Source organism: Microbacterium sp. SYP-A9085 (genome assembly GCF_009649635.1).
Lineage (GTDB): Bacteria > Actinomycetota > Actinomycetes > Actinomycetales > Microbacteriaceae > Microbacterium.
Genome location: NZ_WJII01000002.1, coordinates 169111 through 224243 on the forward strand (window position 1 = coordinate 169111; position 55133 = coordinate 224243).

56 protein-coding genes and 2 tRNA genes (2 of these 58 only partly in view) are annotated in these 55133 nt (G+C 72.6%); 24 read left to right on the forward strand and 34 right to left on the reverse strand.

The genetic code is table 11. The features are described 5' to 3' along the window. Positions 1-19, forward strand: the 3' end of a protein-coding gene (locus GH740_RS05600; RefSeq protein ID WP_153745123.1) for a glycine C-acetyltransferase. 1169 nt of this gene lie to the left of the window's left edge; 19 of the gene's 1188 nt are visible here — the last part of the coding sequence; its start codon lies beyond the left edge, outside the window; it ends in the stop codon at positions 17-19. Next, positions 16-837 (forward strand): hydrolase, encoded by an 822-nt coding sequence (locus GH740_RS05605; protein ID WP_153745124.1) that lies wholly within the window; start codon positions 16-18, stop codon positions 835-837. Before GH740_RS05600 ends, GH740_RS05605 begins: the two co-directional genes overlap by 4 nt. A 19-nt stretch (positions 838-856) precedes the next feature. On the opposite strand, the gene GH740_RS05610 is transcribed toward GH740_RS05605, so the two are convergent. From GH740_RS05610 to galU, 6 genes are all read right to left on the reverse strand, one after another. Then, positions 857-1513 (reverse strand): DUF1254 domain-containing protein, encoded by a 657-nt coding sequence (locus tag GH740_RS05610; RefSeq protein WP_253941269.1) that lies wholly within the window; start codon positions 1511-1513, stop codon positions 857-859. 4 nt (positions 1514-1517) lie between these two features. Further along, on the reverse strand, positions 1518-2117 hold the full coding sequence (locus GH740_RS05615) for a DUF1214 domain-containing protein (RefSeq protein ID WP_153745125.1): 600 nt from the start codon (positions 2115-2117) through the stop codon (positions 1518-1520). Positions 2118-2200: 83 nt separating this feature from the next. Next, a tRNA-Ala gene (locus GH740_RS05620) sits at positions 2201-2273 on the reverse strand. Between the two features lie 193 nt (positions 2274-2466). Beyond that, positions 2467-3426, reverse strand: coding sequence for a large exoprotein (locus GH740_RS05625; RefSeq protein WP_153745126.1), 960 nt, complete (start codon positions 3424-3426; stop codon positions 2467-2469). Positions 3427-3482: 56 nt separating this feature from the next. Next, positions 3483-4115: a GNAT family N-acetyltransferase gene (locus GH740_RS05630; protein ID WP_367640805.1), complete on the reverse strand. Its 633-nt coding sequence runs from the start codon at positions 4113-4115 to the stop codon at positions 3483-3485. A gap of 17 nt (positions 4116-4132) precedes the next feature. Then, on the reverse strand, positions 4133-5017 hold the full coding sequence (gene galU / locus GH740_RS05635; protein WP_153745127.1) for a UTP--glucose-1-phosphate uridylyltransferase GalU: 885 nt from the start codon (positions 5015-5017) through the stop codon (positions 4133-4135). 32 nt (positions 5018-5049) lie between these two features. Here galU and GH740_RS05640 point away from each other — a divergent pair, with 32 nt between their 5' ends. Together GH740_RS05640 and GH740_RS05645 are read left to right on the forward strand one after the other, a co-directional pair. After that, positions 5050-5646 carry a 5-formyltetrahydrofolate cyclo-ligase gene (locus GH740_RS05640; RefSeq protein ID WP_153745128.1) on the forward strand — a complete coding sequence of 199 codons (597 nt, stop codon included), beginning with the start codon at positions 5050-5052 and terminating at the stop codon, positions 5644-5646. 12 nt (positions 5647-5658) lie between these two features. After that, positions 5659-5928: an FmdB family zinc ribbon protein gene (locus GH740_RS05645; RefSeq protein WP_153745129.1), complete on the forward strand. Its 270-nt coding sequence runs from the start codon at positions 5659-5661 to the stop codon at positions 5926-5928. Here GH740_RS05645 and GH740_RS05650 read toward each other — a convergent pair whose 3' ends face one another. The 3 genes from GH740_RS05650 to GH740_RS05660 all read right to left on the reverse strand — a co-directional run bounded on the left by GH740_RS05650 (position 5929) and on the right by GH740_RS05660 (position 10262). Then, on the reverse strand, positions 5929-6357 hold the full coding sequence (locus GH740_RS05650) for an MscL family protein (protein ID WP_153745130.1): 429 nt from the start codon (positions 6355-6357) through the stop codon (positions 5929-5931). Positions 6358-6463: 106 nt separating this feature from the next. Further along, a complete protein-coding gene (locus GH740_RS05655; protein WP_153745131.1) occupies positions 6464-6643 on the reverse strand; it encodes a hypothetical protein in 180 nt (59 codons plus the stop codon). Beyond that, entirely contained in the window at positions 6633-10262 is a 3630-nt protein-coding gene (locus GH740_RS05660) for an AAA family ATPase (RefSeq protein WP_253941288.1), read from the reverse strand. Before GH740_RS05660 ends, GH740_RS05655 begins: the two co-directional genes overlap by 11 nt. Before the next feature lie 274 nt (positions 10263-10536). Between GH740_RS05660 and GH740_RS05665 the strand changes: the two genes are divergently transcribed. The 5 genes from GH740_RS05665 (at position 10537) to epsC (ending at position 14206) form a co-directional block, all read left to right on the forward strand. Continuing rightward, positions 10537-11073, forward strand: a complete 537-nt coding sequence (locus tag GH740_RS05665; protein WP_153745132.1) for a methylated-DNA--[protein]-cysteine S-methyltransferase — start codon at positions 10537-10539, stop codon at positions 11071-11073. A 205-nt stretch (positions 11074-11278) separates the two neighbouring features. Then, on the forward strand, positions 11279-12136 hold the full coding sequence (locus GH740_RS05670; RefSeq protein WP_367640809.1) for a response regulator transcription factor: 858 nt from the start codon (positions 11279-11281) through the stop codon (positions 12134-12136). 32 nt (positions 12137-12168) lie between these two features. After that, positions 12169-12519 (forward strand): Lsr2 family protein, encoded by a 351-nt coding sequence (locus tag GH740_RS05675; RefSeq protein WP_153745133.1) that lies wholly within the window; start codon positions 12169-12171, stop codon positions 12517-12519. A 168-nt stretch (positions 12520-12687) separates the two neighbouring features. Next, the gene (gene cysK / locus GH740_RS05680; protein WP_153745134.1) at positions 12688-13626 is read left to right on the forward strand and encodes a cysteine synthase A; all 939 of its coding nucleotides are present in this window, start codon (positions 12688-12690) and stop codon (positions 13624-13626) included. 1 nt (position 13627) lies between these two features. Next, the gene (gene epsC / locus GH740_RS05685; RefSeq protein ID WP_153745135.1) at positions 13628-14206 is read left to right on the forward strand and encodes a serine O-acetyltransferase EpsC; all 579 of its coding nucleotides are present in this window, start codon (positions 13628-13630) and stop codon (positions 14204-14206) included. Between the two features lie 7 nt (positions 14207-14213). On the opposite strand, the gene prfA is transcribed toward epsC, so the two are convergent. The 13 genes from prfA to GH740_RS05750 all read right to left on the reverse strand — a co-directional run bounded on the left by prfA (position 14214) and on the right by GH740_RS05750 (position 31124). Then, the gene (gene prfA, locus GH740_RS05690) at positions 14214-15287 is read right to left on the reverse strand and encodes a peptide chain release factor 1 (protein WP_153745136.1); all 1074 of its coding nucleotides are present in this window, start codon (positions 15285-15287) and stop codon (positions 14214-14216) included. A gap of 24 nt (positions 15288-15311) precedes the next feature. Next, positions 15312-17267: a transcription termination factor Rho gene (rho, locus tag GH740_RS05695; protein WP_367640812.1), complete on the reverse strand. Its 1956-nt coding sequence runs from the start codon at positions 17265-17267 to the stop codon at positions 15312-15314. Positions 17268-17461: 194 nt separating this feature from the next. Continuing rightward, the gene (gene thrB, locus GH740_RS05700) at positions 17462-18436 is read right to left on the reverse strand and encodes a homoserine kinase (RefSeq protein ID WP_367640814.1); all 975 of its coding nucleotides are present in this window, start codon (positions 18434-18436) and stop codon (positions 17462-17464) included. After that, positions 18433-19521 (reverse strand): threonine synthase, encoded by a 1089-nt coding sequence (gene thrC / locus GH740_RS05705; protein WP_153745137.1) that lies wholly within the window; start codon positions 19519-19521, stop codon positions 18433-18435. The genes thrB and thrC overlap by 4 nt, the downstream gene beginning before the upstream one ends. 1 nt (position 19522) lies before the next feature. Then, on the reverse strand, positions 19523-20848 hold the full coding sequence (locus GH740_RS05710; RefSeq protein WP_153745138.1) for a homoserine dehydrogenase: 1326 nt from the start codon (positions 20846-20848) through the stop codon (positions 19523-19525). Further along, entirely contained in the window at positions 20845-22209 is a 1365-nt protein-coding gene (gene lysA, locus GH740_RS05715; protein WP_367640817.1) for a diaminopimelate decarboxylase, read from the reverse strand. The genes GH740_RS05710 and lysA overlap by 4 nt, the downstream gene beginning before the upstream one ends. Positions 22210-22404: 195 nt before the next feature. Continuing rightward, on the reverse strand, positions 22405-23337 hold the full coding sequence (locus GH740_RS05720) for a DUF2993 domain-containing protein (RefSeq protein ID WP_153745140.1): 933 nt from the start codon (positions 23335-23337) through the stop codon (positions 22405-22407). A 22-nt stretch (positions 23338-23359) separates the two neighbouring features. Then, positions 23360-25024, reverse strand: coding sequence for an arginine--tRNA ligase (argS, locus tag GH740_RS05725; RefSeq protein WP_153745141.1), 1665 nt, complete (start codon positions 25022-25024; stop codon positions 23360-23362). A gap of 26 nt (positions 25025-25050) precedes the next feature. Then, the gene (locus GH740_RS05730) at positions 25051-26292 is read right to left on the reverse strand and encodes an MFS transporter (RefSeq protein ID WP_367640819.1); all 1242 of its coding nucleotides are present in this window, start codon (positions 26290-26292) and stop codon (positions 25051-25053) included. A gap of 14 nt (positions 26293-26306) precedes the next feature. Then, complete coding sequence (locus GH740_RS05735; RefSeq protein ID WP_153745503.1) at positions 26307-27941, reverse strand: AarF/ABC1/UbiB kinase family protein; 1635 nt, start codon at positions 27939-27941, stop codon at positions 26307-26309. Positions 27942-28029: 88 nt separating this feature from the next. Next, the gene (locus GH740_RS05740; RefSeq protein ID WP_153745142.1) at positions 28030-28590 is read right to left on the reverse strand and encodes a PadR family transcriptional regulator; all 561 of its coding nucleotides are present in this window, start codon (positions 28588-28590) and stop codon (positions 28030-28032) included. A gap of 86 nt (positions 28591-28676) precedes the next feature. Beyond that, positions 28677-30899 carry a cation-translocating P-type ATPase gene (locus GH740_RS05745; RefSeq protein ID WP_153745143.1) on the reverse strand — a complete coding sequence of 741 codons (2223 nt, stop codon included), beginning with the start codon at positions 30897-30899 and terminating at the stop codon, positions 28677-28679. Between the two features lie 15 nt (positions 30900-30914). Next, entirely contained in the window at positions 30915-31124 is a 210-nt protein-coding gene (locus GH740_RS05750; RefSeq protein WP_153745144.1) for a heavy-metal-associated domain-containing protein, read from the reverse strand. 127 nt (positions 31125-31251) lie between these two features. On the opposite strand from GH740_RS05750, the gene GH740_RS05755 reads away from it, so the two are divergent. Then, a tRNA-Arg gene (locus GH740_RS05755) sits at positions 31252-31324 on the forward strand. Positions 31325-31474: 150 nt separating this feature from the next. Here GH740_RS05755 and trmB read toward each other — a convergent pair. Beyond that, positions 31475-32197 (reverse strand): tRNA (guanosine(46)-N7)-methyltransferase TrmB, encoded by a 723-nt coding sequence (gene trmB / locus GH740_RS05760; protein ID WP_367640822.1) that lies wholly within the window; start codon positions 32195-32197, stop codon positions 31475-31477. Positions 32198-32228: 31 nt separating this feature from the next. Then, complete coding sequence (locus tag GH740_RS05765; RefSeq protein ID WP_153745145.1) at positions 32229-33062, reverse strand: DUF3097 family protein; 834 nt, start codon at positions 33060-33062, stop codon at positions 32229-32231. A 130-nt stretch (positions 33063-33192) separates the two neighbouring features. Between GH740_RS05765 and GH740_RS05770 the strand changes: the two genes are divergently transcribed. From GH740_RS05770 to GH740_RS05785, 4 genes are read left to right on the forward strand one after another with little or no spacing between them, the layout of a single operon-like run. Beyond that, a complete protein-coding gene (locus GH740_RS05770; protein ID WP_153745146.1) occupies positions 33193-35139 on the forward strand; it encodes a TPM domain-containing protein in 1947 nt (648 codons plus the stop codon). Between the two features lie 47 nt (positions 35140-35186). Continuing rightward, a complete protein-coding gene (locus GH740_RS05775) occupies positions 35187-35939 on the forward strand; it encodes a PspA/IM30 family protein (protein ID WP_153745147.1) in 753 nt (250 codons plus the stop codon). A gap of 19 nt (positions 35940-35958) precedes the next feature. Next, the gene (locus GH740_RS05780; protein WP_367640825.1) at positions 35959-36786 is read left to right on the forward strand and encodes an arginase family protein; all 828 of its coding nucleotides are present in this window, start codon (positions 35959-35961) and stop codon (positions 36784-36786) included. Continuing rightward, positions 36783-37238 carry a Fe-S oxidoreductase gene (locus GH740_RS05785; RefSeq protein WP_153745148.1) on the forward strand — a complete coding sequence of 152 codons (456 nt, stop codon included), beginning with the start codon at positions 36783-36785 and terminating at the stop codon, positions 37236-37238. The genes GH740_RS05780 and GH740_RS05785 overlap by 4 nt, the downstream gene beginning before the upstream one ends. Before the next feature lie 7 nt (positions 37239-37245). Here the strand turns inward: GH740_RS05785 and GH740_RS05790 are convergent, their stop codons facing one another. The 3 genes from GH740_RS05790 to GH740_RS05800 are packed head-to-tail and all read right to left on the reverse strand — an operon-like array spanning position 37246 to position 38954. Next, positions 37246-37719: an SIP domain-containing protein gene (locus GH740_RS05790; RefSeq protein ID WP_153745149.1), complete on the reverse strand. Its 474-nt coding sequence runs from the start codon at positions 37717-37719 to the stop codon at positions 37246-37248. Positions 37720-37764: 45 nt separating this feature from the next. After that, entirely contained in the window at positions 37765-38481 is a 717-nt protein-coding gene (locus tag GH740_RS05795; protein WP_153745150.1) for a tyrosine-protein phosphatase, read from the reverse strand. Further along, positions 38478-38954, reverse strand: coding sequence for a carboxymuconolactone decarboxylase family protein (locus GH740_RS05800; RefSeq protein WP_153745151.1), 477 nt, complete (start codon positions 38952-38954; stop codon positions 38478-38480). Before GH740_RS05800 ends, GH740_RS05795 begins: the two co-directional genes overlap by 4 nt. Positions 38955-38995: 41 nt before the next feature. Here GH740_RS05800 and GH740_RS05805 point away from each other — a divergent pair, with 41 nt between their 5' ends. The 8 genes from GH740_RS05805 to GH740_RS05840 all read left to right on the forward strand — a co-directional run bounded on the left by GH740_RS05805 (position 38996) and on the right by GH740_RS05840 (position 46292). Beyond that, the gene (locus tag GH740_RS05805) at positions 38996-39913 is read left to right on the forward strand and encodes an alpha/beta fold hydrolase (RefSeq protein WP_367640828.1); all 918 of its coding nucleotides are present in this window, start codon (positions 38996-38998) and stop codon (positions 39911-39913) included. A gap of 70 nt (positions 39914-39983) precedes the next feature. After that, positions 39984-41492, forward strand: coding sequence for an ABC transporter substrate-binding protein (locus tag GH740_RS05810; protein ID WP_153745153.1), 1509 nt, complete (start codon positions 39984-39986; stop codon positions 41490-41492). Beyond that, positions 41489-42439: an ABC transporter permease gene (locus GH740_RS05815; protein WP_367640830.1), complete on the forward strand. Its 951-nt coding sequence runs from the start codon at positions 41489-41491 to the stop codon at positions 42437-42439. The genes GH740_RS05810 and GH740_RS05815 overlap by 4 nt, the downstream gene beginning before the upstream one ends. Then, positions 42436-43305 carry an ABC transporter permease gene (locus GH740_RS05820; RefSeq protein WP_153745154.1) on the forward strand — a complete coding sequence of 290 codons (870 nt, stop codon included), beginning with the start codon at positions 42436-42438 and terminating at the stop codon, positions 43303-43305. The genes GH740_RS05815 and GH740_RS05820 overlap by 4 nt, the downstream gene beginning before the upstream one ends. Further along, a complete protein-coding gene (locus tag GH740_RS05825; protein WP_153745155.1) occupies positions 43302-44090 on the forward strand; it encodes an ABC transporter ATP-binding protein in 789 nt (262 codons plus the stop codon). The genes GH740_RS05820 and GH740_RS05825 overlap by 4 nt, the downstream gene beginning before the upstream one ends. Then, positions 44087-44908 carry an ATP-binding cassette domain-containing protein gene (locus tag GH740_RS05830; RefSeq protein WP_153745156.1) on the forward strand — a complete coding sequence of 274 codons (822 nt, stop codon included), beginning with the start codon at positions 44087-44089 and terminating at the stop codon, positions 44906-44908. The genes GH740_RS05825 and GH740_RS05830 overlap by 4 nt, the downstream gene beginning before the upstream one ends. A gap of 21 nt (positions 44909-44929) precedes the next feature. Continuing rightward, entirely contained in the window at positions 44930-45988 is a 1059-nt protein-coding gene (locus tag GH740_RS05835; protein WP_153745157.1) for a M4 family metallopeptidase, read from the forward strand. Beyond that, positions 45975-46292: a protealysin inhibitor emfourin gene (locus GH740_RS05840; RefSeq protein WP_153745158.1), complete on the forward strand. Its 318-nt coding sequence runs from the start codon at positions 45975-45977 to the stop codon at positions 46290-46292. Before GH740_RS05835 ends, GH740_RS05840 begins: the two co-directional genes overlap by 14 nt. A gap of 6 nt (positions 46293-46298) precedes the next feature. On the opposite strand, the gene GH740_RS05845 is transcribed toward GH740_RS05840, so the two are convergent. The 4 genes from GH740_RS05845 to GH740_RS05860 form a co-directional block, all read right to left on the reverse strand. After that, positions 46299-46991, reverse strand: a complete 693-nt coding sequence (locus tag GH740_RS05845; protein WP_367640834.1) for a uracil-DNA glycosylase — start codon at positions 46989-46991, stop codon at positions 46299-46301. 19 nt (positions 46992-47010) lie between these two features. Beyond that, on the reverse strand, positions 47011-48903 hold the full coding sequence (locus tag GH740_RS05850; protein WP_153745159.1) for a transketolase: 1893 nt from the start codon (positions 48901-48903) through the stop codon (positions 47011-47013). A gap of 63 nt (positions 48904-48966) precedes the next feature. Further along, positions 48967-49695 (reverse strand): peptidase S51, encoded by a 729-nt coding sequence (locus GH740_RS05855; RefSeq protein WP_216644907.1) that lies wholly within the window; start codon positions 49693-49695, stop codon positions 48967-48969. Continuing rightward, positions 49692-50465, reverse strand: coding sequence for an SDR family oxidoreductase (locus GH740_RS05860; RefSeq protein ID WP_153745160.1), 774 nt, complete (start codon positions 50463-50465; stop codon positions 49692-49694). The genes GH740_RS05855 and GH740_RS05860 overlap by 4 nt, the downstream gene beginning before the upstream one ends. 135 nt (positions 50466-50600) lie before the next feature. On the opposite strand from GH740_RS05860, the gene GH740_RS05865 reads away from it, so the two are divergent. Then, the gene (locus GH740_RS05865; RefSeq protein ID WP_153745161.1) at positions 50601-51923 is read left to right on the forward strand and encodes a bifunctional o-acetylhomoserine/o-acetylserine sulfhydrylase; all 1323 of its coding nucleotides are present in this window, start codon (positions 50601-50603) and stop codon (positions 51921-51923) included. A gap of 49 nt (positions 51924-51972) precedes the next feature. Here GH740_RS05865 and GH740_RS05870 read toward each other — a convergent pair whose 3' ends face one another. Next, positions 51973-52914 (reverse strand): hypothetical protein, encoded by a 942-nt coding sequence (locus GH740_RS05870; protein WP_153745162.1) that lies wholly within the window; start codon positions 52912-52914, stop codon positions 51973-51975. An 83-nt stretch (positions 52915-52997) separates the two neighbouring features. Here GH740_RS05870 and GH740_RS05875 point away from each other — a divergent pair, with 83 nt between their 5' ends. Further along, on the forward strand, positions 52998-54218 hold the full coding sequence (locus GH740_RS05875) for a homoserine O-acetyltransferase (RefSeq protein WP_153745163.1): 1221 nt from the start codon (positions 52998-53000) through the stop codon (positions 54216-54218). Here GH740_RS05875 and GH740_RS05880 read toward each other — a convergent pair. Both GH740_RS05880 and GH740_RS05885 read right to left on the reverse strand, forming a co-directional pair. Next, complete coding sequence (locus GH740_RS05880; RefSeq protein WP_153745164.1) at positions 54215-54946, reverse strand: NUDIX hydrolase; 732 nt, start codon at positions 54944-54946, stop codon at positions 54215-54217. The two genes, GH740_RS05875 and GH740_RS05880, sit on opposite strands and share 4 nt — an antisense overlap. A 1-nt stretch (position 54947) precedes the next feature. Next, positions 54948-55133, reverse strand: the 3' portion of a protein-coding gene (locus tag GH740_RS05885; RefSeq protein ID WP_153745165.1) for a thiamine-binding protein. It continues 126 nt past the right edge of the window; 186 of the gene's 312 nt are visible here — the last part of the coding sequence; its start codon lies beyond the right edge, outside the window; it ends in the stop codon at positions 54948-54950.

The window sequence follows — 55133 nt, forward strand, 5'->3', positions numbered from 1 at the left end:
TGCCGTCGCCGCAGCATGAGCGCCGTCCGGCAGTGTGCGACCTGCGGTGTCGAGCGGGATGCCGCGGCGCTGCCGGAGGTGTGCCCGATCTGCGCGGATGAGCGCCAGTACGTCGACCCGCAGGGACAGGACTGGACCGATCCCGCTGCGTTCGCGGGGCGGATCGAGCTCGTCGAGAGCGAGCCGGAACTGTGGCGGCTGGATGTCGCGGACGGCGTCGGCATCGGCCAGCAGGCGAAGCTGATCGTGACGCCTGTCGGCAGCGTGATGGTGGACGTGCCCGCCGCCATCACCGACGAGAGCGTCGCGGCCGTGCGGGCACTGGGGCCGGTGCGCGCCATCATCCCGTCGCACCCGCACATGTTCGGCGTGCAGTCGCTGTGGTCGCAGGCTCTGGACGGCGCGCCGGTGTACGTCGCCGCGGCGGACGCCGCCTGGCTCGGCCATCGGCCGGCAGCGCTGCGCATGTGGGAGGGCACTGTCGAGCCGGTGCCGGGCGTGGTCGCCTCGCAGCCGGGAGGGCACTTCCCCGGCAGTGCCGTGGTGCACTGGGCGGGCGCGGACGGCGCCGGCGTGCTGCTGTGCGGCGACACGATCATGGTCAACCCCGACCGGCGGACGGTGTCGTTCCTGCGGTCGTATCCGAACCGGCTGCCGTTGTCGGCGGCGGTGGTGGAGCGCATCGCCGCGCACGTGGACCGCTACGAGTTCGACCGCGTCTACAGCAACTTCGCGCTGCGAATCGACCGCGACGGGAAGTCCGCCGTGCGCGCATCCGCGCGCCGGCACGCCGCGTGGGTCCGCGGCGAGTTCGACCACCTCACCGGGCCGGGCTGAGCACCCGCCTGCGGCGTCGCTACCGACGCAGTGCGTCGAGGCGCAGCTGCTGCGCGAGCGCAGACGCGGCCGGCACGTCGCCGTCGTCGGCGACGAAGACGCGCCCGATGATGATGGCCGAGCCGCTCGGCACCGAGATCTGCGTCATGCCCTGGGGCACAGGCCCCGTCCAGCGGGACGCCGCCAGGAGGAAGTCGCCGGCGCCGGTTCCCGTCGCGCGGGTTCCGACGTACGCGAAATTGTCGCCCGTGGACGGATCGGTGAACTGCAGGCTGTAGTACCGCCCTGACATGTCGGGTGTGTGCAGCACCTGAGGACCGTCGGTCACGTCGAGCCATCCGCCGACGTAGAGCACGTCATCGGTCCCCGTCTCCAGCAGGCTCACCGACGATGCCGTCGCCGACGAGGTGCGCGGCACCGCGTACAGCGTGTTGACGGGTACCGGGCCGCCGCCGAGCCCACGCCGCACAATCGCCCTCTTGAACCCGCTCACGATGATGCGCGGCCAGAAGAACAGGAAGACCATCGTGCCGACGATCCAGACGATGACGGCGGCCACGGCGAGCGGGATGATCGCCGTCCAGCCCCGCGAGAGCCGCTGGATGATGACCCACGCGAACACCAGGAGGATGGCGACGGTCGTCGGGTAGGCGTACTTGAGAATGAGCCGGTTCATGTGCTCACACCCTGACGACCGGCGGTACGCGGTAGCTGCCGTCGAGGACCGCGGCGCCGGGCAGGTAGGCGCGCAGCATCACCCGGAACCTCCCCGACGGGGTGGGAAGCCAGTTCTGCTCGCGGCCGGGCGGCGCCGTCTGCTGGAGGAGGATGTCGATCGACCCGTCGGCATTGGCGGCAAGGTCGGACCGATCGTCGAAGCTCGAACGGCCCACCGGGTTGCTCACCATGTAGCCCACGACATCGGTGACCGTGAGCGACCAGAACGCGTCGTTCGGAGGAAATTGTCCCGCCTCGAAACGCAGGATGTAGTCACGGTGCCCGGTGAGCCTCTGCCCGGCACCGTCTTCGGCGGCGGTCCAGTAGGCGGCCTCTTCGAAGACGTTCACCATGGGAAGGGCCTTGGCGCACGCCGCCCGCACGAGCAGGCCGTTGCCGGGCCGGCCGCACACCGGAATCGACGTCCAGCCGTCGACGCTCGTCGTGATCGACCTGGCCACCGTGTTCATGACGACGATCGCCGTCAGGAACGCCAGCGTGCCGCCGATGATGATCCCCTGCACCACACCGGAGCCTGCGACCCACGCGAGGATTCCACCCACATCCGTAGAGTAGCGCGAGCGGGGTCCACATGCGCGAAATGCCCGGTCGATGAATGACAATCTGACCAGGCATTTCTCTACGGTGGACCTGAGGGGATTCGAACCCCTGACCTCTTCATTGCGAACGAAGCGCGCTACCAACTGCGCCACAGGCCCGTGAACCTCAGCAACAATATCACGTGAGACAGGGCCGTTCGCACCGCGCGGAGGCGCCGGGCACCGGCATCCCGGACCCTGTCTTGTGCCTGGCGTCGGAGATCCTGCCGGACACGCCGAGGACCCGCGACGTCGCGCGGTGTGTCGGTGGCGAACTCCGACGCAGAGCACGCCGCGGACGCGGAAGACCGGCTCAGCCGACCGCGCGCCTGCGCAGCAGTTCGCGGACGTGGGCCTCGATCTCGTCGTCGTCGACATGCCCCATGCGCTGCACCCGAGCAGCATCCAACTCCGCGGGGCGCGACCGCTCGGCACGCTCGCGCAGCGGCTCGTCCAGGCGCGCCTGGCGGACCTGCTCGCGTGCGGCGGCGGCGTCCAGCACCGCGGCCGCCTGCGAGCCCGCCGACACCGTCAGCGGCCGGGGAAGCTCACGCGGATGCCACGCCCGCTGGTCCACGAGCGACACGTCCTGCGCCTCGCGCCGGATCCGCCCGGACACCGGCTGAGCCACCGCGATCTCGCGCGCCACAGCTCGCCGTCCCACGCGCGCCATGCGCACCAGCAGCAGCGCGCACGTGACGGTCGACGCGCCGCCGATCCACGCGAGGGTCGCGGCACCGGCCGCGATGATCTCCGCAGCGCCGACGCCAGTCAGCGCCAGCGCGCCCAGGGCCGCCACGGTGATCGTCATCCGGGTTCGGCGACGCGCACGTGCCCGCCGCACCTGCGGCTGTCGCAGCGCGGCCAGCCGCACGATACGGGCGCGCTCCAGCTCGGCCTGGCGCAGCGCCACCTCGGCATGCTGGCGCTCCTCGAGCGCCTTCCGCGCCAGGATCTCCTGCCGCGCCTGAGCCCGGCGCGCGAGGGCATCGCGCTCGTGCTGGGCCCGGCGGGCGCTCTCCTCGCGCTCGGCCTGCGCCTTGCGCGCGAGCTTCTGCTGCGCGAGCGCGGTGCGCGCGTTCAGCTCGAGCCGCACCTCCGCCGGAGTCTCGCTGGTCTCGGCCAGCACGCGCAGCGCCTGGTTGAGGCGCACGGCGTTGCGCTCGGCCGCGTCGAACTGGTGACGGCCGTACCAGCTGGGCAGCAGGTACACCAGCCACAGCACCACCGCCACGAGGACGATGATCCCTCCGCCCAGCACCTGCCCGCCCATGCCCCTTACGGTATGCGACGAGCGGTCCCGCGCCGATCAGCGGCGCGCGTGTCGTTTCACGCCGGCAGGCGATCAGCGGGCGGGATGGTCGCGGCATCCCGCGGCGCCCGGCCCGCGGCAAAGCGACCGAGCACCCCCTCAGCGCCCACCTCGTCCCGGGTCAGCGCGAACGCGTAGTGGTCCCGCCAGTCCCCGTCGATGTGGATGTAGCGGCGCCGCAGCCCCTCATAGCGGAAGCCGAGCTTCTCCACGACCCGCAGACTCGCCCTGTTCTCCGGCCGGATGCAGATCTCCATCCGATGCAGCCGCAGCTCGGTGAAGCAGATGTCGGTGGCCAGCGCCACGGACGTCGGCGTGATGCCCCGCCCCGCGAACCGCTCGCTGACCCAGTAGCCGATCGTCGCGGACGCCAGCGACCCGCGCGCTATCCCCCACACGTTCAGCTGGCCGGTGACCCGGCCCTCCCACTCCATCACGAACGGGACGCCGCTGCCGTCGCGGTACTGCTGCAGCAACCGCCGGATGCCCAGCCGCATGTCCAGCGACACGGGCCCGTCGGGGCTCGTGGCCTCCCACGGTCGCAGCCAGCCGCGGTTCGTCAGCAGCTCATGCTGCAGCACGCGCGCGTCCCGCTGACGGACGAGCCGGATCGAGACGGACCCGTGCCGCCGCGGCTCGGTGAGATCCACGTCGCCCCCTCGGACAGCTACAGCGTCGCCGCGAACTCCTGCAGCCACGGGCGCAGCTGCGGGCCGAGGTCCTCGCGGTCGGCGGCCAACTGCACGATGGCCTTGATGTAGTCCAGCCTATCCCCGGTGTCGTAGCGCCGCCCGCGGAAGATCACGCCGTACACGCCCTCGGCCGTGGCGGTGGCCAGCTCCTGCAGCGCGTCGGTGAGCTGGATCTCACCGCCCTTGCCCGGCTCGGTCCGCTCGAGGATCTCGAACACCTCCGGCGGCAGCACGTACCGGCCGATCACGGCGAGGTTCGACGGCGCTTCATCGACGTTCGGCTTCTCGACGAGCCCGGTGACCTTCACGACATCCGGGTCGTCCGTGGCCTCGACGGCGGCTGCGCCGTACAGGTGGATCTGCTCCGGATCGACCTCCATCAGCGCGACGACGGCCGCCCCGCGGCGGTCGTACTCGGCGAGCATCTTCGGCAGCAGCGGGTCGCGCTCATCGATCAGGTCGTCGCCCAGCAGGACCGCGAACGGGTGGTCCCCCACATGGGCTTTCGCGCGCCATACGGCGTGCCCCAGGCCCCGGGGCTCCCCCTGGCGGACCATGTGGATGTCGGCGAGATCGCTGGAGTGCTTGACCTTCGCGAGCCGGTCGATGTCGCCCTTGCGCTCGAGCGTGGTCTCCAGCTCCGGCACCGAGTCGAAGTGGTTGGCGATGTTGTTCTTGTTGCGCCCGATGATGATCAGCACGTCCTGGATGCCGGATTCCACGGCCTCTTCGACGACGTACTGGATCGCCGGCTTGTCGACGACGGGCAGCATCTCCTTGGGCATCGCCTTCGTGGCGGGAAGAAACCGGGTTCCGAGACCTGCGGCCGGGATGACGGCCTTGAACGGCTTATGCGGCATCCCCCAATGCTAGCCACCGTAGAATCGGAGACATGGCTGATCCCCTCGATGACTCCAAGCGCGCGCTGCGTGCCGAGTTGCGCGAGCGGCGTCAGCTGCTCACCGACGCCGCCCGGGCCAGGGCCGCCGCCGGGATCACCGCCCAGCTGGACGCCCTGGTGGAGGGATTCGGCGCACGCTCCGTGTCGTGCTACCTGTCCACCCCGGCCGAACCCGGCACCCGGGGCTTCGTCTCCGCGGCCGTCGAGCGCGGCATCCGCGTCCTGTTGCCGATCATGCGCACGGACGGGCTGCTGGACTGGGTGGTCGCCGACCCGCAGAGCACCGTGGCGGAGGGACAGCTGGGCATCCCCGAGCAGGCCGGGGAGCTGCTCGGCCCGATAGCGGTGAACGACGTCGATCTGCTGATCATCCCCGCCGCCGCCGTCGACCGCACCGGGATGCGGCTGGGCTGGGGCCGCGGCTATTTCGACAAGACGCTCGGCTCCATGGAAAAGTGCCCGCCGGTGTACGCGGTGATCTACGACACCGAGTTCGTCGACGAGGTCCCCCGCGATCGCCATGACCAGCCCGTGACCGGAGTGGTCACGCCGACCCGAACCGTCACCCTCGCGCCCGTGCGACGCTGAAACCGGAGAACGATGCCCACCTACGCCTACGCCTGCAAGCAGTGCGGCCACCATTTCGACGCCGTGCAGTCCTTCGCCGACCCCGCCCTCACGGTCTGCCCGGAGTGCGGCGGCCCGCTGCGCAAGCAGTACGGCTCGATCGGCGTCACCTTCAACGGGTCGGGCTTCTACCGCACGGACTCGCGCAAGGCGCAGGCATCCGGCGACCCATCCAAGCCCAAGGCCGAGAGCACGCCGAAGGCCGAGACGAAGGCCTCCCCCGCCCCTGCCACCGGCGCCTGATCAGACCGAGGCGGGCTGGTCCGTCCCGCAGTACCGGCACTTGCTCGCCGCGGCCGGCAGATCCTCGGACAGGCAGGCCGGGCACGTCTTGGTGGGCGCGGGGTCACCGAACACGGTGAGTCCGCGACGGGCCTGGATCGACTTGTACGGCACGACGATGACGAAGTACACCACCGCCATGAAGATGAGGAAGTAGATGATGGCGGAGATGAACGAGCCGAGGTCCAGGTAGGTGGCCTTGTTGCCCGCCGCGCCCAGCTGCCAGCCCAGCCCGATCGCCTTGCCGCCCCCGGCGGCGGCGATCAGCGGGTTGATCACGAAGTCGGTGAAAGCCTTCACCAGGGTGCTGAACGCCAGCGCGACCACCAGGCCGACGGCCACGGTGATCACGTCTCCGCGCATCAGGAAGTTCTTGAAACCACGAAACATTCGATGCCTCCTCGAGGAGCCGGCGGCGGTGCGCCGCCGATTCGAACGATAGGGCACCGTGATCCGCGCTGTCACGCCCTGTGCAGTGTGTCGGGGCCCGGCCGGCTCAGTAGTGCGGGGGCTTGTCGCGCCGCATCCGCTCGTCGTTGGGGCCGGTGGCGGCATCCGGGGCGTCGTCGTCGGCGGGCACCGGCTCCCCCGTCGTGCCGGGGGCGGGGGTCAGTTTCGCCCGGCGCCGGCCGCCCACCCGCACAATCCGCTGGCGGCCGCCCTCCTCACTCGACATCGATCGGCTGGGTGTCGGCATCCGCGGTGGGCACCTCCGGGTCGACACCGAGGATGGTGGCGATGCGGCGGGCGACGTCGGACGGATCGGAGTACAGGTCGAAGGCGTGCACGCGCACGTAGTGCCATCCCAGGCGCCGCAGCACCTGTGGGCGCAGCCGCAGCGATTCGCGCAGGGATCCCGCGCCGGCCTCGGGGTCGCACTCGGCCACGACGGCCTTGCCGCCGTACTGCGCGACGAGGGGCAGCAGGCCCCGGTAGTGCACGTCCACGGAAACGCCCAGCCGTCGCAGCTCGCGTGCGAGCGCGAGCGTGAGCGGGTCGGCGAGGTCCTCCAGGCGCGCCTCGCGTGCGCGGGCGGCGATCCCGCCGAGCACGGTCATCAGCGTGGCGGCGCCGTGCTCGAGCCGCCCGTCGTCGAACGCCGACGGGCGGATGCAGGAGACGATCACCATCGAGCGGCGCGCCCGCGTCATCCCCACCGTCAGGAGGCGCTCGCCGTCCGGTGTGGACAGGTCGCCGAAGTCGCTGAGCACCCGGCCGTGCCGGGTGAGGCCGTACCCGAGCGAGAAGACCACCCGATCGCGGCTCTCGGCGACGGACTCCTCGAGCGTGAGCACGGCGAACGGCTCGGCGGTGTCGCGGGACACGAAGTCGGCGACGTCCGCACGACCGGTGAACGCCGCGTCCACCGCGGACCGCACCCGCTCCGCGTGCTTCCTGCTCGCGGTGACCACCATGAGCGACTCGCCGGGCCGGTTCACGGCGTGCTCGACGACGAGTGTGACGACGCGCGCGACCTCGGCGTCGGGGCTCTCCACCGCGCCGGTGTGCGGATCGGGCACCCCCGACCCGCCTTCCACGTAGTCGACGGAGAGGCTGCCGCGGCCCAGGTACGAGCCCGCCCACGGCAGCGAGGTCAGCTCGCCGCCGTAGAAGGCGTCGTTGACGAGCTCGGCGAGGTCCTCCCCGCCGGCGCGATAGCTGCGGGTCAGGGTCTCCACCGGGACGAGCTCGGCGAGGCGCTCGAACACGCTGGCGCCGTCGAACGGCTCTTCGCCGTCGTCCAGCGCGTCCTCGGCGGTCGGCCTGCCCACGGCGATCCGGAACGGCGTGGGCCGCTGGGTGACCGGATCGCCGAACGCGACCACCTGCCGGGCGCGGCGCAGCGCCGGCGCCGCCTCCACGAGCGAAAGGGCGCCGGCGTCCGCGAGCAGGACCACGTCGAACGGGGCGGCATCCGGGATCAGCGGCACGTCGTACGGTGACGCTATCCACGCCGGCGCGAGCGTCTGCGACAGCGCGGGAGCCGTGCGCACGAACTGGTCGGCCGTGATGTCCCCGCTCTTGAGCGCATGCTTGAGCCGTCCGGCCTCGTCGGCGTGGTCGACGATGCCGATGCGCCACTGCGTGGCCAGGCGCGCGGCCAGCAGGGGGCCGGATGCCGCGACGTGCGCCTCGTCGACGAGACGGTAGTCGCGCTCCAGGCGGTCCACGATGGCGGTGTTCGCGCCGAGCAGGGCGCGGTCGGTGCGCAGCAGGTGCTCCAGCGCCGACTGCCACCACGCGTACTCGAGTTCGGCGCGCACCCCGTCCTCGGGCACGTGGCGCACGCTGAGCTCGACCAGCAGCGGCTCCAGGCCCAGCTCTTTCAGCTCGGCGCGCAGCGTGGCCCGCTCGATGAGGTTGTCGAAGTACGCGGAATCGGCGGCGAGCCCGGCCAGCTCGCGCACCAGCTGCGGTGCGGCCTGCGCGCCGAGCCGGGTGACGTCGGCGCGCCCGAGGACGCCGTCGAGCTCGTCGAGCCCGGCCTGGGTCCGGCTCCACAGGCCCTGCACGTCCGCGAGCCCGACCGGGACCTCGGGGGCGGCGCGGGCGGCTTCGGCGTAGGACTCCCACTCGGTGCGCTGGCGCTGGATGCGCACGAGCGCCTCGTACATGTCGGCCACGTGCACGCCGGGGCGCACGTACTCGCGCGCGAGCTGCCGCAGCCGCCGCCGGTTCGCGCCGGACAGCTGGGGTGCGTCGCGGCGCGGGCCATGCGCCTGGATGAGCTCGCCGAGCGGCCGCTCGAAGACGGTGGGGCTGAAGCGGTCCAGCGAGTCGCGCACGCCCTGCAGCAGGCGCAGGTACGCGCCGAGCTCGGTGACGGTGCGGAACGGCCGCATCCGGGTCTGCGCGATGAGCTCGTAGCCGCGCTCCAGGAGGGCGGGCACGTCCTCGCGGTGCAGCCGCCGGGCCAGCGCGTGGGCGGCCCGCGCCTCGTCGATCGACGCGAAGGAGACCCCGTACCACGGCGAGTCGTCGGGTCCGAACCGGAACTCGCCGAGCCGTGCGACGGCGACGAGCTTGTCCGCCGCCTGCGCGCGGGTCTTGCGCAGCCGCTGCAGGGTGGCGGCGTCGAACCGGGTGGCGGCGGCGGCGGGCTGATGCGTCGCGGAGAGGGCGGTCAGTTCGCGGACGACATCCAGCGCCGACACGCCGAGCTCGGGGCGCGGCGCGGTGAGGGCGCCCCGGTAGTCCCGCAGCACCGTGCGCAGCCGGACGAGGGCATCGTCGATGTCCGAGATCCGGGGCTGCTCGGCCTTCTCGTTGCGGCCGATCGCGCGGATGAGGTCGCGGCGCAGGTGCACCGGCGAGATGGCCAGGCCGTCCAGCCCGATCCCCGCGAGGCGGTGCCGCACGCCCTCCAGCGTGGACCGGCGGGCGCTGACCACGAGCACCCGCTTGCCGTCGTCGATGAGCGCGCCCAGCGCGTTTATCACCGTCTGCGTGCCGCCGGTGCCCGGCAGCGTGTGCACGACCAGCGACTGCCCGTCGGTGATCCGCGCGAGCACCTCCTCCTGTTCGGCGTCGGCGTCCAGCAGCAGCGTGTCGGAAGCGGGCGGCCGCTCGTCCGGGTCGACCACCGCGGGCCGGTCCCGGTGCAGGGACAGCAGCTCGCGGTCGTCCGCGTGGCCGGCCAGCGCGTTGAGGACGCGCTGGTCCAGATCGCCGAGGTCGCGCGCCGCCCGGGCGCCGATGTCGCCGAACGTGGACACGACAAGACGCGGGCCCACGCTGAACGACGGCACGTGCGCGGTGAGCTGGCGGAGCCGGTCGATCACCGGCTGGGGGTTGAACACGCCGCCGGCCGTGGCCAGCGCCGCCAGATGCGCACCGTCGACCTGCACGCCGAACGTGGTGGCCAGTGCCCGGACCAGCTCCGGGTTCACGGCGAAGGCGCCGTGCAGCTTGACCTCGAAGTCGGTGTGGTGGCGCCGGATCGCCGTCGGGCGCAGCAGCACCGGCGCGCAGTACCCGATTCCGTCCGCGGTCCACGTGGCAAGGCCCACCGCCAGGCGCACGACATCCAGCCCCCGCGCGGTGCGCAACTCGACGTTCTTCGAGGCGACGTGCGCGGCCGCAGTCCGCGCGGTTCGCAGCCCCACTTCGTCGCGGAACAGGTTCGACAGCAGCGTGGAGCGGCCGGTGATGAACTGCGGGAGGCTGCCGGGATGCGCCTTCGTGATCTCGATGCCGGCGTCGAGGGCGTCCGAGAAGTGCAGGAGGGTGGAGCGGCCACCCAGGCGCGCGGCCTGCAGGCGGATGCGTTCGCGTTCGGGCTCTGCCACGTGCATCACACTCACCCCTGCGTCCGGGAGCGTGAGGGATGCCGGCGACACCCCCATCGGGACGGGGTGCTCCTGCGCGCCGACAACGACGCTTCCCTCAGCTCGCCACACAGACACACCCTAAGCGGACTGCCGGGGCCTGCACGGGAGCGCACGCGGGTTTCACGCTATTGCACCGCGCAGGACCGGCGGTTCCTGCACAGGCCGGGGTCGGCGCCATGTCGTCCACCGATCCGGTTCCGTGCGCGCCGGGCCGGGGCCGGGTTGCCAGGATGGTGCCATGACCCACGCGAGCTTCACCGTCCACCCGTCCCCCGTCGGCGACGTCCTCCTCGTCACGACCGACGAGGGGCTCGTCACCGCGCACGTCCTGCACGGCGCCGGCGACGACGGCGACCTGTTCGCGCAGCTGGCCCAGCTCACGCGCACCCTGCGGACCGTGCCGGGCCGCGACGACGACGATGCCCGCGATGCCGCGCAGCAGCTCGACGAGTACTTCGCCGGTACCCGCCGCACGTTCGAGATCCCGCTGGACTGGCGCCTGGTCGACGGGTTCGCCCGCGACGCGCTGCAGGCGGCGTGCGAGATCCCCTACGCGCGCACGGCCGGCTACGGCGAGGTCGCCGCGATGGCCGGGCGCGACCGCGCCGCGCGCGCCGTCGGCAACGCCTGCGCGCACTCGCCGTTCTCGATCATCGTCCCGGTGCACCGGGTCGTGCACGCCGACGGATCCATCGGCGGGTACGGCGGCCGCACCGACGTGAAGCGATTCCTGCTCGACCATGAGCGGGAGACCGAGCGCGCCGCGGGCGAGTAGGCCGCCCGCGGCGCGCATTGTCCGGCGCTATTGCATTCGGTATCGCCGCTGAATCCGAACGGGCCGGGAAATGCATTCATCGAATCGGATGATGATGCGGGCAATTCGCGGCCGACGTCATCGAGGACATCGCCCGCATCCCGCGGTGATAAGGTCGACACGACGAATTCGGCATCGTCGCCGTCACCCGGAGGATGGGTATCGCGTGAGAGCACCCTCATTGTCGCGCGGTGGGAATGATCCCGACGCGGACCTCATTGTGCGTGCCGTCGGCGACCTCGCGCGCCGCACCCGATTCCCGGTCGCTTTCGGCGGGATGCTGCGCAACGGCGCCGTGCACGTGAACGCCGTCGCGGGGGCGCGCACCCGCCACCTGGACGACCTCGTCGTCCGCACCGGCCGGGGCCTGGGCGGCCGGGCCGTGGTCGAGACGAGGCCCCGGGTGACCCTGGACTACCGCACCGCGAAGGGCATCACGCACGACTACGACCAGATGGTGCTCGGCGAGGGCATAGCGACCCTCTTCGCCGTGCCCATCGTGGTGTCCGGCACGCCTCGCGGCGTGCTGTACTGCGGATCGTGGGGGCAGACGCCGATAGCGGAGGCCGCCGCCCGTCCCGCGTTCCGGATCGCCGACGAGCTCGTGGCCGAGCTGCGCGGGCGGGACGAGGTGCGCCGGCGGCGCGCGCGGATCCCGACCCCCTCGCCCGCCCTGGCCCCGGCCGTGCAGGAGGAGCTGCGCGCCGCGTACGCCGAGCTGCGCCGCATCGCCGCCGCGGTGCCGGACACGGCCCTGCGTGCACGGCTGCGCCGGATCGAGGACCGGCTGGCGGCACTGTCCAGCGACGCCGCATCCGACCCGTCCGGGATATCGCTCTCCCCGAGGGAGACGGATGTCCTCGCGTGTGCGGCGCTCGGGTCCACGAATGCGCAGATCGCCACCGCATTGGGCGTGAAAGAAGTCACGGTGAAGTCTTATCTGGCGGCGGCAATGGCCAAGCTGGATGCCTCGACACGACTTTCCGCGGTGGCGAAAGCACGGCGGGCGGGAATTCTCCCGTAGGCATTCGGGCATTCACCGGATAAGGTGCATTCATGGCTCGCAAGATCGTGCATCAGCTCGTCGACGATATCGACGGAACAGTTCTGGAACCTGGCTCGGGGCAGACCGTCCTTTTCTCTCTGGACGGCGTCGCCTACGAGATCGACCTCACCGACGGCCACGCCGCCGACCTGCGTGACGCCCTCGCGCCATACGTCGGTGCCGGGCGCGCCGTGTCCGGCGGTCGCTCGCGCCGCGTCTCGACAGCCGCCGCGGGACGCCGCCGCGGAGGCCAGCGCGACTACGGCCCCATCCGGGAGTGGGCGAAGGCCAACGGCCACGCCGTGTCCGACCGCGGTCGCGTCCCGGCCGCGGTCCTCGACGCGTACGACGCCGCGCACTGACCCTTCCTCGATCCGCAAGAGCCGCCCGCACCCGCGGGCGGCTCTTCCCATCGGCGCTGTGAGGTCGGCCGCAGAAACATGGCCCCCGCGCCCGCGGCGCCCAGCCTAGGCTGAACCCACTCGAGGCGATCCGCGCTCTCGAGCCGACACCGCGCGAAAGGCGATCCGATGCCCGGCATCCACAACGACATCACCACAGCGTTCGGCGAGACTCCGCTGGTCCGGCTGAACCGGGTCACCGAGGGGCTGGAAGCCACGGTGCTCGCCAAGCTGGAGTACTACAACCCGGGCTCGAGCGTGAAGGACCGGCTGGGCATCGCCCTGATCAACGCGGCGGAGCAGTCCGGGGCGCTGCTGCCCGGCGGCACCATCGTCGAATCCACGAGCGGCAACACCGGGATCGCGCTGGCCCTGGCCGGCGCCGCCCGCGGGTACCGCGTGATCCTGACGATGCCGGCGTCGATGTCGAAGGAGCGCCGCATCCTGCTGAAGGCGTTCGGCGCCGAGATAGTGCTCACCGACCCGCATCAGGGGATGCGCGGCGCCCTCGCCGAGGCGGAGCGGATCGTCGCGCAGACGCCGGGCGCCATCCTCGCGCAGCAGTTCTCCAGTCCCGCGAACGCCGAGATCCACCGCATCACGACCGCCGAGGAGATCTGGCGCGACACCGACGGCGAGGTCGACGTGTTCGTCGCCGGGGTCGGCACCGGCGGCACCATCACCGGTGTCGGCCAGGTGCTCAAGGAGCGCCGTCCCGGTGTGCGGGTGGTCGCCGTCGAGCCGTCGGCATCCCCGCTGCTGTCCGAGGGCCACCCCGGTCCCGCGAAGATCCAGGGCATCGGCCCCAATTTCGTGCCGCCGGTGCTGGACACCGACGTGTACGACGAGGTCGTCGGCGTGGAGTACGAGGACGCCCTCGCCACGGCCCGCGACCTCGCGGCGAAGGAGGGGATCCTCGGCGGCATGTCGGCGGGCGCCGCGGTGTGGGCGGCGCTGCAGATAGCGGCCCGGCCGGACAGCGCCGGCAAGACGATCGTCGTGATTGTGCCCGACACCGGCGAGCGGTACCTGTCGACGGCCCTGTTCGAGGACCTCCGCGAGAGCTGACATGGGACTGCGACTCGTGCTCGACCGAATCCGCGAGGATGTCGCGGCGGCGCGGCTGCGCGACCCGGCGGCCCGCGGCGGGCTGGAGATCGCGCTGCTGTATCCGGGCCTGCACGCGGTGTGGGCGCACCGGGTCTGGCATGCGCTGTGGCGCCGCCGGCTGCGGCTGGCCGCGCGCACCGGGTCGCAGCTGACGCGATGGCTCACCGGCATCGAGATCCACCCGGGCGCGCGGATCGGGCGCCGGTTCTTCATCGACCATGGCATGGGCGTGGTGATCGGCGAGACCGCCGAGGTCGGCGACGACGTCATGCTGTACCACGGGGTGACGCTCGGCGGCCGGCAGCGCGAAGGCGGCAAGCGCCATCCCACGATCGGCGACGGCGTGGCGGTGGGGGCCGGTGCGAAGGTGCTCGGGCCCATCACCATCGGGGCGGGCAGCGTGATCGGCGCGAACGCGGTGGTGACGCGGGACGCGCCGGCGGACAGCATCCTCGTCGGCGTCCCCGCCAAGCCCCGCCCGCGGCGCGCCGGGGAGGACACCCGGGCCCTGCTGGCGGCGCCCGAGTACTACATCTGAGCCGGGGTCAGGCGCCGAGGGCGGCCAGCCGGGCCTGCTCGTCCGCCGCGATGCACGAGTCGATCACGGGGCCGAGCGCGCCATCCATCACCTGGTCGAGGTTATACGCCTTGTACCCGGTGCGGTGGTCGGCGATCCGGTTCTCCGGGAAGTTGTAGGTGCGGATCCGCTCGGAGCGGTCCATGCCGCGGATCTGCGAATGCCGGGCGTCGGATGCCGCGGCCGCCAGCTCCTCCTGCTGACGCGCGAGCAGCCGTGCGCGGAGCACCCGCATCCCGGCCTCGCGGTTCTGCAGCTGGCTCTTCTCGTTCTGCATCGACACGACGATGCCGGTGGGCAGATGGGTGATCCGCACGGCCGAGTCGGTTGTGTTCACGGACTGGCCGCCGGGGCCGCTGGAGCGGTACACGTCGATCTTCAGGTCGTTCGGGTTTATCTCCACCTCGTCCGGCTCGTCGACCTCGGGGAACACGAGCACGCCGGTGGTGGAGGTGTGGATGCGGCCCTGGGACTCGGTGGCGGGCACCCGCTGCACGCGGTGCACGCCGCCCTCGTACTTCAGGTGCGCCCAGACGCCCTGCGCGGGATCGACGGAGGATCCCTTGATGGCGACCTGCACGTCCTTGTAGCCGCCGAGGTCCGACTCATTGTGCTCGAGCAGCTCGGTCTTCCAGCCCTTCGACGCCGCGAACTGCAGGTACATGCGCAGCAGGTCGGCGGCGAACAGCGCCGATTCGGCCCCGCCCTCCCCCGCCTTGATCTCCATGATCACGTCGCGGGCGTCGTCGGGGTCGCGCGGGATCAGCAGGCGCCGCAGCTTCTCCTGCGCCTGCGCGACCCGATCGGAGAGGTCCGGCACCTCCGCGGCGAACGCGTCGTCCTCCTTCGCGAGCTCGCGCGCCGCCTGCAGGTCGTCGGATGCCGCCGCCCACGCGTCGTGGGCGGCGACGATCTTCGACAGCTCCGCATAACGGCGGTTCACCCGTCGTGCGCGCGCCGCGTCGGCGTGCACGGCGGGGTCGGCGAGCTCGGCCTGAACGGCCTCGTGCTCGGCGATCAGTCCCTTAACGGACTCGAACATGCCAGGGTCTGACACGTCCGGACCTCAGCGGATGCTGTTCTCGTGCCCGTGGCTGTGGCCGCCCCCGTGCGCCGCAGGGGCGGGGATCGACTTCTGCATCTGCACGAGGAACTCGACGTTCGAGCCGGTCTCCTTGAGCTTGCCGAGCACGACCTCCAGCGCCTGCTGGGGGTCCAGGCCCGCGAGCGCGCGACGCAGCTTCCAGGTGATCTTGACCTCGTCGGGGCTCAGCAGCATCTCCTCGCGGCGGGTGGAGGACGCGTTCACGTCCACCGCGGGGAAGATGCGCTTATCGGCGAGCTGACGCGACAGCCGCAGCTCGCTGTTGCCGGTGCCCTTGAACTCCTCGAAGATGACCTCGTCCATCTTGGACCCGGTCTCCACCAGGGCGGTGGCCAGGATGGTGAGCGATCCGCCGTTCTCGATGTTGCGGGCGGCGCCGAAGAACCGCTTGGGCGGGTACAGCGCCGACGCGTCCACGCCGCCGGTGAGAACCCGGCCGCTGGTGGGTGCCGACACGTTGTAGGCACGGCCCAGGCGCGTGATCGAGTCCAGCAGCACGACGACGTCGCGGCCGAGCTCGACCAGGCGCTTGGCGCGCTCGATGGCGAGCTCCGCCACGGTGGTGTGGTCCTCCGCGGGGCGGTCGAACGTGGACGCTATGACCTCGCCCTTCACGGTGCGCTGCATGTCGGTGACCTCTTCGGGCCGCTCGTCCACGAGCACGACCATGAGGTGCACCTCGGGGTTGTTCGTCGCTATCGCGTTCGCTATCTGCTGCAGGACTATCGTCTTGCCGGCCTTGGGCGGGGCGACGATGAGGCCGCGCTGGCCCTTGCCGATCGGGGCGACCAGGTCGATGATGCGCTGGGTGAGCTTCTCCGGCGCTGTCTCCAGGCGCAGCCGCTCCTGCGGGTACAGCGGGGTCAGCTTGCCGAACTCGACACGGGTCGCGGCATCCTCCAGCGACAGCCCGTTGATGGCGTCGACCTTGACCAGCGCGTGGTACTTCTGCCGGCTGGACTGCTCGCCCTCGCGCGGCTGCTTGATGGCGCCGACGATGGCGTCGCCCTTGCGCAGGTTGTACTTCTTGACCTGGCCGAGCGAGACGTAGACGTCAGTGGCGCCGGGCAGGTAGCCCGAGGTGCGCACGAACGCGTAGTTGTCCAGGACGTCGAGGATGCCGGCGATCGGGACGAGGACGTCGTCCTCGCCGATCTCGGTGTCGAACTCGTCGCCGGTCTGCGCGCCGCGGCGCTTGTTGCGCTGGCGGTTGCGGCCTGCCGCGGACTGGTCCTCGTCGGACTCCGTGGCGGACGACGCGCCGCCGCCGTTGCCGGTGCCGTTGCCGGTGCCGTTGCCGTTGCGGCTGCGGTTCCGGTTGCGGCCTCGGCCACGGCCGCGGCCGGACTGCTCGCCGCCCGAGCCCTCTTCGCCGTCGTGGTCGTGCGCGTCGGCGTGCTCGTGCGCGTTCTTCTCGGCGCGCTCGTGCGTGCGCTGCGTCGGCGCGTCCTTCTCGGCGCGCTCGTGCGTGTCGGCGGCCTCGGCGGTCGCCGGCTTCTGCTCGGCGGTCGTCGGCTTCTGCTCGTCGACCGGCGCGGCGGCGGCGGCCGGCTCGGCGCTCTCGTCGGCCTTCTTGCGGGTCGTGGCGCGTCGGCGCGGCGCCTTCGCCGCGGGCGCTTCGGCGGCGGCCGGCTCGGCGGCGGGCGCGGCGGCCGGCTCGGTCTTCTCGGCCGGCTCGGTCCTCGCGGCCTTTTCCGCGGCGGGTGCGGGCGCGGCGGGTGCGGGCGCGGCGGGCGCCTCGGTGACCTCGGGGGTCACCACGGCGGTCTTGGCCCGGCGCGGCGTGCGCTTGCGGGGCGCCTTCTCGGCGACCTCGAGGGTGTCGGATGCTGCCTGCGGGGCCTGGCGCGCCACCTCGGGCGTGTCGGCGCGGTCCGCGGGGACGTCAGCGGTGTGGATCTCGGAGATGGACTCCACGAGTTCTCCCTTGTGAAACGAGTGGATAGACATCCCGCGTTCGGCGCCGTCGTCGACGCGCGCCGTGCAGCCCTTCGGCCAGGAGTCTGGCCCGTGCGCGGGCCTGCGGGGCCCGGCCAGGGCAGTCACGCCGGCCTTCCGGGGGCAATGCGGGTATTCGCAGAAATGCGATGGAGGCGAAGATTCTCGCGGACCTACGTCGCGAGCGAAGCGGTCTGCGGAGCATCCTCCGTATAGTTCCTCACTGTAGCACCCTTGAAGTCGACGGCGAGCATCAGCGCCTCCCACGGGGTGTCGGTGACGGATGCCGCCAGCCGCGCCGCTTCCAGGCGCCGGCCGGGCCCGTCGGCGAGGACCAGGACGCTCGGCCCCGCCCCGGACAGGACGGCGGCGAACCCGGCGCGGCGCAGCTCGCGGACGAGCGCGTCGGTGGCGGGCATCGCCTGCGCACGGTAAGTCTGGTGCAGCTTGTCGTCGGTGGCGGCCAGCAGCAGTTCGGGGCTCTGGGTCAGCGCCGCGATCAGCAGCGCGGAGCGGGACACGTTGAACACGGCGTCCTCGCGCGGCACCTGCAGGGGCGCGAGCTCCCGGGAGAGCCGGGTGGGCATCGTCGTCTCCGGGACGAACACGACGGGCGAGACGCCGCGGTGCACGAGCAGCTTCTTGAACTGCGGGCCGTTCTCGTCCATCCACGCTATCGTCAGGCCGCCGAACAGGGCGGGGGCGACGTTGTCGGGGTGCCCCTCCAGCTCGGTGGCCAGGCGCAGCAGCAGCGACGCCCCGAACTCGACGTCGCCGGCCAGCAGCCCCCGGGCCGCCAGGAGCCCGGCCACGACGGCGGCCCCGGACGACCCGAGTCCGCGGCCGTGCGGGATGACGATGCGCGTGGACAGGCCGATCCCCGGCATCCGCCGCCCGACCGCCTCGAATGCGTACGCTATGGCGCGCACCACGAGGTTCGACGCGTCGCGCGGCACGGCGTCGGCGCCCGGCCCAGTGACGTCGATGTGCAGCTCGCCGTCTGGCAGCGCCCAGACCAGCAGCTCGTCGTACAGGCTCAGACCGAGGCCGAGCGTGTCGAACCCCGGGCCGAGGTTCGCGCTGGTGGCGGGCACCCGCACCGCGACGGTGCGCCCGGGCACCACCGGCGACGGCGGGGCTGGGCTCACGCCGTCGCCCCCGCGCGGGTCAGCTCGAGGACGTCCGCGACCTGATGCGTGTCGGCGTCCACGACCGTGGGCGACACGTCGGTGCCGTCCGCGTTGCGCAGGGCCCACTGCGGGTCCTTCAGGCCGTGCCCGGTGACGGTGAGCACGACGCGGGCGCCGGCGGGGATGACGCCGGCTTCCGCCCGGTCGAGCAGGCCGGCCACGCTGATCGCCGACCCCGGCTCGACGAAGATGCCCACGGAGCCGGCCAGCAGCTTCTGCGCCGCGAGGATGCGGCGGTCGTCGATGGCGCCGAACCAGCCGTCGGTGGCGTCCCGCGCCTGCAGTGCCAGCTCCCAGGAGGCAGGGTTGCCGATGCGGATCGCGGTCGCGACGGTCTCCGGGTTGCGCACTATCTCGCCGCGGACGATGGGGGCCGAGCCTTCGGCCTGGAAGCCGAACATCCGCGGCACCCGGGTCGCGACCCCGCGCTCGGCCTCTTCCGTGTAGCCGCGCGTGTAGGCGGTGTAGTTGCCGGCGTTGCCGACCGGAATGATGTGGAAGTCGGGCGCGTCGCCCAGCTGCGAGACGACCTCGTACGCCGCGGTCTTCTGACCCTCGATGCGGTCCGGGTTCACGGAGTTCACGAGGTGCACCGGGTACGTCTCGGCCAGCTCCCGCGCTATCTCCAGGCAGTCGTCGAAATTGCCGCGGACCTGCAGCAGCCGGCCGCCGTGGATGACGGCCTGGCCGAGCTTGCCCATCGCTATCTTGCCCTCGGGCACCAGCACCGCGGCGGTGATCCCGGCGTGCGCCGCATACGCGGCCGCGGACGCCGACGTGTTGCCGGTCGAAGCGCACACGACGGCCTTGGCCCCGTGCTCGACGGCGCGCGAGAGCGCCACGGTCATGCCCCGGTCCTTGAACGACCCGGTCGGGTTCATGCCCTCGAACTTCACCCAGACGTCCGCGCCGGTGCGCGCCGACAACGCGGGGGCGGGGATCAGCGGCGTGCCGCCCTCGCCCAGGGTGACCACCGTCGAGGACTCGGTCACACCGAGCCGGTCGGCGTATTCGCGCAGTACTCCGCGCCAGAGGTGTGCCATCTCAGTCTCCTTCCACACGCAGGATCGAGACGACGCTTTCGACGACGTCGTCCCCGGCGAGCCGTGCCACGGTCTCGCTGAGGTCCTGCTCCAAAGCCTTGTGCGTCCCGATCACCAGGCGCGCCGAACCGGCGTCGTCCCCGCCGTCGCGGACCGTCTGCTCGAGCGTCGCTATCGACACGCGCCCGTCGGAGAGGATGCCGGCCACGCGGGCCAGGACGCCGGGACGGTCGTGGACCTGCAGCGTGATCTGGTAGCGGGTGACGACCTCGCCGATGTCGACGGTGGGCAGGTTCGCCCGTGTCGACTCGCCCACCCCGGCGCCGCCGGCGATGTGACGCCGGGCCGCGGAGACGACGTCGCCGAGCACGGCGGACGCTGTCTGCATCCCGCCGGCGCCGGCGCCGTAGAACATGAGGTTTCCGGCGGCCTCCGCCTGCACGAACACGGCGTTGTTCACGCCGTGCACGGAGGCCAGGGGGTGCTCGCGGCGGATCAGGGCCGGGTAGACGCGCACCGAGATGGCTTCGTCGACCGGACCGGTCCCGGCGCGGCCGGTGAGCCGCTCGCAGACGGCGAGCAGCTTTATCACGTAGCCGGCGTGGCGGGCGGCATCCATCATCGCCTTCGTGACGCCGGTGATCCCCTCCCGGTGCACGGCGTCCAGCGGCACCGTGGAGTGGAACGCGAGGCTCGCGAGGATCGCCGCCTTCTGCGCGGCATCGTAGCCGTCGACGTCCGCGGTGGGGTCGGCCTCCGCGTAGCCCAGGCGCTGCGCGTCCGCCAGCGCATCGGCCATCTCCGCGCCTTCGGTGTCCATCCGGTCCAGGATGTAGTTCGTGGTCCCGTTGACGATGCCCATGATCCGCTGCACCCGGTCGCCGGCCAGCGAGTCGCGCAGCGGCCGGATGATCGGGATGGCGCCGGCGGCGGCAGCCTCGTAGTACACGGACGCCCCGACCTGGTCGGCGGCGTCGAAGATCTCGGACCCGTGCGTGGCCAGCAGCGCCTTGTTCGCGGTCACCACGTCAGCGCCGGTGTTCAGGGCAGCGAGGATGTGCGTGCGGGCCGGCTCGATCCCGCCCATCAGCTCGATCACTATGTCGCTGCCGAGGATCAGGGTCTCGGCGTCCGTGGTCAGCAGCTCTCGCGGCAGCTCGACGTCGCGGGGCGCGTCCAGGTCGCGGACGGCGATCCCCGCCAGTTCCAGCGTCGCGCCGGCCCGGTCGGCGAGCTCGTCGGCGTGCGTGGTGAGCAGGTCGGCGACCTGGGATCCGACGGCGCCGGCTCCCAGGAGCGCGACGCGCAGGCGACGATGGTCGATCATGCGTTCCCTTCCGACGTGACGCCGACATCCCGGTTCAGGAGGTCGGCGATCGTCTCCCCGCGCACGATGACGCGGGCTCTTCCTCCGCGCACCGCCACGACGGGCGGGCGCGGCACGGCGTTGTAGCTGCTGGCCAGCGAGAAGCAGTAGGCCCCGGTCGCGGGCACCGCCACCAGGTCTCCGGGGGCGACGTCGCCCGGCAGGTGATCGCTGTCCACGACGATGTCGCCGGATTCGCAGTGCTTGCCGACCACGCGGACCAGGGCCGGGTCGGCGTCCGAGACGCGCGAGGCGATCCGCGCGGTGTACTGCGCGCCGTACAGGGCCGGACGCGGGTTGTCGCTCATCCCCCCGTCGACGCTGACGTACAGCCGATGGCCGCCGTCGGCGAGCGTGACGGACTTCGTGGTGCCCACTTCGTACAGCGTGACGCCGGCCTGCCCGACGACGGCGCGGCCGGGTTCGAAAGCGAGGTCCGGCATCGGGATGCCACGGGCCGCGCACTCGGTCGCGACGGCGTCCACGATCCCGGTGGAAAGGCTCGCTATGTCGGCGGGGTCGTCGGCGGCGGTGTAGGCGATGCCGAACCCGCCGCCGAGGTTCAGCAGCGGCAGATCGCCGTCCTCGCGCAGCCGCGCATGCAGGTCGACAAGGCGGGCGGCGGACTCGGCGAAGCCGGCCACGCCGAAGATCTGCGACCCGATGTGGCAGTGCAGGCCCGACAGCCGCAGCGACGAGCGGGCGCGGATGCGGGCGGCGGCATCCGGGGCGTCCACCATCGCGAAGCCGAATTTCTGGTCCTCGTGCGCGGTGGCGAGGAAGTCGTGGGTCTCGGCGTGCACACCGCTGTTGACGCGGATGAGCACGGACTGGACGACGCCGTGCCGCGCGGCCGCGTCGGCGAGGCGCTCGATCTCGACGAGGCTGTCCACTATCACGGTGCCCACGCCCGCGGCGACGGCCCGGTCCAGCTCGTCGACGCTCTTGTTGTTGCCGTGGAATCCGAGTCGCGACGGGTCGGCCCCGGCGGCCAGCGCCACCTCGAGCTCTCCCCCGGTGCACACGTCCACGGCCATGCCCTCGTCGGTCACCCACCGCACGACGGCGGTGGACAGGAACGCCTTCCCGGCGTAGTAGACGCGGGCGCGCACGCCGTGCGCGGCGGCGGCCGCGCCGAACGCGGCGACGATGCGTCGGGCGTGCGCGCGGACCTCGTCCTCGTCCAGGACGTACAGCGGTGTCCCGTAGGTCTCCTGCAGCTCGCGCACGCCGACGCCCGCGATCGTCAGAGCGCCCTGCGCGTCCCGCGTGGCCGAGGCCGGCCAGATCCGCGGGTCCAGCGCGTTCGCGTCATCGGGCACGGCCGGTCGTGACCCGGCGGCGGGCGGGGTGTGCGAGGCGGACAAGGAGGGCCCAATCAGTGGATGCGCAGGCGGAGACGGGGGTTCGCGGGGCGCGCGACGCCCGCGCGCAGGGCGCCGGCGCAGGCACCGGATGCTTGCCAGCAGTCTAGGGCACCGGCGCGTCGGAGCCGCCCGGGATGACGGGCGGGCCGGTCATCGGCACGACCCGGGTTTCTGCAGCGACGGGTCGGTCAGGATGCGCGGGTCGACGGCGAAGCCGGCGACCACGGCGTCCGGGTCCACCGCGATCGAGGTCAGCCGCATCCCCTGCGGGAACCGGTCGGCCACGCACACGGTGCGATCAGCGAGGATGCCGTCGGCCAGGGTCCCGAAGCGGGCGCGGATGACGTCGGCCGAGACCTGGGCGCCGCCCACGTCGAATGCTATCGGCTTCAGGATCAGGGCGCCGTCGGCGGCGCTCGGGCGCAGCGTGAGCGTGAACGAGACGCCGCTGAGGAACTGCGCGGGATCGAGCTTGACGGCGACGTTCTTCCCGACGATGCGCAGCGACCCCGGCACCGTGCGGCCGATGTCGCCGGCCAGCTTCGCGAGAGCAGTGGGCGCGAGCCTCACGCGCGCGGCGGCGCTCGCGGCGGCGCCGTCGCCGCGGATCGGGATGCCGGTGGCCTGCAGGCCGACCTCGCCGGTGGCGCCGCCGATGGGGGCGTCCGGAACCGTGACCTCCAGCCGGCTCAGCACGCCGGTGACAAGCTGCGGCAGCATCGGCTCGTCGACGTGCACATCCACCTCGGCGGTGTCGTCAAGGCCCAGCGCCGCGCGGGTCTGCTGCGTGACCTGGTCGATCACGACGTTCTTCGCCCAGGCGTTGCCGACGAACCATCCCGCAGCCGCCGCCACCGCGAGCACGACGAGCACCGCGAGCACGACGACGAGGCCGGTCCGGCGGCGACGCGGCGCGCGGGCGGGGGCCGTGGCGGGCGCCGGAGCGGGGATGATCGGCAGCGGCAGCGTCGTCGCCTCCGGCTCCGGGATCGGCGTCGTGGCGGCCGTGGACGGCAGCGGCGGCCGGGGCGGGACCCCGATCGGCTCGGTCGGATCCTGCGTTCCCGGTGCCCGGTCGTCCATCGCGCCCCGTTCCGTTCGTCGGTTACATGCGCTCGGGCGCGCTCACGCCCAGCAGGCCCAGCCCGTTGCGCAGCACCTGGCCGGTGGCGTCGTTCAGCCACCGTCGGGTGTGGTGCACCGGCTCCACCGGGTCGTCCCCGAGGGGGATGACCCGGCAGTTGTCGTACCAGCGGTGGTACAGCCCCGCCAGCTCCTCGAGGTACCGCGCGACGCGGTGCGGCTCACGGACCTGGGCGGAGAACGCGACCACCCGGGGGAACTCCTGCAGCGCCCCGAGCAGCGCGGACTCGGTCTCGTGGGTGAGCGTCTCCGGTGCGAACACGCTGCGGCCAACCCCGGCGTCGTCGGCGTGGCGGCCGACGTTGTGCGTGCGGGCGTGCGCGTACTGCACGTAGAACACCGGGTTGTCGTTCGTGCGCTTCTGCAGCACGTCGAGGTCGACATCCAGGTTCGAATCCGCGGAGCTGCGGGTCAGGGCGTAGCGGGCGGCGTCGACGCCGACGATCTCGACGAGGTCCTCGAGCGTGACGATGGTGCCGGCCCGCTTGGACATCCGCACCGGCTGGCCGCCCTTGACCAGGTTCACCAGCTGCCCGATCAGGATCTGCAGGTTCACGCCGGGCTCGTCGCCGAACGCCGCCGCCATCGCCATCATCCGGCGCACGTAGCCGTGGTGGTCCGCGCCGAGCATGATGATGCAGCGGTTGAAGCCGCGTTCGCGCTTGTCGAGGTAGTACGCCAGGTCGCCGGAGAAGTACGCCGCGTTGCCGTCGGACTTCAGGATCACGCGGTCCTTGTCGTCGCCGAAGTCCGTGGAGCGCAGCCACGTGGCGCCGTCCTGCTCGAAGATGTGCCCGAGCGCGCGCAGCCGCGCTATCGCCCGGTCCACGGCCCCCGACTCGTGGAGGTTGTTCTCGTGGAAGTAGACGTCGAAGTCCACGCCGAACTCGTGCAGGCTCTGCTTTATCTCGTCGAACATGAACCCGACGCCCAGGGCCCGGAATGCCTCCTGCTTTTCGGCGGCGTCCAGCGCGTCGATGTCACCGTCGTAGGCGAGGGCCACGCGCCGGGCGATGTCGCCGATGTACGCCCCGCCGTACCCGTCCTCGGGGGTGGGGCGGCCCTCGTGGGCGGCGACGAGGCTGCGCGCGAAGCGGTCGATCTGCATGCCGTGGTCGTTGAAGTAGTACTCGCGGGTGACGTGAGCGCCCTGGGAGGCGAGGATGCGCGCGAGCGCGTCGCCCACGGCCGCCCAGCGGGTGCCGCCCAGGTGGATCGGCCCGGTCGGGTTGGCCGAGACGAACTCGAGATTGATGACCTCGTCGGCGCGCTCATCGTTCGTGCCGTAGGCGGGGCCGGCGTCGACGATCGTCTTCGCGAGGGAGCCGGCGGCGCCGGCATCCAGCCGGATGTTGATGAACCCGGGGCCGGCGACCTCGACCGAGGCGATGCCGTCCAGTTCGCCGAGGGCCGTCGCCACCTCCGCCGCGAACGCGCGCGGGTTCGTGCCGAGCGTCTTCGCGAGCTTGAGGGCGGCGTTCGAGGCCCAGTCGCCGTGGTCGCGGTTCTTCGGCCGCTCCAGCACGAGGTCGGCGACGGACAGGTCCGCAGCCGCGCCCGCTCGTCGCGCCTCGGCGAGCGGGCGGATGACGTCGAGGAGGGCGGTGGACAGCGCTGCGGGATCCATAGGGCATCGATTCTACGGGGCGGGTGTCACCGCGCCCGACGACGGCGGATCAGCACCCCGGTGGCGGCGGCGCCCACGGCCAGGACCGTCCCGCCGATGGCGACCGTCGGCGGGACGCCCACGACGGTGCCGAGGACGCCGACGGTGACGCCGGAGAACGTCTGCATCCCGGGCCCGAACATGCTGTACGCGCCCAGCACGCGTCCCCGTTCGGCCGGCGGCGCCTCCAGCTGCACTATCGCCTGCCCGGTCGAGGTCGCCGTGATCTGCGACACCCCGGTCAGCACCAGCGCGAGGAGCGCCAGCGGGTACGACCCGGTGAACGCGAACAGCATCGCGAAGCCGCCGAACGCGACCGAGCTGACGACGGCGGCGGCGGGCGTGGCGCGCACCCAGCCGGTCGCCTCGAGCAGGAATCCGCCGACGACGCCGCCCAGACCCAGCGCGAACAGGAGTCCGCCGTAGACGAGGTCGCCGTCGGCGCCGGGCGGGGTCAGCAGCGCCCCGAAGACCGGCATCGCGGTCTGCAGGACCGCACCGATCGTGACGGAGGCGAGCGCGGCCAGGATCAGCATCCCGACGATGACGCGGTGGCGTCGCACGGTGCCGAGCACGCGGAACGAGGTCAGCAGCGAGACGCGTCCGGTGGAGAACGGGGCCGTGCGGGTGTGTCCGGTGAACCGGGTGCGTGCCAGGAACACGGTGATCGGGACGTAGAACACGACGTTCGCGAAGATCCCGCCGATCGGGCCCGCCGTCAGCAGCAGCACCGAGCCGACGATCGGGCCGCACAGGATCCCGAGGCTGCGGAACGTGGCGTTGATGCGCACGGCCGAGGGCAGCTGCTCGCGCCCGGCGAAGTCGTACAGCATCATCTGCTCGGCGGGACCCCACAGGCATCCGGCCAGCCCGTGCACGACCAGGAGGACGCACGCGGTCCACAGCTGCAGCGTGCCGGTCAGGAACAGGATGCCCCAGCACAGCGACACCAGCATGAACAGGATCTGCGCGAACTGGATGATGCGGCGGCAGTCGAACCGCTCGGCGAGCGCGCCCGCGTACACCGACAGCAGCAGGAACGGCAGCCAGTGGCTGATCAGCTGGAAGCCGACCAGCAGCGGCGAGTGGAACGTCTGCCACAGCACGAGGTACGTGATGACGTGCTCGATGTTGTCGCCCATCATCGCCATGCCGGCGCCCACGAGGTACGGCGCCGTCTTCCAGCTGCGCAGCACCGCGAAGCGCGGTGCGCGGCCGGCGATGCTCACGTGTCCATTCGCGGTCAGTCGATCCGGCCGAACCGGCCGGCCAGCACGGCGTGCGCGAACGGGACCGCCGAGACCGACATCAGGACGATGCCGAGGGGGGCGTTCGCCGGCAGCAGCAGTGCGCCGCCGACGAGGAGCCCGGCGAACAGGACCGCCGACACGGCGCGGCGCACGAGCCGTTCCAGGTGGCCCAGCCGGCGGTCGACGGCGGGCGTGGAGACCGTGACGCGTCCCTGTTCGATGCGCGTGACGAGAGCGTCGAACCGCTGGGGCAGGCGCACAGCGGCGGCGGCCACGTCCAGGGCCTCGCCGGCCAGCGCGCGGGCGGCGTTGCCGCTCTCGGCGCGCAGCAGCTGGGCGGCGAACGGCTCGACCGCCTCCCAGATGTTGAACGCGGGATTCAGCGCACTGCATACGCCCGAAGTGAGCGACATCGATCGGATGACCAGCAGGAAGCTCTCCGGGAGCTGGAACGGCAGCGACCGGACGACGGATCCGAACTCCTCGGCGAAGTCGCGGAACTCGCGCGGGTCGACCTCGCGCAGCTGGGCGAAGCCCATCCCCCCGAACCGGGCGAACACCTGCGCCATCGCCTTCTCGAGCTCGGTGGTGTCGGCGGAGGGCAGCAGCACCCCGACCTCGCGGATGCTGTCCACGAGCCGCTGCCCATCGCGGGCGGCGACCGCGATCATCAGGCGCCGCAGGCCGTTGCGCAGCTCGTCGTCGACCTCCCCCATCATCCCGAAGTCCACGAACGTGAGGCGCCACGCGGACGCATCGTCGCCGGGCGTCACGAACACGTTGCCGGGGTGCGGGTCGGCGTGGAAGTAGCCGTGCTCGAACAGCTGGGTGAACATGACGCCCGCGAACCGGGTCGCGACGGCGGCCGGGTCGATGCCCGCCGCCCGCAGCCCCGCGACGTCGTTGACCTTGATCGCGGTGACATCCGACAGCGTGAGCACCCGGCGCGTGGTGCGCTCCCAGGCGATCCGGGGCGTGCGCACGCAGGGGTCGCGGTCGAAGTCCTCGGCAAACCGTTCCGCGTTCGCGGCCTCGTGCAGATAGTCGATCTCGTTGCGGCTGGTCCGGGCGAACTCCTCCACGAGGGCGGGCAGGTCCACGTGGTCGCGGATCGCACGCATCCGGTCGAGCCATCGGGCGACCCGCCGCAGCGCCGCGAGGTCGATCGCGACGATCTGTTCGATGTCGGGCCGCTGGACCTTCACTATCACGTCGGCGAAGCCCGCGTCCGCGGCGCCGGCTGGTGCGAGCGTGGCCCGGTGCGCCTGCCCGAGGGAGGCGGCGGCGACGGGGATCTCGTCGAACGCGGCGAACGCGCGCTCGAGCGGCATCCCGAGCTCCGCCTCCGCCAGGCGCCGGATCGCCGGGAAGTCGGCCGGCGGGACCTCGTCCTGCAGGCCCGCCAGCTCGTCGGTGATCTGCGGGGGAAGCACGTCCAGCCGCGAGGAGAGGAACTGTCCCACCTTGATCATCAGGCCGCCCAGGCCCACTGCCAGCAGGTGGAAGCGGTGCGCGAGCGCCGTCAGCCGGTCGGCGCGGCCGCGGGCGGCGGCACGGCCGAAGCCGAGGCGCGGCAGGAGCAGGTCATACCACCAGAACTGCGCGATAGTCCGCATCGCGAACCGCATGATGCGGCGATACCGCGGGCCGCCCCGGGCCGGGTGGACAGGCCCACCCGCGACGTCCGGTGCGTCGCCCGCGTCATCCTCCACCCGTTCAGTCTCCCGCAAGGATCGCGTACAGGCGACGGCGCGCGTCGTCGAGAACGGCGACGGCCGCCCCGATCTGCTCCTTCGTGCCGGTGCGCTGCACCTGCGCGGCGGCCTGCGCCAGCTCGATCCCGGCCTTCGGGAGTGCGCCCAGCGGGCCGTGTCCGCCGCCGAACGCCTCCCACGGCGCAGGACCGGACTCCGCCTCGGCGGCGGCGCGGCCGTCGGCGGTGAGGGCGTACGTCTTGCGGCCGTCGGACTCGGTGGCCTCGATGAGCCCTTCGTCGGCGAGCAGCTGCAGCGTCGGGTACACCGACCCGGCGCTCGGCTTCCACATGCCGCCGCTGCGCTGTTCGATCTCGGTGATGATCTGGTAGCCGTGCATCGGCTGCTCGGCCAGCAGGGCCAGCACCGCCGAGCGGACGTCGCCGCGCGACATCCGCGTGCTCACCCGCTGCTCGAACATCGAGCGCAGCTGATCGAACGCTTCGAACAGGCCCGCGCCGGGCCGCCCTGCGCCGAATCCGCGTGCGCCGAACCCGGCGCCGCCGGGGTTGGTACCGTTCATGTCGAACCTCCCGTGCCGAGGGGCCCGGGCCGGGCCCTTCCGATATATAACGATATATCGTTCGGGTCGCCGTGACCAGAGTTTTTTCAGCCGCGGACGACGCTGCGGAACGCGCGCAGGCGCAGGCTGTTGCCGACGACGAAGACGCTGGAGACGGCCATCGCGGCGCCCGCGAGCATCGGGTTGAGCATGCCGAGAGCCGCGATCGGGATCGCCGCCACGTTGTACGCGAACGCCCAGAAGAGGTTCTGCGTGATCGTGCGCAGCGTCCGCCGCGACAGGCGGATCGCGTCGACCGCGGCGCGCAGGTCGCCGCGCACGAGCGTGAGGTCGGACGCCTCGATGGCGACATCCGTGCCGGTGCCCATCGCCAGGCCCAGGTCCGCCTGCGCGAGGGCGGGGGCGTCGTTGACACCGTCGCCGATCATCGCGACGACCTTGCCCTCGCGCTGGAGCCGCGCGATCACGCCGACCTTGTCCGCCGGGAGCACCTCGGCGTGAACCTGGTCGATGCCGACCTCGGCGGCGATTCGTCGGGCGACGGCCTCATTGTCGCCGGTGAGCAGCACCGGCGTCAGGCCGAGCGCGTTCAGCCCCCGGATCGCCTCGGAGCTGGTCTCCTTGACGGTGTCGGCGACGACGAGGATGCCGCGCGCCTGCCCGTCCCACCCGACGGTCACCACGGTCTTGCCGTCGTCTTCGGCGCGCGCCTTCGCCGCGGCGAGCTCCGGGCTCAGGCGCTGCGACCAGTCGGCCAGCAGCGACGCGCGGCCGACGAGGACGCCGTGGCCGTCCACGATGCCCTGCACGCCGGCCCCCTCCAGATTCGCGAAGTCCTCCGCGACCGGGAGCTGCCCCGCCTCGGCGGTCGCGGCGCGGGCTATCGCCTGGGCGATCGGGTGCTCGGAGGCGTCCTCGAGGGCGCCGGCGAGGCGGAGGACCTCGGCCCGGTCCGCGCCGGGCTCGGCGATCACGTCGACGAGCGTCATCCTGCCCGTGGTGACGGTGCCGGTCTTGTCGAGCACCACGGTGTCGATCGTGCGGGTGGACTCCAGGACCTCGGGTCCCTTGATCAGGATGCCCAGCTGCGCACCGCGGCTGGTGCCCACCAGGAGCGCGGTCGGGGTCGCGAGTCCCAGCGCGCACGGGCACGCTATGACGAGCACCGCGACGGCAGCGGTGAACGCGGCGGAGGCGGGGAACCCGGCAGCGAGCCAGGCGACGAGGGTCGCCGCCGCGATCAGGATCACTATCGGCACGAACACGCCGGAGATCCGGTCGGCGAGACGCTGCACCTGCGCCTTGCCGGTCTGCGCGTCCTCGACGAGCCTCGTGATCCGGGCGAGTTGGGTGTCCGCGCCGACCCGGGTGGCGCGGACGACGAGCCGGCCGCCGGCGTTCACGGTGGCGCCGGCAACGGCATCCCCCGCCCCGACCTCGACCGGCACCGATTCGCCGGTGAGCATCGAGGCATCCACTCCCGACGTGCCGGACACCACGATGCCGTCCGTGGCGATCTTCTCCCCGGGACGGACCACGAACTCGTCGCCGACCCGCAGGTCCGCGACCGGGATGCGGAGTTCGGCGCCGCCGCGCAGGACCGCGACATCCTTCGCCCCCAGCTCGAGCAGGGCCCGCAGCGCCGCACCGGCACGCCGTTTCGACCGCTTCTCGACGTAGCGGCCGGCGAGGATGAACATCGTCACCCCGGCGGCCACCTCGAGGTAGATGTTCGCGGTGCCGTCCGTGCGCGCGAGCGTGAACTCGAACGGGTGCACCATTCCGGGCATGCCGGCGGTGCCGAAGAACAGCGCGTACAGCGACCACAGGAACGCGGCGCCGGTGCCCATCGAGATGAGCGTGTCCATCGTGGCCGCGCCGTGACGCAGGTTCGTCCACGTCGCGGCGTGGAACGGCCACCCCGCCCACACGATGACGGGCGCCGCCAGTGCCAGCGACGCCCACTGCCAGTACGTGAACTGGAACGCCGGGACCATGGCCATCGCTATCACGGGGACGCCGAGCACGACGGCGCCGACAAGCCGCTGGCGCAGCGAGGTCGACTCGGGGTCGGACTCGGACCTGCCCGGGGCGGGCGTGGGCAGCGCGGCGGTGTATCCCGTGCGCTCCACCTCGGCCACCAGCAGCTGCGGGTCGTACCCGTCCGGGACTGTGACCTTCGCCCGCTCTGTCGCGTAGTTGACGGAGGCGACGACCCCGTCGAGCTTGTTGAGCTTGCGCTCGATGCGGTTCGCGCAGGACGCGCACGTCATCCCGCCGATCTCCAGCTCGATGCCCGTCGTGGTCATGCGCGTTCTCCCGGGTCAGACCCGCACGGCGGAGTAGCCGGCCTCGGCGACCGCGGCCAGCACCTGCGCGTCGTCGATCTCGGCGGCGGCCGTCACGACCAGCCGGCCGGTCTGCGCGCTGACCTGAACATCGTCGACGCCGGCGATCTCGCCGACCTCCTCGCGGACCGACATCTCGCAGTGTCCGCAGGTCATGCCCCTCACCTGGTACTCGTTCGCTGCCATGTGCACTGCCTCTTCTCCCGCCGACGCGTATCCGATCACGGACAACTCTATACCCCCCATGGGTATTCCCGGCGGTCGGTGGGACGGTCGGGGACGCATGCCGCGCCCTGATACCCTGGAGCGGTACGCCTCCGTAGCTCAGGGGATAGAGCGTTGGTTTCCGGTACCAAAGGTCGCAGGTTCGATTCCTGTCGGGGGCACGAGATGCGGTGAGGGCCGGTCCGTTGGGACCGGCCCTCACCGCATTTCTGCGTCTAGCGTCAGGCGGGGTCCCCGCCGCCGGAGGCTCCGCGCGGCGCGCAGCGACGCGTGGAGTGGCGGTGGGGCGCGGGGGCTCGGGTGATCGGAGCTCACACCCGCCGATACGCGAGGTCGCGGATGTCGCGGCCGCGCGCGAGGCCCTTGCGCTCGAACGCCGTCATCACGCGCCCGTCGAAGCGGGGCGCCCACTCCCCCTCGAAAGCGCGGCGGAACCCGGGCGCGGCGTCCATGACCTCGGCCATCTGGTCGGCGTAGTCCTGCCAGTCGGTGGCCAGGCGCAGCATCCCGCCCTCGACGAGGGCCCCCGCGACGATGCCGGCGAACTCCGCGGTCACGAGCCGCCGCTTGGCGTGCCGCTTCTTGTGCCACGGGTCGGGGAAGAACACCCAGATCTCGTCGACGGATGCCGCCGGCAGCAGGTGCTGCACAACCTCGGGCGCGTTCGCCTCGACGAGCCGGAGGTTGCGCACCCCGGCCGCGTCGGCGTCCCGCATCGTGCGGGCCAGGCCCGCCTTGAACACCTCGACGGCGAGGAAGTCGGTGTCGGGACGGGCGGCGGCGGCGTGCACTATCGCGTGCCCCTGCCCCGAGCCGATCTCGACGACCAGGCGGGCGGATCGGCCGTAGAGGACGGCGGGGTCGACCTGCGCGTCCCGCGCGACGCTCGTGGCGGCCGCATCCCGCGGCACGTCGATCAGGTACCGGTCGGCGAGCTGGGTCCACGCACGCTCCTGCGCCTCGCTCATCCGGCCGCTGCGGCGGACGAACGAGACGGGCTTGTCGCGGTACGTGCGCGGTCCGGTCTCTGGCACCCCTCCAGCGTAGGCCGACCCGAGGCGCGCCTCAGCCGGTCACGAAGTCGATGAGCTCCTCGACGCGGCCGAGCAGCGCCGGCTCGAGGTCGCGGTAGCTGGTCACCCGCGACAGGATGTGCTGCCACGCGCGGGCGATGTCGGCCTGGTCGCGCGCCGGCCATCCCAGCGCCGCGCACACCCCCGCCTTCCATTCGACGCCCCGCGGGATCTCGGGCCAGCCGCGGATGCCGAGCGCGGCGGGCGTCACGCACTGCCACACGTCGATGAACGGGTGACCCACGATGCGCACATGCGCCCCGTGCGGGCCGCGCGCCACGCCCTGGGCGATGCGCGCCTCCTTCGAGCCGGGCACGAGATGGTCCACGAGCACGCCGTACCGGCGCTGCGCCGACGGCGGGTCGTCGCGCAGGGCGGCATCCAGCAGATCCACGCCCTGCAGGTACTCGACCACGACGCCCTCCGCGCGCAGGTCGTCGCCCCACACCTTCTCGACGAGCTCCGCATCGTGACGCCCCTCCACGAGGATGCGGCTCGCCCGCGCCACCCGGGCCCGCGCCTCCGGGGCGGCGAACGAGCCGGATGCTGTCCGATGCGGGGCGCGCGCGGGCGTCGCGGCCGCCGCGACGAGGATCACCGCCTCCCCGTCGACGAGGAACCCGGGCCCCAGTGCGAACACGCGTCGCCGCCCGTGCCGGTCCTCCAGCTCCACCATGCCGCCGCCGGTCGAGACGACAGCACCGCAGAATCCGTCCTCGGCGACCTCGACGACGGCGTCCCGCTCGGCGGGCACCCTCGGCAGCTCCCGCCGGAAGCGGTCGCGCCAGCCGGCACCCAGCACATCCGTGCCGTAGCGATCGTCCATCTCGCGCCTCCCGAAGCGGCGATCCTATCCGGCCCCGCGCGGGACGCGCCCGAGCGACGCGCCCCCTACCGCCGTGTCAGGCAGTCTGCATAGACTCGCGGTCAGGGATCTCGCGGGCAGGAGGGGACCGATGCGCCTACATCGGCTCATGGCCGTCGCCGTGGCGTCGGTCGCACTGATCCTCGCCCCCGCCGCGGCGGCATCCGCCACGGACCCGGTCACGCTCGGCGCCGACTATGTGCTCGACGACGCGGGGGTGCTCGGCACCGCGCAGCACGACGATGCCGAACAGACAGCGCAGCGCTTCGCCGACGACACCGACATGAACCTGTGGGTCGTGTTCGTCGACACCTTCACGAACCCGTCCGACGCCCAGGCGTGGGCGAACCAGACCGCGCAGGCCGCCGGCCTCGGCCCGAACCAGTATCTGCTCGCGGTCGCGGTCGGCTCCCGCCAGTTCTACCTCTCCGGGGACTCCGCCGGCCCCGTCTCCGAGGACGCGCTGGGCCGCATCGAGCAGCAGGAGATCCAGCCGGCACTGGCCTCCGGCGACTGGGCGGGCGCGGTGAGCGCGGCCGCGACCGGGCTGCAGGATGCCGCGGGCGGCGGTTCCGCCGGCGGCGGCATCCTCACCCTCGTCCTCATCCTCGTCGTGATCGCCGTCGCCGTGATCCTCGTGGTCGTCCTCGTGCGCGCCCGGCGCCGCAAACAGGGCGCCACCGGCCCCGCGCCGCAGCGGCTGGACCCGAAGGAGCTCGCCCGCCGCGCGGGCGCCGCGCTCGTGCAGACCGATGACGCCGTGCGCACGAGCGAGCAGGAGCTCGGCTTCGCCCGCGCCCAGTTCGGCGACGACGCCACGACCGAGTTCGCGGCCGCGCTCGCGCAGGCCAAGACCGACCTCGACGAGGCTTTTGCGCTCAAGCAGCAGCTCGACGACACCGCCCCGGACACCCCGGCCCAGCGGGACGCCTGGAACTCCCGGATCATCGAGCTGTGCGCGCACGCCGGCGCGAGCCTGGATGAGAAGGCCGCCGCGTTCGACGAGCTGCGCAAGCTCGAGCAGAACGCCCCCGAAGCGCTCGCCCGGGTGCAGCAGCTGCGCCAGGATGCCGCGGGGCGGCGGGGTGCCGCGGCCGGCCGGCTCGAGCAGTTGCGAGCCGCGTACGCGCCCGAGGCGCTGGCCGCCGTCGCCGACAACGTCGACCAGGCCCAGCAGCGGCTGCAGTTCGCCGACGGTCAGCTCGCCGCCGCCCAGCAGGCCATCGCCGCCGGCGACGGCGGCCAGGCGGCTGTCGCCATCCGCGCGGCGGAGCAGGCCGCCGACCAGGCGCGGCAGCTGGCGCAGGCCATCGACACCCTCGGCGGCGACCTCGCCGAGGCGCAGAAGCAGGCCACCGCGCTCCTCCAGGAGCTCGACGGCGACATCGCCACGGCATCCTCCCTCCCCGACCCCGACGGATCGGTGGCCCGCGTCGTGGCCGCGACAAGAGCCCAGGTGGACCAGGCACGGTCCGAACTCGGCAGCGGCCGCACGCACCCGCTGGCCACGCTGTCCGCCCTGCAGGCCGTGAACACGCAGATCGACCGGGTGGTGCAGGGCGTCCGCGACGCGCAGGAGCGGAGCCAGCGGGCCGCGCAGATGCTCGGGCAGACGATGATGCGGGCGCAGGCGCAGGTCTCGGCCGCGGAGGACTACATCACGTCCCGTCGCGGGGCGGTGGGCGCCGACGCGCGCACCCGGCTCGCGCAGGCCGGCGCCGAGCTCGTGCAGGCGCAGCAGGCCCCGGCCACGGATCCGGACGCCGCGCTCGCGCACGCGCAGCGCGCCGACCAGCTCGCCGGGCTCGCGCTGCAGGCCGCGCAGAACGACGTCGGCGGCTTCGGCGGCACGGGCCCCGTCGGCCGGTCCGGCGGCGACATGGTCGGCGCCGTCCTCGGCGGCATCCTCATCAACTCGCTGCTCGGCGGCGGCCGCGGCGGCGGCTTCGGCGGCGGCGGCTTCGGCGGCGGCGGGTTCAGCGCCGGCAGCTTCGGCGGCGGGGCCACCCGCAGCCGGCGAGGCGGCGGCCGCTTCTGATCTCACGCATCGCATCCCCGTTACGAATCGACAGTTAGGAACTCCTGATGGTGAAGCAGTCCATCTTCGGCCGGATCTCCACGCTCATGCGCGCGAACATCAATGCGCTGCTGGACCAGGCCGAAGACCCGCAGAAGATGCTCGACCAGCTCCTGCGGGACTACACGAACAACATCGCGGACGCTGAATCCGCCATCGCGGAGACGATCGGCAACCTGCGCCTGCTCGAACGCGACCACGAGGAGGACGTGCAGGCGGCGTCCGAGTGGGGCCGCAAGGCGCTCGCGGCCAGCCGGAAGGCCGACGAGCTGCGGACCGCCGGGCACATCGACGAGGCCGACAAGTTCGACAACCTCGCGAAGGTTGCCCTGCAGCGCCAGATCACGTCGGAGAGCGAGGCCCGCACGGCCGAGCCGCAGCTGGCCGCGCAGAACAAGACGGTCGAGCAGCTCAAGGACGGGCTGAACGGCATGAAGCAGAAGCTCGAGCAGCTGCGCGCGAAGTCCGCCGAGCTCGTCGCCCGGCAGAAGACCGCCGAGGCGCAGAACAAGGTCGCCGACGCCGTCAAGTCCATCGACGTGATGGACCCGACCAGCGAGCTCGGCCGCTTCGAGCAGAAGATCCGCCGCGAGGAGGCGCTCGCGACGGGCAAGCAGGAGCTGGCCGCGTCGAGCCTGGACGCGCAGTTCAACCAGCTCGACGACATGGGCGAGCTCACCGAGATCGAGGCGCGCCTGGCGGCGCTGAAGGCCGGTGGCGCGCCGGCACGCGGCGCCATCGACGCGTCGTCCGGCTCCTGAGCCGCACCGGAACACGACAGTGACGCGATTCGTCGTCGTGCCGCAGTGGCAGGGCTCGTCGTCGGCGCGCGCCATGCAGCTCATCGACGGGGCGACTGCGATAGCGGGCGACCTGCCGCGATCCGCGTGCATGACGGTGACGGTGCCGGCCCAGGCCGGCGAGTCACTGGACTCCGGCGTGCACCGGCTCAGCTCGCTGCAGCGCACCGCGCGCGAACACCTGGAGGCGCTGGACGGGATCACGGAGCTGGTGCTGACGGTGGGCGGGGACGCGGGGGTGGCCACCACCGCGGCCCTCGCCGCCGTCGGCGCCGCGCGCGGCGAGCCCGACCCGGGCATCGTCGTGGTGTGGTTCAGTGCGCATGCCGCGCTGCACGACCCCGCCGGCTCCCCCTCCGGCGCGTATGACACGATGGCCGCCCGCGCCCTCGTCGACAGCGTCGTGCCCCGCCCGGCGGAGCACGGGATGTCGGCGGACCGGCTGATCCTCGCCGGCGTGCGCGCCGTCCACCCCGCCGAGCAGGAGGTGATCGACCGGCTGCAGATCGCCGTGATCACCGCGGATGAGCTCACCCCGGCATCTCTCGTCGCCGCGGTCGCCGCCCGCGCGGCGACCGGCGTGTTCGTGCACGTGGACCTGGACGTCCTGGACCCGTCGGCCCTGGCCGGGCTGAGCGACCCCGAGCCGTTCGGCCCTGACCCGGCCGCCCTGATGGCCTGCATCGCCGCGGTGCGCGAGATGGTGCCGCTGCGCGGCGGTGCCATCACCGAGTTCTCCCCGAGTTCACCGGCCGACGCCATCGACGATCTCGGCGTGATTCTGCGCCTGGTCGGGGCCCTCACATGACCCCGATCCCCGCCCCGCCGCCGGGCTGGCGTGCCCGCGCGGACCGTGCGGTGGCGCGCGGCGCGCGCTGGGACCGGCTGATCCCCGGCATCCTGCTCGACTCGCGGTTAAGCCGCGCCGGCGCCGCGTACGGGACTGTCGTGGGCTGGATCTGGGGTGCGCTGTGGAGCACCGGGCGCATCGAGCGGCGAGACGGCCTCTGGGTGTTCCGCGGGATGCCCGCGCGCACGTTCCGCCGCGGCGGCGTGTGCGTGGGCTCGTGCTTCCTCACCGGCGACGACCCGACACCCGCGGTGCTGCGGCACGAGGCCGTGCACGCGCGGCAGTGGCGCCGCTACGGACTGCTCATGCCCGTGCTGTACCTGCTGGCCGGGCGCGACCCGCTGCGCAACAGATTCGAGATCCAGGCGGGACTTCAGGACGGCAACTACGTGCCGCGCGGCACCGCCTGACGCCGGCTCAGCAGGTGCCGAGCCCGTACCGGGCCGGGGCGTGGACCGACGCGGCCGCCCGTCCCCGCCGCTCCACGAGGTGGTCGACGATCTGCGCCGTGCCGAGATACCCGCCCAGCAGGTGAACCTCGGTGCCGTCGCCGTCCGCGCACATCATCTCGTCCGCCCACGCCGTGGCCGCGCGGGTCAGCGCCGTCCCGCGGCCGCACGCACGCCCGGAGCCCGGCATTCCGCTGCGCGCCGAACGGTCCAGCCACGTCACGATCATCCGGCCCGGGACCGGCAGCGGGCCGACCCAGGAGGCATCCGGAACCTCGATGAACACGCGGCCGGTCGCGCACATCGGCAGCGTCGCCAGCAGTGCCTGCAGCTCGACGAGGGATGTCTCGTCCGCCGTGACGAGGTGCTGGACGAGCCCGCGGCGCGCACGCCGGCGCGCCACCGCGGAGATCGGCGCGTGGACGGAAGCGGAGGAGACCATGACCTCGCCAGTGTAGCGCAAGGATAGGCATGCCTAACCTTTTGCTCACTCCCCGGCGATCAGCACCCGCCGCAGCTCGGTGACCTCGTCGTCGCTCATCCCCTGCGCCCGCAGATAGTCCGCCGGCGACCCGAACCGCGCGGTCACGTCGGCCAGCAGATCCTGCATGACCGGCGCGGGTGAGCGGGTCGCCAGCTCCTCGAGGTGCTTGGCCTGCGGATGCCGCGCTCGCAGGAACGCGACGGCGGCGGCGGTCCCGGCCGCCGGCAGCAGCCGCTCCGTGCGCGCATAGTCGGCGACCACGTCGTCGGTGTCCACCCCCGCCGCGGCGAGCATGAGCGCGACGGTCACGCCGGTGCGATCCTTCCCGACCGTGCAGTGCACGAGCACGGGCTGGTCGGCGAGCACGCCGCGCACGGCCGCCACCACCGCGTCGCCGGCGTCGTCGACGATGTGCCGGTACATCTCGGCCAGCGACACGTCGTTCGCGAAGAACGACGTCACCGATCCGAAGAACAGCGGCACATGCTGCACCGTCGCGCCGAGGGGCCGCAGCGTGCTCGGGCTGCGGGCCACCTCGTCGTCGGCGCGCAGGTCGATCACCCGACGGATGCCGAGGGTGCGCAGGGCCGCTATCCCAGCATCGCGCACGCGCGACAGGTCCCCGGAGCGGAACAGCACGCCGTCCCGGGTCACGCCGGATCCCGCATGCAGCCCGCCGGTGTCGCGGAAGTTGACCGCTCCCGGGACGAGGTCGGTCATGGCCGCGGCCGCTCCCGTACCGGCACGGGGTAGCGTCCCGCGATGGCGATGCGGTTGAACGCGTTGATCGAGACCAGCAGCCAGCTCAGCGCCACGTACTCCTTCTCGGAGAGGATGCCGCCGACCCGGTCGTACACGTCGTCGGGGATGCCGTCCTCGTGGATGAACGTGAAGGCCTCGGTCAGCTCGAGCGCCGCCCGCTCCCGCTCGCTGAACACGCCCGAGTCGCGCCACGTCGCTATCTGGGCGACGACGTCGGCGTCCAGTCCCGCCTGCAGCGCCCGGTCCAGGTGGATGCGGACGCAGTACGCGCACCCGTTCAGCTGCGAGGCGTGCAGCTGCGCTATCTCCGCGAGCCGGTCGTCGATCCCGGCATCTGACGCGACCTGGTGGACGGTCTTGGAGAACGCCTCGAGCGCATCGTAGGCGGGCCGGGCCGAACGGGACAGGTGCACGCGGTTCTGCTCGCTCATCCCGTCAGCCTAGCCGCGATGAGGACGAGGACAATGGGAGGGTGAGCGGCGACGACTTCGACGAATTCTCGTTCCTTCCCGACCAGGCGGCCGACGCCGGCATCCCCGATCCGCTGCCCCTTCCCGAGCGGCTGCGCCTCATCCTCCCGGACGGGCGCACGCTGTCGGCGCTGCGGTACCGCCCGGCATCCGACCCGGACGCCGCGCCGGTGGTGACGTTCCTGCACCGCGCGGGCCTGAACGCGCACACGTGGGACACCACGATCCTCGCGCTGGGCCTGCCGGCCCTCGCGATCGACCTGCCCGGCCACGGCGACTCCTCGTGGCGTGACGACCTCGCCTACGTGGGCTCGGCGTTGGCGCCGGATGTCGCGGCCGGCATGCGCGCGTGGACCGAGGGCCCGCAGCTGCTGGTGGGCCAGTCGCTGGGCGGCCTGACGGCCGCGGCGGTGGCCGCGTCCGAGCCGGACCTGGTCCGTGAGCTCGTGGTGATCGACATCACGCCGGGCATCGACCCGGACGGCGACGCCCGGCAGATAGCGCGGTTCTTCGCGGGCCCCACCGACTGGGCCGGCCGCGACGAGCTCGTCGAGCGGGCGCTCGCGTTCGGCCTCGGCGGCTCCCGGACGGCGGCGACCCGCGGCGTGTACCTCAACTCGCGGCTCCGCCCCGACGGACGCGTGGAGTGGAAGCACCACTTCGCGCACCTCGCGAACGCGGGCGCGGCGCTTCCCGCCGGCGACGCGGTCGCGAGGGTGCTCGCCGACAGCGGGTGGGCGGCGCTGTCGGCGGTGAGAGCGCCGATCATGCTGATCCGCGGCGAGCGCGGCTATGTCACCGCCGCCGACGCCGCCGAGTTCTCCCGCCGCCTGCCGGGGGCCCGGGTCGTCGCGGTGCCCGCCGGGCACAACGTGCAGGAGGAGATCCCGGTGCCGCTGGGACGGATGCTGCGCGGCTGAGCGCCCGACACAGGGCGGAACCCGCTGCGGCAGCCCTCTAGGCTTGTCGGCAGCCCGCGAAAGGAATCACATGCTTGCTCGCACCCTCGTGGCGGCCGCCGCGATCGTCGCCACCGCCGCGCTCGCCCTCACCGGCTGCACCGGCGGCTCAGCGGGGACGCCGAGCAGCACCGGCACCCCGGACCCGGAGGCGTCGGCAGCCATCCGGCTGGTGCTGGAGCCGAGCAACCTCGACATCCGGCAGACGGCGGGAGCCGCGCTCGACCAGATCCTGATGGACAACGTCTACCAGGGCCTGGTCTCCCGCACGCCCGATCAGAAGATAGTGCCGGCGCTGGCGAGCGAGTTCACGAAGTCCGCGGACGGGCTCACCTACACGTTCACGCTGCGCGAGGGCGTCACGTTCGCCGACGGGCAGAAGCTCACCCCCGACGACGTCGTGTGGTCGCTGACCCAGCACAAGACACAGGCGGGGTGGGCCGACGCCGACACGCTGTCCCGGGTGAAGTCCGTCACCGCCTCCGGCCAGACCATCACGATCACGATGTCCAAGCCCGACTCGACGCTGCTGTGGAACCTCACCGGTCGCGCCGGCGTCATCCTGAAGAAGGACGACAAGGTCGACTACAAGACCGCCGCGAACGGCACCGGCCCGTTCGTGCTGGGCAGCTGGAAGCAGGGCGACTCGATAACGTTCGAGCGCAACGACGCGTACTGGGGCACGAAGGCGAAGGTCAAGGAGGTCGTGTTCGACTACATCCCCGACAACCAGGCCGCCCTGAACGCGGCACTGGCCGGCGAAGTGGACGTGCTGACCGGGTTCGACGCCAACCTGAAGGACCAGGTCGAGGCCGGCGGCGACTTCCGGCTCGTGCTCGGCAAGTCCACCGACAAGGGCACCCTGGCGATGAACAGCCACAACACCTGGCTGAAGGACAAGCGCGTCCGGCAGGCGATCCGGCAGGCCATCGACCACGAGGCCGTCGTCAAGGCGCTCGGATCCGGGCAGCCGATGTACGGGCCGATCCCCCAGCTGGACCCCGGCTACGAGGACCTCTCCGCCGTCGCCCCGTACGATCCGGCCGCGGCCAAGCAGCTGCTGAAGGATGCGGGCGCCCACGACATCACGCTGACCCTCACCATCTACAACGGGTACGGCACCACGATCCCGCAGATCCTGGTCTCCGACCTGAACGCCGTGGGCATCACGCTGAAGGTGGACGCCGTCGAGTTCCCGACGTGGCTGAACGACGTGTACATCAACAAGAACTACGACCTCAGCTTCGTGCTGCACACCGAGGCGCGCGACTTCGAGAACTGGGCGAACCCCGACTACTACTTCACGTACGACAACCCGCAGGTCCAGCGGCTGTACCAGCAGTCGCTGGATGCCACCGACGACGCGCAGGCCGCTGGCTATCTGAAGCAGGCCGCCCGGATAGTGTCCGAGGACATGGCCGCCGACTGGGTGTACAACGGCGCGTCGGTGGTCGCGGTGGGCACTAACATCACCGGTATGCCGTCTGTGAACGTCAACGAGCGCCTGAACCTGGCCGAGATCGCCAAGAGCAAGGGGTGATCCGCTACACGCTGACGCGACTGGCCCTGCTCGTGGTCGGGCTTGCCGTCGCCAGCGTGCTGATCTTCCTCACGCTCCGGGTGCTGCCCGGGGACGTGGCCCAGCTGATCGCCGGCACGAACAGCACGCCCGAGCAGATTGCGGCCGTCCGCGACCAGCTGAATCTCGACGCGCCGCTGCCGGTGCAGTACGGCGCGTGGATCGGCGGCATCCTGCACGGCGACTTCGGCGTCTCCCTGATCACCGGGACCCCGGTGCTCGCCGAGCTCGCGCAGAAGGCGCAGGTCACCGTGCCCCTCGGCCTTTTCGCGATGACGATAGCGCTCGTGCTCGCGGTGCCGCTGGGCGTGCTCTCCGCGATCCTGCGCGGACGTCCCGGTGGGACCGCGCTGAACGTGGGCTCGCAGGCGGTCGCCGCGGTGCCGGTGGTGTGGGCGGGCATGATGCTCGTGGTCGTGTACGCGGTGTGGCTGGGCTGGCTGCCCGCGCAGGGCTTCCCGCGCGCGGGCTGGCAGCAGCCGGGCCCGGCGCTGCGGGCACTGCTGCTGCCGGCGCTGACGATCGGGGTCGTGGAGGGGGCGATGCTGCTGCGGTTCGTGCGCAGCGCCACGCTGCAGGCGATCGGCCAGGACTTCGTGCGTACCGCCGCCGCGAAGGGGCTCACCCGCACGCAGGCGCTGATCCGACACGGCCTGCCCACCATGGCCCTGTCGGTGATCACCGTGCTCGGCCTGCAGGTGGCGGGCATCATCGTGGGCGCCGTCGTGATCGAGCAGCTCTTCTCGCTGCCGGGGATCGGCCGGATGCTGGTGGCCGACGTCGGCAACCGCGACCTCGTCAAGGTGCAGGGCGAGCTGCTCGTGCTCACCGGGTTCGTGCTGCTGGTCGGCTTCGCCGTCGACCTGTTCCACCGGGCCATCGACCCGCGGCAGCGGGAGGCGGCATGAGGCCCGCCTGGCCGCGCCGCCTCTGGCGCCTGTCCACCGGCCGGTTCGGCGTCATCGTGTGCGCGGTGATCCTCGCCACCGCCGCGGCGGCCCTGCTGTGGACCCCGTTCGACCCGCAGCACGTCGACATATCGGCGCGCTGGGAGGGGCCGGGCTGGCCGCACGTGCTGGGCACGGACGGGTCCGGCCGCGACATCCTGAGCCTCGTGATGAGCGGGGCGCGCACGACGGTGTTCGTCGCGATCGGCTCGGCGGTGATAGCGATAATCATCGGGATGGCGCTGGCCGCGCTGGGTGCGCTGACCGCCCGCTGGGTGCGCGAGTCGGTGGCGGTGCTCGTGGACATCCTGATCGCGTTCCCGGTGCTGCTGATAGCGCTCATGATCGCCGGTGTGTGGGGCCGCTCGCTGTGGGTCGTGATCTGGGCGGTCGGCATCGGCTTCGGCGTCAACATCGCCCGGGTCACCCGGCCGGAGTTGCGCCGCGTGCTGCACAGCGACTTCGTCGTGGCGGGGCGGGCATCCGGTCTCACGCCCGCGCAGAACCTGTACCGGCACCTGCTGCCGAACGTCGCCCCCGTGTTCATCGTGCAGGTGTCGTGGGGGATGGCGGTGGCGGTCCTCGCCGAGGCCGGGCTGTCATACCTGGGCGTGGGCGCCCCGGTGACGCAGCCGAGCTGGGGGCTGCTGCTGGCAGAGCTGCAGCAGTTCCTCACCGTGCACCCGCTGTCGGTGCTGTGGCCGGGACTGGCGATCACGTTCACGGTGCTCGGGCTGAACCTGCTCGGCGACGCGCTGCGGGACGTCACCGATCCCACGCTCGCCCGCGCCGACGGGCGCGAGCGGGCACCGGAGGTGATTGCATGACCCTGGCGGTCCGGGACCTCACCGTCACCATCGGCGGCCGGCGCGTCGTCGACGGGGTGTCCTTCGACGTGGCCGACGGGCATCGGGTGGGCCTTATCGGCGAGTCCGGGTCGGGCAAGTCCCTCACCGCCCTCGCCGTGCTCGGGCTGCTCCCCGACGGGGCCCGGGCCACCGGCAGCATCCGCTGGGAGGACCGGGAGCTCATCGGCATGCCGGACCGCCGCCTGGCCGGGATCCGCGGCGACGAGATCGGCATCGTGTTCCAGGAGCCGCGCACCGCGCTGAACCCCATCCGCACGGTCGGGCGGCAGATCGCCGAGGCCGTCCGCATCCACGAGCCGGTCACCCGCCGCCAGGCGCGCGCCCGGGCGGTCGCGGAGGCCGCCCGCGTGCGCCTGCCGGACCCGGAGCGGATAGTGGACCGCTACCCGCACCAGCTCAGCGGCGGTCAGCGGCAGCGGGTCGCCATAGCGATGGCGCTCGCGTGCCGCCCGCGGCTGCTCATCGCCGACGAGCCGACGACGGCCCTGGATGTCACGATCCAGGCCGAGATCCTCGAGCTGCTGCAGTCGCTGGCCGACGACGACGGGATGTCGCTCGTGTTCATCACGCACGACCTCGCCGTGCTGTCGCAGATAGCCACCAGCGGGGTCGTGCTCGAGCACGGCCGGGTCGTGGAGTCCGGCTCCGTGCACACGCTGCTGACAGCGCCCGCCTCCCCGGTCACGCAGGGGCTGCTGCGCGACGCCACCGCGACGCTGTGGCGGCCGGAGGGCCGGGCATGAGCGCGCCGTTCCTCCTGAGCGCCCGCGGCCTCACCCGCCGGTATCCCGGGCCGCGGACTGCGCCGTGGGGCCGGCGCACGGTGACCACCGCGCTCGCGGACGCCGACATCGACGTGCGCGAGGGCACGGCGGTCGGGATCATCGGCGAATCGGGGTCGGGCAAATCCACGCTCGTGCGGCTGCTGCTGGCGCTGGATGTTCCCACCGCCGGCACCGTGCGCTTCGACGGCCGCCCGGTGGACCCGCGCGCCGGGGCGCGTGCTCTGCACTGGCTGCGCCGTCAGACCGGGATAGTGTTCCAGGACCCGTACGCGTCGCTGGACCCGCGGATGAGCGTCGGCCGCATCGTCGGCGAGCCGCTGTGGGCGCTGGACATCGACGGGGACGGCCGGCGCGGCAGCATGGGACGCCGGGAGCGGGTGCACGACGTTCTCGCCGACGTGGGGCTCACCCCGGACATGGCCGCGAGGTACCCGCACGAGTTCTCCGGCGGGCAGCGGCAGCGGATTGCGCTGGCCCGTGCGTTGGTGCACCGTCCGCGCCTGCTGATCGGCGACGAGCCGCTGTCGGCGCTGGATGTCACCGTGCGCGCGCAGATCTTGGACGTGCTGGCGCGGCTGCGTGCGCGTGACGCGCTCACGCTCGTGATGGTCTCGCACGACATCGGCGTCGTGCAGAGCCTGTGCGACGAGGTCGTCGTGATGAAGGACGGCCGCATCGTGGAGGAGGGGCCGACCGAGAAGGTGCTGCTGCAGCCGCAGGTCGCGTACACCCGCCGGCTGCTGGCCTCGATCCCCGCGATCGATCCGGACGTCTGAGCGCGGGGATAGCCTTCGGAAATGGAATACGGAATAGTTCCGCCGTACCTGCTCCACCGGGTGGCGGCCACCGACAAGCCCCACCTCGCCCACGCCGCCCGCGCCGCCCGGCACACGCTGCTCGCGCCGCGCGAGTACCGCCCGCACCGGGTCGGGCTCGAGCTCAGCGTGGACGGCGACACGCTCGTCGCCCGCACCGAGCCCTCCCCCGACCGCACGATCGCCGACGCGCACGGCACGCAGACGCTGCCCGGGAAGACGGTGCGCACGGAGGACGACCCGCCCGTCGCCGACACCGCCGTGAATCAGGCGTTCGACGGGCTCGGCGCCACCTTCGCCTTCTACTGGGAGGCATACCAGCGCGACTCGATCGACGGGCGCGGACTCCCGCTGGACGCCACCGTGCACTACGGCCAGGATTACGACAACGCGTTCTGGAACGGCGAGCGCATGGTGTTCGGCGACGGCGACGGGGACGTGTTCGTCGGGTTCACCGGGTCGCTGACCGTGATAGCGCACGAGCTCACACACGGCGTGACCGAGGATTCCGGGGGTCTTGCCTACCAGGGCCAGTCCGGGGCGCTGAACGAGTCGGTCTCCGACGTGTTCGCGGTGCTCACCGAGCAGTTCACGAAGGACCAGACCGTGCACGACGCGTCGTGGCTGATCGGCGAGGGGATCCTCGCCCCCGCCATCCACGGCGCCGCGCTGCGCTCGCTGAAGGCCCCCGGCACCGCGTACGACGACCCGGTTCTCGGAAAGGACCCGCAGCCGGCGACGATGGCGGGGTACGTGCAGACCACCGATGACAACGGCGGCGTGCACATCAACTCCGGCATCCCGAACCACGCCTTCTACCTCGCGGCGGTGGAGCTCGGGGGGCGGGCGTGGGAGCGGGCGGGCCTTGTCTGGTACCGCACGATCACCGCCGGCACGCTGCGGCAGGACGCGGACTTCGAGGCGTTCGCGAACGCCACGCTCGCCGCGGCCGCGGCGGAGTACGGTGAGGAGGCGAAGGAGGTCGCCGCCGTTCGCACCGCCTGGACGAGCGTCGGCGTGCTCGAGGATGGACAGTCCTGACCCCGAGGAGCCGGCCGTGGTGACGGTGACCGTCGTGCGCACCGGCGGGTTCGCGGGCATCCGCCGCCAGTGGACCGCCGAGCCCGCCGAGCCGGAGCGGCCGCGATGGATAGCGCTGATCCGGCAGTGCCCCTGGGACGAGGCGGGTGACGCGGCCGAGGCGCCCGAGCCGGACCGGTTCACGTGGCGGATCGAGGCGCAGCTGGGCGGCGACGATCGGCGCGCCGAACTGGCGGAGACCCGGCTCAACGGTCCGTGGCGCGACCTCGTCGCACAGGTGCAGGCGTTCGATCCCGGACGCTGATCCGGCTCACTCCGGCAGACGCCAGTCCACCGGCTGGGCGCCCTGCTGCACGAGCAGGTCGTTGGCCCGGGAGAACGGGCGGGAGCCGAAGAACCCGCGGTGCGCGGACAGCGGCGACGGGTGCGCGGACGCGATGATCGGAGTCTGCCTGAGCAGGGGCCGCAGGCTCGCGGCCTGACTGCCCCACAGGATGGCGACGAGCGGCCCGCCGCGGCCGGTGAGCGAGCGGATGGCGTGCTCGGTCACCTTCTCCCACCCCCAGTTGCGGTGGGATGCCGGGGCCCCCGGCGCCACCGTGAGCACCCGGTTCAGCAGCATGACGCCCTGCTCGCTCCACGCGGACAGGTCGCCGTGCGCGGCGGGCGGGATGCCGAGGTCGGCCTGCAGCTCCTGGTAGATGTTCGCGAGGCTGCGCGGCAGCGGACGCACATGACGGTCCACCGCGAACGACAGTCCGATCGGGTGGCCGGGGGTCGGGTACGGGTCCTGGCCGACGATGAGCACCTTGACGTCGGACCGCGGCCGCGCGAAAGCGCGCAGCACGCGGTCGCCGGCGGGCAGGTAGTGCTTTCCCGCGGCGACCTCCGCGCGCAGCCGCTCGCCGAGCGCGGCGATCTCACCGCCCACCGGCGCCAGCTGCTGCGCCCACTCCGCGTCGATGAGTCCCGCGTCGGACAGTTCGGTCAGTGTCATCGCCACGCGACCAGCGTAGGCGGCCTCAGGCGGCTGAGACCAGTTCCGCCGCGGCGCGCACGACGTCGTCGACGCCGATCCCGGCGGCATCCATCAGCTGCTGCGCGGTCCCGGATCCGGGCAGTCCCCGCACCGCCAGCTGGCGCACCCGCGACGCCGTCGAGGCATCGGCCAGCGCCTCGAGCACCGCCGCGCCGACACCGCCCTCGCGGTGGTGGTCCTCGACCACGACGAGGCGATGACCGGAGCCCTCCGCCGCCGCTGTCAGCCCGTCCCGGTCGACCGGCTTGATCGAGTACAGGTCGACGACGCGGGCGTGCACGCCCTGCTCCGCGAGCCGGTCCGCGGCGGCCAGACACGTGTGCACGGTGACGCCCGCGCCGACGAGCGCGACATCCTGGCCGTCCCGCAGCGTCTTGCTGCCGCCGATCGGGAACGTCTCGTCGGGCCCGTACAGCACCGGGTAGGCGCCGCGCGTCGTCCGCAGGTACGAGATGCCGTGCACGTCGAGCATCGCCACCGTCAGGGCCGCCGCGCTGGGGGCGTCGGCCGGGTACAGCACTGTCGAGCCGAGGATGGCCCGCAGCGCCGCGATGTCCTCCAGCGCCATCTGCGACGGACCGTCCTCGCCGATCTCGACGCCGGCGTGCGAGCCGCACAGGCGCAGATCCGCCCGGGAGATCGCCGCCATCCGGATGAAGTCGTACGCGCGGGACAGGAACGCGGCGAACGTCGCGGCGTACGGGACGAAGCCCTGCACCGACAGCGCCACCGCGGTGGAGATGAGCTGCTGCTCCGCGATCCCGCATTCGAAGAACCGGTCCGGCGCGACCTCCGCGAACGCCCCGGCATGCGTGGAGTTGCCGACGTCCCCGTCCACGACGGCCACCTGCTCGATCACGGCGAGCGCCTGCAGCGCATCACCGAACGCGCTGCGGGTGGCGACGTCGCTGCCCCGCTCGTACTGCGGCAGGGCGACCTGCGGCCGGGGAACGCCGCCGGCCGCGGCCCGGTCCGCGCGGGTGCGCGCCGGTCGGTGCGCGGCGGGATGCGGCTGCACGACCCCCGCGGTCACCCCGCCCAGGCGCGCGATGGCGCTCTCGGTCATCTCGGACGGCAGCGCCTTGCCGTGCCAGCCGTTGAGGTCCTCGACCTCCGGGACGCCCTTGCCCTTGATCGTGCGGGCGAGGATGGCGGTGGGCCGGTCGCTGGTGCGCGCCGCCGCCATCGCCGCGTCGATCGCCGGCAGGTCGTGCCCGTCGACGACGACGGCATCGACGTCGAACCCGCTCACCTTCCGGGCGTACGCGTCCATGTCCCATTCCAGCTCGGTGGAGCCGCTCTGCCCGAGGCGGTTCACGTCGACGATGGCCGTGACGTTCGCCAGCCGCTTGCCGCCGGCGGTCTCCAGCGCCTCCCAGATCGACCCCTCCGCGAACTCGCCGTCGCCGCACAGCACCCACACGTGGGTGTCGCGCTCTTCAAGCCGGCCGGCGACCCACGCCAGCGCGACCCCGATCGGCAGCCCCTGCCCGAGCGACCCCGTCGCGACATCCACCCACGGGAGCACCGGGGTGGGGTGCCCCTGCAGCCGCGACCCGAACCGCCGGTACGTGTGCACGAGCTCGTCGTCGTCGATCACGCCGGCGGCCTTGAACATCGCGTACAGCAGCGGCGACGCATGGCCCTTGGAGAAGATGAGGTGGTCGTTGTCGCGGTCGTTCGGGGCGTGCCAGTCGTACACGAGGTGCCGGGACAGCAGCACCGCCATCAGGTCGGCGGCCGACAGGCTCGACGTCGCATGGCCGGACTGGGCGGCATCCGTCGCCCGCAGCGAATCCACGCGCAGCTGCGCGGCGAGCCGCTGGATGTCGTCGAATCCCGTTCCGAACGTGGTGGAGGTGAGCGTCTGCGACATGTGGGCCACGCTACGACCGGCGCGGGTGCGGGCGAACCCCCTTGCGGGACGGGCGTGCAGCGCCTACTTTCCGCTTCCGGCGAGCGTGCGCACGACGACGCCCTGGTCGCCGCGCGTCACGCTCCACACGCTGCCGACACCGGCCGTGCGCAGCGGGCCGTCGCCGGCGATCAGCACGGTGTTCTCGTCGACGCCGACACCGGCGTCCACGAGCCCGGCCTCCACCACCGCGACCAGGCGCGACAGTGCGCCCCACTGCGCCAGGTGCACGTCGACAGACACGTCGACCAGGCCTATCCCGTCGCGGATGGCGACCTCGTCGAGGTCTTCGCCGACGTCCTCCGGGGCGACCTCGACGCCGCCCAGCCGCCATCCGCCGACGATGGCGTGCGTCGCGGCGATCGCCGCGCCCGCGGAGAACCCCAGGTACGGGACGCCGGCGGTTACGAGCGCGCGGATGCCGTCGAAGTGCGGGGCCAGCCGGTCCCGGTACACCGGCGTCAGCCCGCCCCCGACGACGACCCCGTCGACGTGGGCGAACACCGACGCGGGGATGTCGTCCTCGAGCCCGCCGGCGGCGACGACGGCGTCGATCGGGCCGGCGGCGGCGACCGCGGCGACCAGCTTCGCGGCGTGCGCGTCACCGTCGCCGTCCCGCACCGCGACGACGGCGACGCGGGGCACGCCCCGGCCGGACGCCGCGGCCCGCGCCGTCGCCTCGGCGACGAACCCGCGGTAGGCGACCCCGTCGGGCCGGTCCTGCCAGCCGCCGCCGACGAGATGGACGCTCACTCGCGCACCCGCAGCGGGCCACGGGCGAGCAGGTGCTGGGCGGACTGGGCGACGGGGCGCATCGTGATGAGGTCGAGGTTCACGTGCCCGGGCGCGTTCAGGGCGTACGCGATCACGTCCGCGACATCGGCCGCCACGAGCGGGGCCGGCACGTCGGCGTACACCCGGTCCGCGGCGGCGCGGTCGCCGCCGAGCCGGTTCAGCGAGAACTCCTCGGTGTGCACCATCCCGGGCGCCACCTCGACGACGCGGATCGGCTCGCCGTTCAGCTCGAGGCGCAGCGCGTGGGCGATCATCGCCTCACCCGCTTTCGCCGCGTTGTACCCGGCCCCGCCGGGGTACGCCCCCTGCGCGGCCGTGGACGTGACGAACAGCAGGTCGGCGTGCCCGTCGGCGGCGGCGGCGCGGCGCAGGAGCGGCAGCAGCGCGGCCACGAGCCGCTGGGTGGACAGCACGTTCGCGTCGAACATCCACTGCCAATCGGCGGGGTCGCCGTCCTCGACCCGGTCGGATCCGCGGGCGCCGCCGGCCACCTGCACGAGCGCGTGCACGCCGCCGGTCTCGCCCAGCCAGCCGGCGAGCGCGTCCACATCGGCCCGTTTCGTCAGGTCGGCGGCGAATGCGGTGGCCCCGGTGGCCTCCTCGACGGCGGCCAGGCGCTCGGCGCGGCGGGCCACCGCCACGACATCCCACCCGGATCCCCGCAGCGCCGCCACCGTCGCCTCGCCGATGCCGGTGCTGGCCCCTGTCACCACTGCTCGTCTGGTCATGCCCCCACGCTACCGACCCGCGGCGCCCGCACGTTACGTCACATTTCCCGGACGTTGTCCACCCGGTGCCGCATCCGTAGCCTCGGTCGTGTCGCACGCCACCGTGCTCGCCCGTGAGAACCCGAGGAGAACCCGATGTCCGCACCGCAGTCCTGGCGCTTCGAGACAGCCCAGATCCACGCCGGCGCCGCGCCGGACCCCGTCACCGGGGCCCGTGCCACGCCCATCTACCAGACCACGTCGTACGTGTTCCGGGACACCGAGCACGCCGCGAACCTCTTCTCGCTGGCCGAGGCCGGCAACATCTACACCCGCATCCAGAACCCGACACAGGATGTCGTCGAGCAGCGCCTGGCGGCACTGGAAGGCGGCACGGCGGCACTGCTGACGGCGTCCGGGATGTCGGCGGCGACGCTGTCGATCCTGAACATCGCGGCGGCCGGCGACCACGTCGTCGCGTCCTCGGCGATCTACGGCGGCACGTACAACCTGCTGCGGTACACGCTGGACAAGCTCGGCATCTCCACGACGTTCGTCTCCGACCAGGACGACCCGGAGGCGTGGCGGGCGGCGGTGCGGCCGAACACGAAGCTCTTCTTCGCCGAGACGATCGGCAACCCGAAGATCAACGTGCTCGACATCCGCACCGTGGCCGACGTCGCGCACGCCGCCGGCGTCCCGCTGATCGTGGACAACACGATCTCCACGCCGTACCTGACCCGGCCGTTCGAGCACGGCGCCGACATCGTCATCCACGCCGCGACCAAGTTCCTCGGCGGGCACGGCACCGTGATCGCCGGCGCCATCGTCGACGGCGGCACGTTCCCGTGGTCGCAGCACGCCGACAGGTTCCCGGGCCTGACCGAGCCGGACCCGTCGTACCACGGCGTGAGCTACACGGGCGTGCTCGGCGATGCGATCGCCTACATCATCAAGGCGCGCGTGCAGCTGCTGCGGGACATGGGACCTGCGATCTCGCCGAACAGCGCGTGGCAGCTGATCCAGGGCATCGAGACGCTGTCGCTGCGCATGGAGCGGCACGTGCAGAACACGCAGGAGATCGCCGAGTGGCTCGAGGCCCGCGACGACGTCGCCTCCGTCAGCTACGCGGGACTGCCGAACTCCCCGTGGTACGAGCTGGCCAACCGGTATGCCCCCAAGGGCGCCGGCGCGGTGCTGTCGTTCGAGTTGAAGGGCGGGGTGGATGCTGGCCGCGCTTTCGTCGACAATCTCACGCTGTTCAGCCACCTCGCCAACATCGGCGACGTCCGCTCGCTCGTGATCCACCCGGCCTCGACGACCCATTCGCAGCTGTCGCCGGAGGAGCAGCTCTCCAGCGGCGTCACGCCGGGCCTGGTGCGGCTGTCGGTGGGGCTGGAGAACGTCGAGGACCTCAAGGACGACCTCACCCAGGCGCTGGCGGCCGCCCACCGGGTGCGCGAGGCCGCACGGGTCTGACCCGTCGGCGGGGTGCTCCGCTGCGCGACCGCGCGCCGGAGCACCCCGCTTAGCCTGCGTCCCACCAGCGCAGCACGCGCAGCGCGCGCAGCGTCACCCACCGGCTCGGGAAGCCCTCCCGCTCACCGGCCATGCCGAACAGCGTCGGGCCTTCGTGCGTGTTCTCCAGCCGCCACAGCCCGTCCGCGCCGCGCTTGCCGCGGACCAGCTCCACGGCGTCCGCACACCGGGGATCGCGCCGTCCCGCGCGACGCAGGTGCTCGAGCCCGCGCAGCACGTCGTAGAACCAGCGCACCGGGTACGACGTCATGGCGAACCGCGGGTCGATCACCGCGCCGGTGCTGCGGCGCACGAGCAGCCGCCGCTCGAGCAGGTACTCCTCGCCGGCGTGCCGGGCGTCTCGCGCGGCATCCGTCCCGCCGGTGGCCTGCTCCCAGTCCCGCAGGCCCTCCAGGACGCAGATCGTGGAGTGGAACGAGGAGACCCGGGCCCCCTCCTCCGCCCAGCAGTTCCAGCCGCCGTCGGCGAGCCGCCCGCCCAGGATGGTGTCGACCACCGGGTCGACCGGCTCGCCGACGTACGCGCCGATCGACAGCAGCACGCCGTTGATGCACGGTTCGGTCTCGCCGGCGAAGTACCGCTCGCCGGCGTGGTCCCAGCGCACGTTCTCGCGCACCCGCCGGATGGCCTCGCGCATGCGCGGGTGGGCGGGGTCCACGCCGAAGTCCACGAGCTGCTGCAGGCTGAAGTGGGTGGCCGTCCACGCGTCGAAGAACGGGCGCGACTCGTCGGCCCACCCGGGCCGGTAGACGCCCCCGTCCCACAACCCGTCCTCCGCCTGCGCGTCCAGCAGCCGGGCTCCCCATCCGTCGATGGCCACCCGCGCCCGCTCCGCCGTGACCTCCTCAGGCGCCGCGTCGGTGAGGTCGGCCATCACCTGCCAGCGGATAGCGGGATCCCCGGCCATCAGGTACTCGACTGCGTCGTCCATGCGGGCGACGGTACACCGCCCCCAGGACACGCGATCGGCGTAACAGGCCGGAGCCCGGCGGGCGGACACGGGAGAATGGACGCATGGATTGGCAGCAGACGTCCGAGGACACCGTGCCCAGCGCACCGGTGACCGAGGCCGACGCCCGATCCCTCCTCGGCCGGCCGCCGGCCACCGGCGCGTGGCGCGACGGCGACCCCGTCGGCGACCGCCGGTTCGCGGGGCTCGGCTCGTTCCGCACCGAGGGCGGCCGGCAGCTCCCGTTCGTCCGGATCGCGTACGAGACGTGGGGCGAGCTGAACGCGGCCGCCGACAACGCGGTGCTGATCCTGCACGCCCTCACCGGCGACAGCCATGTCTGCGGGCCGGCCGGGCCGGGGCATCCCACCGCCGGCTGGTGGGAGGATGTGGTGGGCCCGGGCCGGCCGGTGGACACCGACCGCTGGTACGTCGTCGCGCCGAACATGCTCGGCGGATGCCAGGGGTCGACCGGGCCTGCGAGCATCGGGCCGACCGGCGCGGAGTGGGCCTCCCGCTTCCCGTACCTGACGATCCGCGACCAGGTCGCCGCGCAGCGGGCGCTCGCCGACGTCCTCGGTATCGGGGTGTGGGCGGCGGTGATCGGCGGGTCGATGGGCGGGATGCACGCCCTGGAGTGGGCCGTGTCGGCGCCGGACCGCGTCGCGCGGCTCGCGGTGCTGTCGGCCCCGCCGTTCAACACGGCCGACCAGATAGCGCTGAACTCCGTGCAGCTGGAGGCGATAGCCATCGACCCGCGGTTCGCGGGCGGCGAGTACTACGACGCCGGCGACGGGAACGGCCCGCACCGCGGGCTCGCCCTGGCCCGGCGGATGGCGCTGCTGAACTATCGCAGCCCCACGGAGCTGAACCAGCGGTTCCAGCGGTCCTGGCAGTCCGGGGTCTCGCCGCTGGGCGGCGACGGCCGGTTCGCCGTCGAGTCGTACCTCGACTTCCACGGCAACAAGTTCACGCGGCGCTTCGACGCCAACAGCTACATCCGGCTCGTCGAGGCGATGGACTCGCACGACGTGGGCCGGGCCCGCGGCGGGGTGGAGGACGCGCTGGCACGGGTGACCGCCACGACGCTCGTGCTGGGCATCGACACCGACCGGCTGTTCCCTGTGGAGGGACAGCACCGGATAGCCCGGGGCATCCCGCACACCCTGGACGGGAACGAGGCGGTCGTGCTGGCCAGCGACTTCGGGCACGACGGATTCCTCATCGAGACGGAGCGGGTCGGCGCGCACCTGCACCGGCTGCTGGGCTCCGACGCCGGCCCTTAGAGGGCTGTGCCGTCGGCGAGGTAGCGCCACGGCAGCGCGTCGGTGAGCAGACGGTGGCGGGGGCCGGGGGCGTCCAGCGGGGCGTCCGGGTCGTGCGCGGCATCCGGCTCCCACACGAACACGGGTCCGGCGTCGGCGGTGCGCACGACGGTGCTGAACATGCGCACGCCCGTCACGCGGACGGCGTCCACGAGAGCGGCGGCGTCGCGGTGCCCGGCGACGTCGTGGAGCGTTATCCACGTCGGCGGGTACAGCGTCAGCTCGCCGCGGGCGTGCCGCTCGAGCACGTCGCCGGGCCGCTCCCAGGCCACGTCGACGACCTCGTCGGGCGAGACGGTGAGCGCCGCGTCGAGGACGGATGCCGCGAAGAACCAGGTGCGGATGCGCTTGCGGATGCCGGTGGGCGGCGTCCAGCAGCTGAGCGTCTGCATCGCGGCGGCATCGACGGAAAGGCCCACCTCCTCGGAGGTCTCGCGGGCGGCGGCACGGCGGGCGTCGTCGACCTCGGGGGCGCCCGCGACGAGGTCGCCCGGCTCCACCCGCCCGCCGGGGAACACCCAGGCGCCGCCGAACGAGCCGTTCTCCGGCCGTCGCATCAGCAGCACCTCGGGCCCGTCGCGGCCGTCGCGCACGAGCACCGCGGTGCCGGCGACGGGAAGCGGCGCGTCCGCCTCGCCCGCCGGCGGCACGGTCCGCAGTTCGCGCAGGGCGCGGTCGATCTCGGTCATCTCAGGCCGGAGAGTCGTCCAGTGCCCGCTCGAGCCGGTCGATCTTCGCGTCCAGCTCGCCCGTGTAGCCGGGGCGGATGTCGGCTTTCAGCACGAGCGAGACGCGGGAGCCGAACGGCATCACCGCGTCGGTGGCGCGCTTGACGACATCCATCACCTCGTCCCACTCGCCCTCCACCTCGGTGAA

Bases quoted from the DNA above. Each gene is read 5' to 3' on its own strand.
- GH740_RS05790 (WP_153745149.1), bottom strand. From the start codon at position 37,719: ATGGTCTCCTCCGCTTCCGTCCACGCGCCGATCTCCGCGGTGGCGCGC.
- GH740_RS05835 (WP_153745157.1), top strand. From the start codon at position 44,930: ATGGAATACGGAATAGTTCCGCCGTACCTGCTCCACCGGGTGGCGGCC.
- galU (WP_153745127.1), bottom strand. From the start codon at position 5,017: ATGCCGCATAAGCCGTTCAAGGCCGTCATCCCGGCCGCAGGTCTCGGA.
- GH740_RS05850 (WP_153745159.1), bottom strand. From the start codon at position 48,903: ATGTCGCAGACGCTCACCTCCACCACGTTCGGAACGGGATTCGACGAC.
- GH740_RS05865 (WP_153745161.1), top strand. From the start codon at position 50,601: ATGTCCGCACCGCAGTCCTGGCGCTTCGAGACAGCCCAGATCCACGCC.
- GH740_RS05660 (WP_253941288.1), bottom strand. From the start codon at position 10,262: ATGCACGTGGCAGAGCCCGAACGCGAACGCATCCGCCTGCAGGCCGCG.
- argS (WP_153745141.1), bottom strand. From the start codon at position 25,024: ATGGATCCCGCAGCGCTGTCCACCGCCCTCCTCGACGTCATCCGCCCG.
- GH740_RS05640 (WP_153745128.1), top strand. From the start codon at position 5,050: ATGGCTGATCCCCTCGATGACTCCAAGCGCGCGCTGCGTGCCGAGTTG.
- GH740_RS05830 (WP_153745156.1), top strand. From the start codon at position 44,087: ATGAGCGCGCCGTTCCTCCTGAGCGCCCGCGGCCTCACCCGCCGGTAT.
- GH740_RS05710 (WP_153745138.1), bottom strand. From the start codon at position 20,848: ATGATCGACCATCGTCGCCTGCGCGTCGCGCTCCTGGGAGCCGGCGCC.
- GH740_RS05870 (WP_153745162.1), bottom strand. From the start codon at position 52,914: ATGGACGACGCAGTCGAGTACCTGATGGCCGGGGATCCCGCTATCCGC.
- GH740_RS05810 (WP_153745153.1), top strand. From the start codon at position 39,984: ATGCTTGCTCGCACCCTCGTGGCGGCCGCCGCGATCGTCGCCACCGCC.
- GH740_RS05840 (WP_153745158.1), top strand. From the start codon at position 45,975: ATGGACAGTCCTGACCCCGAGGAGCCGGCCGTGGTGACGGTGACCGTC.
- cysK (WP_153745134.1), top strand. From the start codon at position 12,688: ATGCCCGGCATCCACAACGACATCACCACAGCGTTCGGCGAGACTCCG.
- GH740_RS05740 (WP_153745142.1), bottom strand. From the start codon at position 28,590: ATGAACGGTACCAACCCCGGCGGCGCCGGGTTCGGCGCACGCGGATTC.
- epsC (WP_153745135.1), top strand. From the start codon at position 13,628: ATGGGACTGCGACTCGTGCTCGACCGAATCCGCGAGGATGTCGCGGCG.
- GH740_RS05775 (WP_153745147.1), top strand. From the start codon at position 35,187: ATGGTGAAGCAGTCCATCTTCGGCCGGATCTCCACGCTCATGCGCGCG.
- GH740_RS05625 (WP_153745126.1), bottom strand. From the start codon at position 3,426: ATGGGCGGGCAGGTGCTGGGCGGAGGGATCATCGTCCTCGTGGCGGTG.
- prfA (WP_153745136.1), bottom strand. From the start codon at position 15,287: ATGTTCGAGTCCGTTAAGGGACTGATCGCCGAGCACGAGGCCGTTCAG.
- GH740_RS05860 (WP_153745160.1), bottom strand. From the start codon at position 50,465: ATGACCAGACGAGCAGTGGTGACAGGGGCCAGCACCGGCATCGGCGAG.
- GH740_RS05820 (WP_153745154.1), top strand. From the start codon at position 42,436: ATGAGGCCCGCCTGGCCGCGCCGCCTCTGGCGCCTGTCCACCGGCCGG.
- GH740_RS05765 (WP_153745145.1), bottom strand. From the start codon at position 33,062: ATGGACGATCGCTACGGCACGGATGTGCTGGGTGCCGGCTGGCGCGAC.
- GH740_RS05750 (WP_153745144.1), bottom strand. From the start codon at position 31,124: ATGGCAGCGAACGAGTACCAGGTGAGGGGCATGACCTGCGGACACTGC.
- GH740_RS05875 (WP_153745163.1), top strand. From the start codon at position 52,998: ATGGATTGGCAGCAGACGTCCGAGGACACCGTGCCCAGCGCACCGGTG.
- GH740_RS05675 (WP_153745133.1), top strand. From the start codon at position 12,169: ATGGCTCGCAAGATCGTGCATCAGCTCGTCGACGATATCGACGGAACA.
- GH740_RS05665 (WP_153745132.1), top strand. From the start codon at position 10,537: ATGACCCACGCGAGCTTCACCGTCCACCCGTCCCCCGTCGGCGACGTC.
- GH740_RS05610 (WP_253941269.1), bottom strand. From the start codon at position 1,513: ATGAACCGGCTCATTCTCAAGTACGCCTACCCGACGACCGTCGCCATC.
- GH740_RS05785 (WP_153745148.1), top strand. From the start codon at position 36,783: ATGACCCCGATCCCCGCCCCGCCGCCGGGCTGGCGTGCCCGCGCGGAC.
- GH740_RS05795 (WP_153745150.1), bottom strand. From the start codon at position 38,481: ATGACCGACCTCGTCCCGGGAGCGGTCAACTTCCGCGACACCGGCGGG.
- GH740_RS05735 (WP_153745503.1), bottom strand. From the start codon at position 27,941: ATGCGGTTCGCGATGCGGACTATCGCGCAGTTCTGGTGGTATGACCTG.
- GH740_RS05825 (WP_153745155.1), top strand. From the start codon at position 43,302: ATGACCCTGGCGGTCCGGGACCTCACCGTCACCATCGGCGGCCGGCGC.
- GH740_RS05720 (WP_153745140.1), bottom strand. From the start codon at position 23,337: ATGGACGACCGGGCACCGGGAACGCAGGATCCGACCGAGCCGATCGGG.
- GH740_RS05645 (WP_153745129.1), top strand. From the start codon at position 5,659: ATGCCCACCTACGCCTACGCCTGCAAGCAGTGCGGCCACCATTTCGAC.
- GH740_RS05650 (WP_153745130.1), bottom strand. From the start codon at position 6,357: ATGTTTCGTGGTTTCAAGAACTTCCTGATGCGCGGAGACGTGATCACC.
- GH740_RS05770 (WP_153745146.1), top strand. From the start codon at position 33,193: ATGCGCCTACATCGGCTCATGGCCGTCGCCGTGGCGTCGGTCGCACTG.
- GH740_RS05655 (WP_153745131.1), bottom strand. From the start codon at position 6,643: ATGTCGAGTGAGGAGGGCGGCCGCCAGCGGATTGTGCGGGTGGGCGGC.
- GH740_RS05800 (WP_153745151.1), bottom strand. From the start codon at position 38,954: ATGAGCGAGCAGAACCGCGTGCACCTGTCCCGTTCGGCCCGGCCCGCC.
- GH740_RS05745 (WP_153745143.1), bottom strand. From the start codon at position 30,899: ATGACCACGACGGGCATCGAGCTGGAGATCGGCGGGATGACGTGCGCG.
- GH740_RS05880 (WP_153745164.1), bottom strand. From the start codon at position 54,946: ATGACCGAGATCGACCGCGCCCTGCGCGAACTGCGGACCGTGCCGCCG.
- thrC (WP_153745137.1), bottom strand. From the start codon at position 19,521: ATGGCACACCTCTGGCGCGGAGTACTGCGCGAATACGCCGACCGGCTC.
- GH740_RS05605 (WP_153745124.1), top strand. From the start codon at position 16: ATGAGCGCCGTCCGGCAGTGTGCGACCTGCGGTGTCGAGCGGGATGCC.